Raw genomic sequence first — 57,671 nt, 5'->3', positions numbered from 1 at the left:
CATCGCCTCACGCTGGATAAGCGACGGGTTGCCCGGTTTGGCGGTGAATTTGAGCCGGACAATCATCGAATTCTCGGTGATGTCCTGAATGCCCTGGAATTTCAGCGGAACCAGAAATTCCGGGCCGAATTCCGGATCCTCAAGCATGTCCTGGCCGACCTTCTTGACCGTCTTGCGGATCTTTTCCGGATCGGTGTCGCGGTCGAAACGCAGCTCGAACTTGATCGTGCTCCAGTCCCGGCTGTAATTGGTCACCGACTGGATCTGTCCGAAGGGGATGGTGTGCACCGGGCCGTTCTGATGGCGCAGCTGCAGGGAGCGCAGCGTGATGCGCTCGACGGTGCCCTTGAGTTTGCCGGTGTCGATATATTCACCCGTGCGGAAGGCATCGTCGGCAATGAAGAATATGCCCGAGACCACATCCTTCACCAGTGTTTGCGAGCCGAAGGAAATGGCCAGCCCGAGAACGCCGAAGCCGGCAAGCAGTGGCCCGATATCCATGCCGAGGGATGAAAGCACCACGAGTGCCGTGATCGCAACGATGGCGCCAAAGGCGAGATCGCGCACCAGCGGCAGGATCGTCGAGAGGCGTCCGGCGGCGGTGCGCGCTGGACCGTCCGTGTCATCCTGTCCCGGCAGCAGCGGCCGCGAGGAGGGAGAGAGGGCGGTGAAATAGTGCCGCAGGAAACTCCAGATGGCCCAGCCGATGACCACGGCAACGCTGATCCGCAGCAGGCCGGTGATGAGCGACAGCGCCATGGCGTAGGCGCTGTCCATGTAGCTGGTCCACAGACGGATAATGAGGAAGAGACCGAGAAGCCAGATGCCCCCGGTCGCCAGTGTCTGGATGGCCGCGATGAAAGCCTGCGCCAGCGGCGGCAGGGGCGTATCGTTCTTGTGCCGCTCCTGCATGGCCGCAATCAGCGCATGCATGCCAAGGGCGATGATGGGTATCAGCAGGACGATGACCTGGGTTGCGCCCGCCGCTTCCCCCCAATGGGCGCGCTGCGGAGCACTGGCTGCCATGCAGCCGACAACCCAGATCAGGATGGCTACAAAAGACAGGAATGCCGGAAGCACGCTTGCGATGACCTGCCGGGTCATGCTCGGTGCCGGTCCGGCAAACACCGCGGTGATGTCCTTGCGTCCGCCAATGAACCACCAGAGCTTCAGAACCGTAACCACGGTCGCTGCAATCAGGAACCAGCCTTCGGTGACGCCGCGGCTGACACCGCTTTCCAGGGACAGGCGGACGAGCTGGCCGACCAGGGCGCCGGTGAGGCCATAGGCAACCAGCATGCGGAAGTGCCATTGCGGATTGTTGATGGGCAGGAGCCTTGCCTGGGGATCACCGGGCGAAAGGAACAGCCGTCCGACCGCCGCATAGACCAGGGTCAGCGCCGCGGCGTGCAGCAGCCTCAACGTTAGGGTGGAGGCCATCGGCGCGTCGGCCGTCAGGACGTTGATGACGATGTGCCCGACGGCAATGAAGGCGCAAATGCCGGCGATGTCGCGCACCGTGCGGGCAAGCGAGCCGCGGGCGCGATGGACGAGATCGGCATCCTCGCCGAGCGGGCGGACGATCAGGGCCGTGCCAAGCCGGAAGACGATCCAGCCCGCGGCGGCGGCGGCAAGCAGTGCACCCAGCGTGACGAGGGTAACCTGGCCCCAGTCGCCGCCCTGGCTTTGCAGCCCCTTGTCCATCATGAAGGGCAGTTCGACGATGTGGCCGATGCCCGTGAGCCCGACGGAGAGACCGGTGCCGAATGAATCCAGCGCATTCTCGGCCAGGGCTTCGGCCTGATCGAGCGGGCTATCGCCCGGCTGCGCGGCGGGCAAGGCCTTGGCTTTTGCCGGTGCGGGCGCCGGTGCCGGATCATCCCAACGCACGACAACGTTGCGGCCGCTGGCATAGGCGGCCCGCAGCGTGTTGTTGATGTCGGCTTCGCTCTGGCCCCGCTGCAGCACGATGGTGACGGTTTCCGGCGCTGCGGCCTGGGCGCAAGCGGTTGTGGCCGCTGCGAAAACGCCGGGAAGTGCTGTGCACAGACACAAAAGGACCACGCGCATTGCCGATGGAATGTTCAGGTGTGTCAGCATCGCGGTCCCCTTCGTTCTCCTGATAGGAGTACGCGCATTGCTTGGTCGGCTTCAAGTGCTGATTGCATTGCCCGATCCGGGCGATTGCCGCCCTGTGCATTGCAGCAAACATGACAAAATGGTCATTCGACAAGATGCCGGGAAGGTGAGAGAGTCCATAGCCGATACATTGTTGGCTAACGGGCGGTGCCCTGGAGGTAGCGTGCAGTGAAACGTCTGGGTCTTTTGATCGCGTTCGTTGTATTGGCCGGACTCGGCTACATCTTTCTCTCTCCCCATCTGAACGCGCCGCCTGCCGGCAAGGGGCCGACGACGGTTGCCGCGACAGCGCCGGCCGCAGGGTCCGGCAAGGGGCGGTCTGCCGCCGTTCCATCGATTGTTGCCGCCACGGCCAAGACCGAAGACGTGCCCATCACCAAGACGGTTGTCGGCAATATCGAGCCGATCAACACGGTTATCATCCGGCCGCAAGCCGATGGCGTGGTGATGGCGACCAATGTCAAGGACGGGCAGATGGTCAAGGCCGGGGACGTGCTTTTTCAACTGGATGACCGGACGATCCGAGCGACGATCGAGAAGGACAAGGCGGCACTGGCCAAGGACCAGGCCAATCTCGATTCCGCCAATCAGGACCTGATCGGGGCGCAGGCCCTGTCAAGCCAGAAAATCAATACGCAGCAGCAGACCTATCAGGCGCTTGCCGTTGTCAATGCGTTGAAAGCGTCGATTGCCATGGATACGGCGCAGATCCAGGCCGACGAGGTCCTTCTGTCCTACATGACCATCAAGGCACCCATCGATGGCCGTGTCGGTGTGGTCAACACATCCGTCGGCAATTTCGTGCGCACCGCGGATACCGGCGGCGGTCTTTTGACCATCACGCGCATGGCACCGCTGCGGGTGTCGTTTACGGTGGCGGAAAGCGATCTGCCGACATTGCGCGATGCGATGAAGGAACGTCAGCTCGACGTTCTTGTCAAGGTTCCCGGCAGCAAGGAAGTGATTGCGTCAGGCCCGCTCAACTTTGTCGATTCCAGCGTCGACACGGCCTCCGGGACGATTGTCCTGAAGGCGGATGTGGCCAATGATGACGGCGCGCTGTGGCCCGGCCAGTACATCAACGCAACGGTCGAAATCGGCACGCACAAGGACGCCGTGACCGTACCGCTGATCGCCATTCAGCAGGGCAATGACGGGACATTCGCCTTTGTCGTCGGCCCCGACAAGAAGGTGATCAAGCAGGCGGTGACCGTGGTTGAAACGGTCGGCGATACCGCCGTCACCACCGCGGGCCTCAAATCCGGCGACCATGTGGTCATCGACGGGCAGCTGCATCTGCAGGACGGCTCGAGCGTCATTGAAACGGTGGCCGATGTGGACACTGCGGCGCCCGCACTGTCGGCGGCCGATGCGGTTGCGCCGGATCCGATCAAGACGGACACGGTGCAATGAACATCTCCGCCATATTCATCCGCCGGCCTATCGCAACAATCCTCCTCTCCGTCGCGCTGGCCGCATCGGGCCTGTTTGCCTATCAGTTCCTCCCTGTTGCCGCCCTGCCGCAGGTCGATTTCCCCGTCATATCGGTTTCCGCCCAGCTGCCGGGTGCCGCGCCCGACACCATGGCCAATGCCGTGGCAACGCCGCTGATCAAGCAGTTCGCCACGATACCCTCCGTTTCGACGATCAGCGCCACGAGCACGCAGGGACAGACCCGCGTCACCATCGAATTCGAGCTCGACAGGAACATCGATCAGGCCGCCGCCGACGTCCAAGCGGCCATCGCACGGACGCTGCGGCAGCTGCCGGCGAACATGACGACGCCGCCGAGCTACCGCAAGACCAATCCAGCCGACGCTCCCATCCTGCTGATCGCACTGCAAAGCGATATGGCGCAATTGTCGAAGCTCGACGATTATGCCGAGCAGGTCATCTCGCCGTCGCTGTCGACCGTGGATGGCGTCGGCGAGGTCCAGGTGTTCGGCGCCAAGCAGTTCGCCGTGCGCATCGAGGTCGATCCCAATGCGATGAAGGCACGCGGCATCGGCATCGATGAACTGACGAGTGCCGTGGCCGACAACAATTCGATTGCGCCGGTGGGAACGCTCACCAGCCCCACCCAGCAGATGGCAATCGAGGCCGACACGCAGTCGAAGAATGCCGACACATTCCGCCAGATTCTGATCGCGTCGCCCAATGGCAAGCCGGTGCGCCTGGGCGACGTGGCGCGGGTGGTGGATTCCGTTGCCAATACCCAGACCGAGAGCCGTTATGACGGCAAGAAGGCGCTGGTGCTGGCCGTCTTCCGCCAGCCCGGCGCCAATACGGTCGATGTGGTGGACCGCGTGCGGACCATGCTGCCGAAATTCGCCGAAGAGCTCGGTGCGTCCACCAGCCTCAACGTGCTCAACGACCGCTCGACGTCGATCCGGCAGGCCGTATCGGATGTGCAATTTACGCTCATCCTGATCATCGCGCTGGTTGTGATGGTGATCTTCGTGTTCCTGCGGCGGATCGCGGCCACGCTTATCCCGACGATTGCCGTGCCGCTGTCGCTGATCGCCACGCTGGGCGTGATGTATGTCTTCGGCTTTTCCATCGACAATATCTCGCTGCTGGGCCTGACGCTTTCCGTCGGGCTGGTGGTGGACGATGCCATCGTCATGCTGGAGAACATATCCCGGCATATCGAGGAGGGCATGCCGCCGCGCGAGGCGGCGCTCAAGGGCAGCGAGGAAATCGGTTTCACCATCGTGTCCATCACCGCATCGCTCGTGGCGGTCTTCATCCCCGTCCTGCTGATGGGCGGCGTGGTCGGGCGCATCTTCAACGAATTTGCCGTCGTGGTGACCGTGGCGATCGTGGCGTCGGCGCTGATATCGCTGACCTTGACCCCGATGCTGTGCAGCCACATGCCGGCCATTCCGCATGACGATGGAAAGGGCCGCAAACCCCTGACGGAGCGGGTTTTCGATGCGGTCCTTGGCGGTTACCGCTGGATGCTCGATGTCTGCCTGCGCTTCCGTATCGTTGTCTTCGGAATCTTTCTCCTGACGGTTGTTGCAACGCTTTATCTCTTCTCGTCCATCGACAAGGGCTTTCTGCCGACCGAGGATATCGGCCAGCTTTCCATCTCGACCGAAGCGCGGCAGGACATTTCATTCGATGCCATGGTGGCGCTGCAGAAGCAGGTGGCCGATGTCCTGAGGAGCAAGCCCTATGTGGCGCATGTGGCATCGACCATCGGCGGCGGCTTCAATTCATCGAGCCTCAACCAGGGCAGTTTCTTCGTCGAGCTCAAACCCAAATCCCAGCGACTGGCGCTCGACCCGCTGCTGACGGACCTGCGCCAGTCGCTGGCCAAGGTGCCCGGCATCAACAGCTATCCCATCGCCATCCAGAACCTGCGCATCGGCAGCACGTCGTCGCGCGCGCAGTACCAGTTCGTGCTGCAGGGCATCAATGCCGACGATCTCTATCCATGGTCGCAGAAATTCCTGCTGGCGCTGCAGCAGGACCGGCAATATTTTGCCGATGTGACCAGCGACCTGCAGAACAATGCGCTGCAGGCCAATCTGGTGATCGATGCGGACAAGGCGCGGCTCCTCGGCATTTCATCGACGCAGCTGCGCAATTCGCTCTATTACGCCTTCGGCACCAATCAGGCCTCGACCATCTTTTCCACCGGCGACAGCTACGAGGTGATCCTCGAGCTCGATCCGTCCATCCCCTGGACGACCGACAAGCTCGACCAGATGCAGATCCGCTCGACCACCACCAACAAGCTCATTCCGCTGTCTTCCTTCGCCCATGTGGAGCGGCGTGCCGGACTGCTGGCCGTCAGCCAGTTGAGCCAGCTGCCGGCGGTGACCATCTCCTTCAACCTGCCGCAGGGCATTGCCTTGGGCAGGGCGGTGGAAGAAATCAACAAGATCAAGGCGGAACTGAATGTTCCCGACTCGATTTCCTCGGCATTCACCGGCACCGCCAAAGTGTTCCAGCAGGCGCTGTCCAATCAGGGCCTGCTGATCGGCGCGGCGATCCTGACGATCTATATCGTGCTCGGCATTCTCTATGAGAGCTTCATCCATCCGCTGACCATTCTGACCGGCCTGCCGGCGGCGGCGGCCGGGGCGCTGGCGACGCTGCAACTGTTCGGCTTTGACCTCAGCGTGATCGCCATCATCGGCATGCTGATGCTGATCGGCATCGTCAAGAAGAACGCCATCATGATGGTCGACTTTGCCCTTGTCCGGCAGCGGGCGGGTGACACGCCGCATGACGCGATTCGTGAAGCCTGCCTTGTGCGGTTCCGGCCGATCATGATGACAACGCTCGCCGCGCTGATGGGAACCCTGCCGATTGCCATCGGTGCCGGCGCCAGTTCGGAATTGCGCCAGCCGCTCGGCGTGGCCGTGGTCGGCGGCCTGTTCGCCTCGCAAATCCTCACGCTGTTCATCACGCCGGTTATCTTCCTCTACATGGAAGACATGTCGCGCGGATCGACGCAGCTGTGGCGCAGGGTCTTTGGCAAACGCGGCACAGTTGCGGCGCCGCACGCGGCGGAATAGGCGTCCCCCCACTCAGGCGGTTTTTGCTTCCAGCAGGCCCAGCTCGTCAATCATGGCCTGCCGCATGATGAACTTCTGGATCTTGCCCGTCACGGTCATCGGATAGTCCTCGACGAAGCGGATATGGGCCGGCACCTTGTAGTGGGCGATCCTGCCCTTGCAGAACTGCAGCACGTCATGCTCGCTGAGGCTGGCGCCGGGCCGTACCTTGATCCAGGCGCAGAGGCACTCGCCATACTTGCTGTCCGGGATGCCGAACACCTGCACGTCGGCGATGCCGGGATGGGTGTAGAGAAACTCCTCGATCTCGCGCGGATAGATGTTCTCGCCGCCCCGGATCACCAGGTCCTTGATGCGCCCGACAATGTTGCAATAGCCCTCCGCATCGATGGTCGCGAGATCGCCAGTATGCATCCAGCGGGCGGCGTCGATGGTGGCTGCGGTGTTGGCATCATCGCCCCAATAGCCGCGCATGACGCTGTAACCGCGCGTCAAAAGCTCACCGGTAACACCCGGCGCGACAATGGCGCCATCCGCATCGATGATCTTGACCTCGACATGCGGATGAATGCGTCCGACCGTCGAAACGCGCCGTTCCAGCGGGTCGGTGGCGGAACTCTGGAAGCTGACCGGACTGGTCTCGGTCATCCCGTAGGCGATGGTGATTTCGCCCTGGTGCATGTCGTGGATGACTTTGCGCATCACTTCGATGGGGCAGGGCGAGCCCGCCATGATGCCGGTGCGCAGGCTGCTGAGGTCGAAGGTCTTGAAATCGGGATGCCCGAGTATGGCGATGAACATGGTCGGCACGCCGTGCAGTCCGGTGCACTTCTCGGCCTCCACCGTCTGCAGCACCGCCAGCGGATCGAACGCCTCGCCCGGTATGACCATGCAGGCGCCGTGGGTCAGGCAGGCAAGGTTGCCGAGAACCATGCCGAAGCAATGGTAGAACGGCACCGGGATGCACAGGCGGTCGATTTCGGTGAGGCGCATCGCCTCGCCGATGAAGAAGCCGTTGTTGAGAATATTGTGGTGACTGAGTGTCGCGCCCTTGGGGCTGCCGGTGGTGCCGCTGGTGAACTGGATATTGATTGGGTCGTCGAACTGGAGCACGGCGGCCAGCGCCTGCAGCTGTTGCCTGGCTTCCGGGGTCGCTGCCTGTTCGAGATCGGCGAAGTTGAGCATCCCCGGCGTCTTGTCTGCGCCCAGACGAATGACGGTCCGCAGCGTCGGCAGCTTCGCTGACCGGAGTTCGCCGGGCGCGCAGGTGCCAAGTTCCGGGGCGATCTCGCGCAATATGTCGAGGTAATTGCTGGTTTTCAGGGCGGGCGACAGGATCAGCGCGGCACAGCCGACCTTGTTGACGGCATATTCAAGCTCGTGCGAGCGGTAGGCCGGATTGATGTTGACGAGGATGAGCCCGGCCTTGGCGGTGGCGAACTGGGTCAGCACCCATTCCAGATTGTTGGGCGACCAGATGCCGATGCGGTCACCGGGTTTCAGGCCAAGCGCGATGAGGCCCGCTGCGACGGCGTCAACGCGCTGCTTCAGTTCGGCATAGCTCAGGCGCACATTCTGGTGGCGGACCACAAGGGCGGGGCGGTCGGGAAACCGCCCGGCGATATGGTCAAAGTGCCGTCCGATCGTTTCGCCGATCAGCGGCTGGCTGCTTGCACCGTGAACGTAGCTTTCCCTGATCATCGATTGCTCCTCCCAAAGCGTTCAGCAGATGGAGCATACGTTTCTGACCGGCGCTGTAAAGTTCAGGCTTTCCCGTTCACCCGGTCAAGCAGGATTTCCGCGCCCGCATCGCCGAACTGCACCTGATAGAGCCGCTTGTAGGCGCCGCCTGCGGCAAGCAGTTCGCTGTGGCTGCCCTGTTCCAGAATCCGGGCATCGTCGACCACGACGATGCGGTCGGCATTGCGGATCGTCGCCAGCCGGTGCGCGATGACCAGGGTGGTGCGGCCCTGCGCCAGTTCGGCGAGGGATGCCTGGATTTCGCGCTCGGTCTGCGTGTCGAGCGCCGATGTCGCTTCATCGAGAATGAGGATGGGCGGGTTTTTCAGGAACATGCGGGCAATGGCAAGCCGCTGCTTCTGGCCGCCCGACAGCTTGACGCCGCGCTCGCCGACAATGGTCTCAAGCCCGGCAGGCAGACCGGCTATCATTTCGTCGAGGCGGGCGCGGCGGGCGGCAAGCGCAATGTCTTCATCCGACGCATCGAGGCGGCCATAAGCGATGTTCTCGCGGATGGAGCCGCCGAACAGGAAGACATCCTGCTGCACAACGCCGATCTGGCTGCGCAGCGAGGCGAGGGTCATGTCGCGGATGTCGATGCCATCAACGGTGATCGCGCCGGAGTCGACCTCGTAAAAGCGCGGCAGCAGTGAACAGAGGGTGGTTTTCCCAGCACCGGAGGAGCCGACAAAGGCAACGGTCTCACCGGCCCTGATCTCCAGATCGATAGCGCGCAGCGCTGCCCTGCCGGTGGTGTAGCCGAAATTCACCTTGTCGTAGCGGATATTGCCCTTGAGGCCGCTGACATCGGCGGCACCGGGCCGGTCGGCGATATCGGGCTCGGTGTCGAGAAGCTCGGTGTAGCGCTTGAACCCGGCAATGCCCTTCGGATAGGTCTCGATCACCGAGTTGATCTTTTCGATCGGCCGCACGAACACCGTCACCAGAAGCAGGAAGCTGACGAAGCCGCCGTTGGAAAGGCTGCCGGTGATGACGAAGTAGCTGCCCGCGATCATCACGATCAGCTGGATCAGCCGCATGCTCATATAGTTCAGCGAAGTGCTTGCCGCCATGATGCGGTAGGCGCTGAGCTTGGTTTCCCGGTAGCGGGCATTGTCATGGGCAAAGAGATCGCGCTCATGATCCTCGTTGGCAAAGGCCTGCACGACGCGCATGCCGCCGACATTCTCCTCGATGCGGACATTGAAATCGCCGACACGCCGATAGAGGCTCTGCCAGTTGCGGGTCATGCGCCCGCCATAGCGGCTGGCGACCCATGCAACGAAGGGAACGATGGCCAGTGTCAGCAGCGCGAGATGCGGGTTGATGAGGAACATCAGCAGGAATGCGCCGATGAAGGTCATGATGGCGATGAACAGATCTTCCGGGCCGTGATGCGCCACTTCGCCGATCTCCTCGAGGTCCTTGGTCACGCGGGCGACGAGATGGCCGGTCTTGTGGTTGTCGTAGAAGCGGAAGGAGAGCTTTTGCAGGTGATCGAAGCTCTTGCGGCGCATCTCGGTTTCAATGTTGATGCCGAGCTTGTGCCCCCAATAGACAACGACCGCCGTGAGGCCGGAATTGAGGAGATAGACAGCAAGCAGTCCGGCCGCCGCCAGAAGAATGTAGCTCCAGTTCTCGCTCGGCAACAGCACATCGATGAAGGCACGCACGGCCATGGGAAAGCCGAGTTCCAGCAGGCCGGACAGGACGGCGCAGGAGAAGTCCAGCGCGAACAGCCCTTTGTAGGGCGCGTAATAGGCGAAAAAACGTTTGATCATGGGCACGTATGGCGAGAACCGGAAGCTCTCTGGCTTGAATGGAACTGTTGGGGAAGCGTTAGCACGCCGCTCCCCCATAAGCGAACATGTTTTGCGGGCGCTGGATGCCGGGCAGGCCGATTTGGGGCCGGAATTCAAGCCGTTGCGGCTGATGTGAGCAATTTCACGCGACAAAAATCGCGATGGCCAAGCTTTCCGGTTGACAACCCGCATCAAGCAGGCGTATCGCGGTTTTGCTTGGGTTACCCAGGTCATTTTTCAAATCACAAAGAAGACGATGGACAGCAAATCTAGCTGCGCCCTGACTGCCGTTGATGCGGGAGGCCGGGCGCTTGAAACAACTAACGAGCAGGACTCGATCCGGTACACCGGATGAGCAACGTTAGGGCCTAGGGCTCCACCGTCGCTCACCCCCGGCCGGATCGCTTCCGGTCAATGAGGTGAGCCATGAACATCACGTTCGCAACTCTTCCAGGCGTTCGCGCCTTCGCCAACCGCGCCCGCGGGCGGCTTGCCGTGCAACGGAACAGCGTTTCCGCAGCACCCCAGAAACAGCATCTTTTTTCCAATCTGCAGGCGGATTGGCGCGTCAATCCGGTCAATGGCCGGCTTGAAATGCGCTGGCATGCCGACAATGAGCCGCCCGCACCCGTTTTGGACCCGGTTGAAAAACTCGGGCTGGTGCTGGCGGTCTATCAGTCGGGCCGCATGATCTGACCGCTGTTTTGCCAAACGCCGCGCATGCGCCTTCGGGCCATCGGGCGCGGCATGAAGGAGTATCCCATGGACGACTATCCTAGTAGGCCCGCCGTGCTGCCGGTGACCGGCAAGCATGGCGGGCGATCCCAAAGAGCAAATTCCCCAAAACCGACCGTGGACGTGACGGCTCGGCACGGCTTGTTGCGCCTGAATTTCAGGTGATCCGGAGCTGGTGTCGCTGTCGCGCAAAGCGGCAGGAGACCAGAAAATGAACGTCATTCTCAAGAATTCCGCATTGAATGCGGAGAAGAAGGACAGCCGCAAGCTGTCCATGCGGGCTGTGCGCGAAGCCCAGAACGATATCGACATCACCCTCGCCAACGTCAAAAGCCACCGGGACGGCCTGACGGTCCGCGATGCGACGGAACGCCTGGCCAAGGACGGGGCAAACGAGGTCGCCCATGACCGGCGCCCGCATGCGCTGCTCCAGTTCATGTCGGCTTTCAAGAACCCCTTCATCATGGTGCTGATCGTTCTCGGCCTGATCAGCGCTTTCACGGACTGCTGGTTGCCCATGCAAAATGGCGATGCTCCGGATCCGACCAAGGTGATCATTCTCGCGGTCATGATTCTGGCCAGCGGCATCATGCGCTTCGTCCAGGAATACCGCTCCGGCAAGGCGGCCGAAGCCTTGAAGGCGATGGTGCGCACGACGGCCACGGTGCTGCGCCGGAACCGGGCGACGACCCCGCCGGAAATGCTCGAAATTCCGATGCGGGAACTCGTGGCAGGCGATGTCGTGCGCCTGTCCGCCGGTGACATGATCCCGGCCGACGTGCGCCTGATTGAATCGCGCGATCTCTATGTCAGCCAGGCGGTCCTGACCGGCGAAGCCATTCCCGTCGAAAAATACGACACGCTCGGCGCGGTTGCCGAGAAGTCGGCGCTGGGCATTGCCTCGGATCAGACCGACATGCTGGATGTTCCCAATATCTGCTTCATGGGCACCAATGTGGTCAGCGGCACGGCGACGGCTGTCGTCGTGGCGACGGGATCGCGCACCTATTTCGGTTCGCTTGCCAAATCCATCGTCGGTTCGCGCGCCCAGACCGCCTTCGACCGCGGCATCAACAGCGTCAGCTGGCTGCTCATCCGCTTCATGCTGGTGATGGTGCCGGTCGTCTTCCTGATCAACGGTTTCGTCAAGGGTGACTGGCTGGAAGCCCTGCTGTTCGCGCTTGCGGTTGCCGTTGGCCTGACGCCGGAAATGCTGCCGATGATCGTCTCGTCCAACCTGGCCAAGGGCGCCGTTGCCATGGCCCGGCGCAAGGTCGTGGTCAAGCGCCTCAACGCCATCCAGAATTTTGGTGCCATGGACATCCTGTGCACGGACAAAACAGGCACGCTGACCCAGGACAAGATCATCCTCGAGCATCATGTCGATGTCTACGGCAAGCGCGACGAGACGGTGCTGCGCCTTGCCTGGCTCAACAGCCATCACCAGAGCGGCGTGAAGAATCTGATGGATCAGGCCGTGCTGCGCTTTACCGATGCATCGGCCGACAACATGCGGACCGCCGCCTTCTATCGCAAGGTCGACGAGATGCCGTTCGATTTCATCCGCCGGCGGCTGTCGGTGGTGGTCGAAGGCGTGGCCGGCGAGCACCTGCTGGTCTGCAAGGGCGCCGTGGAGGAAATGCTTGGTATTGCGACCCGCATGCGCGACGGGAACGATGTCCGCGTGCTCGACGACACCAGCCGCAAGGCACTGGTTGCCATCGCCCGCACCTACAATGAGGACGGGTTCCGTGTTCTGGTGGTCGCCACCCGGGAAATCCCGACCGGGGACACAAAGGCGCAATACGGCATTGCGGATGAAAGCGAGCTGATCGTCGAAGGTTTCCTGACCTTCCTCGACCCGCCCAAGGAAACCGCCGGACCGGCAATTGCGGCGCTTGCCGAACATGGCGTCGCGGTCAAGCTGCTGACCGGTGACAATGAGGTGGTCAGCCTCAAGATCTGCCGTGAGGTCGGGCTTGAAGCGGGGATACCGCTGCTGGGGCGGGACATCGAGAAGCTGGACGACAGCGCGCTGCGCCTGCTCGTGGAGGAGCGCGTCGTCTTCGCCAAGCTGACGCCGCTGCAGAAATCGCGGGTGCTCAAGGCCCTGCAGGCCAATGGCCACACGGTTGGCTTCCTCGGCGACGGGATCAACGATGCCCCGGCGCTGCGCGATGCGGATGTCGGCATTTCCGTAGACAGCGGTGCGGATATCGCCAAGGAATCGGCCGATATCATCCTCTTGGAAAAGAGCCTGATGGTGCTCGAAGAGGGCGTGATCAAGGGTCGCGAGACCTTCGGCAACATCATGAAGTACCTGAACATGACGGCGAGCTCCAACTTCGGCAACGTGTTCTCGGTGCTGGTGGCCAGCGCCTTCATCCCGTTCCTGCCGATGCTGGCGATCCATCTGCTCATCCAGAACCTGATGTACGATATCTCGCAGCTGGCATTGCCGTGGGACCGGATGGACAAGGAATTCCTCAGCAAGCCGCGCAAGTGGGATGCGAGGAACATCGGCCGCTTCATGCTGTGGATCGGACCGACCTCGTCGATCTTCGACATGACCACCTTTGCCCTGATGTGGTTCGTCTTTGCCGCCAATGCGCCCGAGCATCAGTCGCTGTTCCAGTCCGGCTGGTTCATCGAGGGGCTTCTGTCGCAGACGCTGGTCGTGCACATGCTGCGCACGCAGAAGATTCCCTTCATCCAGAGCACGGCGGCCCTGCCGGTCATGCTGATGTCGATCCTGGTGATGGGCCTCGGAATCTATGTGCCGTTCTCGCCGCTCGGCACGCTGGTCGGATTGCAGCCTCTGCCCTGGAGCTACTTCCCCTGGCTGGTGGCTACCCTGTTCAGCTACTGCGTCGTCGCCCAGACGATGAAGGCGATCTACATCCGCCGCTTCGGCCAGTGGTTCTGAACCGTCAAACAGCGGGCGGCATCTGCCGCCCGTCATCCTCCCGTTCCGCAAGACCGCCAGAGGAGATCTGCCATGGTCATGACCAATTTCATCCTGCACTTTCAGGCAGGCACGCCGCCCCATGGTTCATGGGGTGGTTTGCCCAAACGCGGCTCGCTTTCGAAGCGCCCGGAACCGCGCCGTTCCCGGATAGGGGATCAGTTCCTGCGATGGCTCTGCTGGCTTTTGGCCGTGACGGGGCAGGGATTGTTCTGGCTTGCCACGCGGCTGCACCGCCGGGGCGTTCTCAATCGCAGGCGCAGCTGGCGCCTCATCCAGTGGTCGTCCTCCCTGAACCAGAGCGCCATCCGCATCATGCGGCGGGCGCGCTGGTAGCGCACCTCCCATTTCAACACAGACTGCAAGGAGCACATCATGCGCCTTTTGATTTCCGGCGGCCGGCATTTCGATGTCGCCGAAGCCATTCTCGACGAACTGAACCGCATCCATGCGGCCTGCCCGGTGACGGTTCTCATCCATGGCGGTCTTCCCGCCTTGGGATCGGTGGCCGAAGACTGGGCCCGGCAGAACGATGTCCATATCGTCCGCTATCCCGCCAACTGGTCGCTGCTGGGCAAGCAGGCCGACACGAAGCGCAACCGCTTCATGCTGGAAGACAGCCGCCCCGATGCGCTGCTGGCCTTTCCCGGCGGCAGGCATCTGCAGGAACTGGTGCAGCAGGCCCATGCCAGGCATATTCCGGTGATCACGGCCCGAAGCCTGGAGCGGTCTTCCCATGGTGAGGCGGGGGCGCCTGCGGATCATTGCGCCGACAGTCCGGAGGGCGACATGCCGTGCCAAGCCGCCTGCCTCGCGATGACAGGGACTGTCATCATTGTTAACCGGAGAAATGCTAGCCTCGCATGACGAGCCAGCTGCGGTGACCCCATGAAGTTTATACAGACATTCGATCTCTATCCCTTTCTCGATACGACCATCAGCTTCGTCGCCGCCTTCATCTTCGGCACGCTGATTGGCGCCGAGCGCCAGTACCGGCAGCGGACGGCCGGGCTGCGCACCAATGTGCTTGTCGCCATTGGTTCGGCGGCCTTCGTCGATCTGGCGCAGCGGATTGCCGGGACGACGGAAGCCGTCCGGGTGATTTCCTACGTGGTTTCCGGCATCGGCTTTCTGGGTGCGGGCGTGATCATGAAGGAAGGGATGAATGTGCGGGGGCTGAACACTGCGGCAACGCTCTGGTGTTCGGCGGCGGTGGGTGCCTGTGCCGGTACGGACATGCTCGCCGAAGCGGCGCTGCTGACGGTGTTTGTCCTTGCCGGCAACACGCTGCTGCGCCCGCTGGTCAATGTCATCAACCGCATCCCGATCAGCGAACAGGCGGCGGAGGCCACCTATGAGGTCAAGCTGATATCGACCCGTGCGGCCATGCCGACCATGCGCGACCTCCTGGTCGAACGGCTTGAAGAGGCGGATTATCCCGTCAGCGACGTCGAAATCACCGATCAGGGCGATGACGAGACCGTGGAAATCGTGGCCACGCTGGTCAGTACGGCGATCGATCCCGACGAGATCGATGCGGTGATTGCCCATATGGAAAAGCAGCACGGCATTTCCCACGGAACGTGGGAGGGCAGCACAAAGGACTAGTGTAATGTTGCATTATCACGCAAGTTTACAGTCTGATATATACTGTGATCATAATGCAACAGTGCCACAGACATTGCGTTCTGCCTTGTTTTTGACACACGGTTGCCGTGATCCGTTTTAAAAGGATAGGGGCAAGCGGTGACCACGACCGCCTGTCCGCCCTGCCTGTCCCATCGTTTGAAAGCATACAGAATGTCATCCCTCGTTTCGCGCCGGTCATTCCTGACCGGCCTGTCGCTCCTTGGCGTTTCAGCCGTCGCTGCCTGTGCCCAATTGCCCAAACAGTCGCTCGATCTTGCCGGTTCGCAGGATGCCGTGCCGGCGGACAAGCCGGCACCCGTCGAGGTTGCCGCACCGGCACCGGCGAAGCCCGATTACATCAGCATGTATCAGGCGGTCGAAGAGGAGGGCTACAGGCTGCCTGCGATACCCTTTGCCAAGGTCAATGAAAAATTCCTGCGGCAGGTCGTCGACGATCCGACAGGGGAGAAGCCCGGCACGATCGTCGTCAACACCGTCGACAAGTTTCTCTATCTGGTTCTGAAGAACGGCAAGGCCATGCGCTATGGTGTCGGACTCGGCCGGCAGGGCTATTCCTGGAAGGGCCGCGCCATTGTCCAGTGGAAGCGCAAGTGGCCGACCTGGACACCGCCATCGACCATGATTTCACGCGATCCGAAGCTGGAAAAATGGCGCCAGGGCATGCCGCCGGGTGTCAACAATCCGCTGGGTTCGCGAGCCCTCTATATCTTTCAGGGCGGTGTCGACACGCTGTACCGCATTCACGGTTCGCCGGACTGGAACTCCATCGGCAAGTCAGCATCGTCGGGTTGCGTGCGCATGTTCAATCAGGACGTGATGGATCTCTATGAGCGCGTCCCCGGCAAGGCCCCGCTGCTGGTTATTTAGGACCAGGATTCATGAACACGGCCGCAGCCGGTTTTGACTGCGGCCTAGTGTTGCGCATGCGCGCATTTGCCGTGATCGGCCAGAATTTCGATGACGCGGCATTCGGCAACGCGGCCGTGCCGGCATCCCTCCACCATCAGTTCCAGCTCGGCTTTCAGCGCATTCAGGCTGCGGATGCGCTGCTCGACCTCGATGAGGCGCGCATTGGCAATGCCGTCGGCGGTTTCGCAGGGCTGGTTGGGATCATCCTGCAGGTGCAGCAGCGTGCGGATGGAGTCAATCTCGAAGCCGAGTTCGCGCGCATGGCGGATGAATGCCAGCCGGCGGATATCCGTGTCTTCATAGTGCCGCCGGTTGCCGTCGGTGCGCGCCGGTGCCGCCAGCAGCCCGATCTGTTCGTAATAGCGGATGGTCGGCACTTTGACACCGCTGCGCTTTGCTGCTTCGCCGATCGAAATTTCTTTCAACATTCCACTTGCTCCTCTAGTCACTAGAGCATGTAGCCTTGCCGGCAACAGAGTCAAGAGAGGTTGAATCATGACAGCAGCGCCAACGCAAACCCGCTTCCGGGTCGAAGGCATGGACTGTGCAAGCTGTGCGGCCAAGATCGATACGGCGGTGCGCCGGTTGCCTGGCGTGGCCGACATTTCCGTGTCGGTGACGGCGGGCACGATGACGGTCAAACACGACGGCACCGCCGATCTCGGTGTTCTCGAGAAAAAGGTCAACGGCCTCGGCTACAAGGTTTCGCCGCTGACAGCCAAGAGCCCGGCGCCCGTGCCGGCATCGTCATGCAGCGGGCATGACCATGCCAACCACAACCACGCGGATCATGATCACCACGACCATGACCATGCGGGCCACGATCATTCCGGGCATGACCATGCGGACACAAACGCGGCTGTGGCCGCTGCTCCGGTGCAAAGCGCCGGGCCCGCCCGCTGGTGGCAGAGCCGCAAGGGCTTTCTGACCATCATCAGCGGTGTCGCCCTTGTCGCGGCCTATGCTGTCGGCAAGCTTTATCCGGATATCGCCAACGGAGCCTTTGTCGTGGCGATGCTGGTCGGGCTGGTACCCATTGCCCGCCGTGCGCTGATGGCGGCGCGTTCCGGCACGCCCTTCTCCATCGAAATGCTGATGACGGTCGCAGCCATCGGCGCGGTGATCATTGGCGCGGGTGAAGAAGCCGCCGCCGTGGTCTTCCTGTTCCTGATCGGCGAAATGCTTGAAGGCGTTGCCGCCGGCCGTGCCCGCGCCAGCATTCAGGGCCTCGCCGATCTCGTCCCCAAAACCGCGCTGGTGGAGCGTGGCGGCAACACCGTCTCGGTTCCTGCCGATGCGCTTGCCATTGGTGATATCATTCTGGTGCGGCCGGGTGACCGTATTCCTGCCGATGGTGACATCACCGAGGGAACAAGCGAGATCGACGAGGCGCCGGTCACGGGCGAAAGCACGCCCAAGCGCAAGAATGCCGGTGACGCGGTCTTTGCCGGGACGATCAATACTGATGGCGTCCTGCGCATCGCCGTCACCGCGACGGCAAGCGACAACACCATCGCCCGGGTGATCCGTCTCGTGGAAGAAGCACAGGAAAGCAAGGCGCCGACGGAGCGGTTTATTGACGGTTTCTCCCACTATTACACACCGGGCATCATGGTCGTTGCGGCGCTCGTCGCCGTCGTCCCCCCCTTGTTCATGGGCGGCATCTGGAGCGAATGGGTCTATAAGGGCCTTGCCATTCTCCTGATCGGCTGCCCCTGCGCGCTTGTTATCTCGACACCGGCCGCCATTGCCGCCGGCCTCTCCGCGGGTGCGCGGCGCGGCCTGCTGATGAAGGGCGGTGCCGTGCTTGAAACCTTCCGGAAGGTGACGGCCGTCGCCTTTGACAAGACGGGCACCCTGACCGAAGGCAAGCCTGTGGTCACGGATATCGTTTCATTCGGCCTGCCAGAGCAGGAAGTGCTGTCGCTGGCTGCAGCGCTGGAAACCGGTTCCAGCCACCCTCTGGCGGTGGCCATTCTCGACCGGGCCAAGGCCGATGCCGTCACGGTTCTCCCGTCCACCGCGGCGAAGGCCGTTTCGGGCAAGGGCGTCGAGGGAACCGTCGGCGGCAAGGACGTGTTCCTCGGTTCGCCGCAGGCCGTCGCCGCAATGGCGCCGCTCAGCGCGGAACAGACGGCGTCCATTGCCGCGCTGAACGACCAGGGCAAAACGGTTTCCCTTGTGGTTGTCGATGGCAAGCTTGCGGGCTTGCTGGCCATGCGCGACGAGCCGAGGGCCGATGCGGAGCGCGGTCTTGCCGTGCTGAAAGAGCAGGGCATCAAGGCCGTCATGCTGACCGGCGACAACAGCCGCACCGCAGAGGCAATCGCTTCCAAGCTGGGGATCGAGCCGAGGGCGGAACTGCTGCCGCAGGACAAGCAGCGGATCGTCGGCGAGATGCAGCGCGCCGGCCTGACCGTGGCCAAGGTCGGCGACGGCATCAATGATGCTCCGGCGCTGGCCGCAGCCGACATCGGCATTGCCATGGGCGGCGGCACGGACGTGGCGCTTGAAACCGCCGATGCGGCAATCCTGCACGGCCGGGTGATTGATGTCGCCAATATGATCGACCTGTCGAAAACGGTGATGAGCAATATCCGCCAGAACATCGGCGTTGCGCTCGGCCTGAAGGCCGTCTTCCTGGTGACGACGATCATCGGTCTGACCGGTTTGTGGCCGGCGATCCTTGCCGATACCGGCGCGACGGTGCTGGTCACGGCCAATGCGATGCGGTTGCTCGGCTGGAAGGGCCGGGCGTAAGACATGATATGCGCGGCCTCCCGTCGGGGGGCCGTCAGACGCCGAGATAACGATCCTGAATCGCGCCGGTCAATTCGGCCGGCACACCACTCCAGACGGTGCGGCCCCGCTCAAGCACAAAGCAGCGGTCGGCCACCGGCAGAAGTTCGGACAGGGTCTTGTCGACGACCAGAATGGACTGGCCCTGCCGCTTCAATGCGGCGATGGCCTTCCAGATTTCCTGCCGGATAACAGGCGCAAGGCCCTCCGTTGCCTCATCGAGAACGATCAGCTTCGGGTTGGTCATCAGGGCGCGCGCCACGGCAAGCATCTGCTGCTCGCCGCCCGACAGCGAGTTGGCATATTGCCCGGACCGCTCCGCCAGGCGCGGGAAGAGGGCATTGACCTCCTTGATGGTCCAGAATCCCTTTCGCGCTGAAGCCAGCAGATTTTCCGCCACCGTCAGGTTGGGAAAGCAGCGCCGTCCTTCCGGCACCAGTCCCAGCCCAAGCCGGGCGATGCGATAGGGTTTTGCCGCCGAAATATCGGCGCCGGCGAAACGGACCGTGCCACGGTGCAGCGGCGAGAGCCCGAAGATCGAGCGGATGGTGGTGGTCTTGCCCATGCCGTTGCGGCCCATCAGCGCAACGGCTTCGCCTTCCGCCATCGCGAGATCGACACCGAAAAGCGCCTGCGACGCGCCGTAGAAGGTCTCGACACCGTCAAGTTCCAGCAGCATCAGACGCTCTCCCCGAGATAGGCTTCACGCACCAGCGGATTGCGGCGGATGTCGTCGACCGTGCCGGTGGCGATGATGCGGCCATAGACCAGCACCGAAATGCGGTCGGCGAGGGCAAAGACCGCATCCATATCGTGTTCGATCAAAAGGATCGGTGCCTCGTGCCGCAGCGTGTCGAGAAAGGCGGTGAGGCGTTTCGAGCCTTCCGGTCCCATGCCCGCCATCGGCTCGTCAAGCAGGAAGGCTTTCGGACCGAGCGCCAGTGCAATGGCAATTTCCAGCTGCCGCCGTTCGCCATGGGAAAGTTCGGCGCTGGGTATGTCGGCCCGGTCAAGCAGTCCCACCCGGCCAAGCATGTCGCGCGCGGTATCCTTGAGCGACGCATCGGTCATCACAGGCTTCCAGAAACGGAAACTCGACCCCTGATTGGCCTGCACGGCCAGCATGACATTGCGCAGCGCCGAAAACTCGGGCGTCAGCGACGAGATCTGGAAGGTACGGCCGAGCCCCAGTTGCGCGCGGTGCGAGACGCCAAGCGCCGAGACATCCCGGCCCATGAAATGGATGGAGCCGCTATTGTGCTTCAGCGTTCCGGCGATCTGGTGGATCAGTGTCGATTTCCCCGCACCGTTCGGCCCGATCAGCGCGTGGATTTCGCCGGGATGAAGATCAAGGCTGACATCGTCGGTGGCCTTCAGCGCGCCGAAGGATTTGCACAGGTTCCGGATGCTGAGGACGGGTTCAGCCATGACGCACCTTCCCGGCCAGAAGCCCGATGAGACCGCCGCGCCCGAACAGGACGACGGCGAGCAGAATGAGGCCGAGAAACAGCTGCCAATGCTCCGTCAGCCCGCCGAGGGCAAATTCGAACAGCACGAACAGGATGGCGCCGGCGACGGGCCCGAAGAGACGGCCGGTGCCGCCCAGTATGATCAGCACGATGAGTTCGCCGGACATGCTCCACGACAGCATGGACGGACCGACAAAGCGGTTGAGATCGGCAAACAGCGCACCGGCAATGGCGGTGATCATGCCCGACAGGATGAACGCGACGAGGCGGATGCGCAGCGGCCGGATGCCGATGGACGCCACCCGCACCTCGTTCTGCCGCGTGGCCTGCAGCGCCGCACCGAAGCGCGAGTCCCTGAGCCGGGAGAAGGCGAACAGTGCCAGCAGGAGCAGGCCATAGGCGATCAGGAAGAAGCTGAGGGGATTGAGCGTGTTCACCCCGGGAAAGCCGTTGCGCATGGTGATCGACAGGCCATCCTCGCCGCCATAGGCGGGCCAGGAGATGGCGAAGTAATAGATCATCTGGGCGAAGGCGAGGGTGATCATGATGAAATAGACGCCTGAGGTGCGCAGGCTGATCAGGCCGATCAGCAGGGCGGCCAGACCGGCAACGACGGCGCTCACCAGCCAGATCACCGGCATCTGGTTTGTCGCCAAGATCATGACGGGCGCGGTGAGCAGCGGGGTCTGGTTGAAGGCATGGGTGGCAAAGATGCCGGCGGCATAGCCGCCGATGCCGAAAAAGGCGGCATGGCCGAAGGAGACAAGGCCGCCAAGGCCGAGCGCGAGGTTCAGCCCCACCGCGGCAAGCGCAAGAATGGCAATGCGGGTGGCAAGGGTCACGTAGAAAGGCTCGCCCATGCCATGGGCCGCAACGGCGCAGGCTGGCACGATCAAGGCCAGGGCGATATTCACAAGGCGTTCGCGATCAGCCATTCCGCCCCTCACGCATTGACCGCAAAGAGGCCCTTCGGCCTCACTGCCAGAATGAAGGCCATGACGATATAGATGAGCATCGAGGCGATGGCCGCGCCTGCCGTGGCCGCCTGTGACGGCTGCATGAACAGGGTGAAAAGCTGCGGCAGCAGGAACCGGCCCATGGTGTCGACCACGCCGACAAGAATGGCGCCGGCCAGCGCGCCCTTGATGGAGCCGATGCCGCCGATGACGATGACGACGAAGGCGAGGATGAGCACCGGTTCGCCCATGCCGACCTGCACCGATTGCAGCGCACCGACAAGCGCGCCGGCGAGGCCAGCCAGCGCCGCGCCAAGGGCAAAGACGATGGTGTTGAGCGAAGCGATGTCGACGCCGAGCGCGCCAATCATTTCCCGGTCGGATTCACCGGCGCGGATGCGCATGCCGAGCCTTGTCTTTGCGATCAGCAGATAAAGCCCGATGGCGACGATGAGACCGGCGCCGATGATGGCAAGCCGGTAAAGCTGGTACTGCCCGCCGCCCGGCAGGCTGATCGCGCCCTGCAGCACTTTCGGGATGTCGAGATAGAGCGGAAAGGAGCCGAACACCCAGCGCGTGCCCTCGGAAAAGATCAGGATGAGCGCGAAGGTGGCGAGAACCTGATCGAGATGATCGCGGTTGTAGAGACGGCGGATCACCGTGACTTCGACGATGGCGCCTGCGGCGGCAGCGGCAATGAGGCTTGCCACCAGGCCGAGCCAGAACGAGCCGGTATAGGCGGCGACCGCCGCGCAGGCGAAGGCCCCGACCATATAGAGCGAGCCATGGGCAAGGTTGATCACGCCCATGACGCCGAAGATCAGCGTCAATCCGGCGGCCATCAGAAACAGCATGACGCCGAACTGCAGGCCGTTCAGGGCTTGTTCGATGAGGAGAGCCGAAGACAAGGTTCAATCCAATCCGATGAGACGATCAAAGGCATAATGGGCGTGCTGATTTTTCGTCCGCGCGCCCGTCTATCGTTCACATCTTGCAGCTGGCCGCATAGGCATCCTGGTGATCGGTGAAGCTGGTGGCGACGATCTTGTTGGTGAGAACGCCGTCTTCCTTGATCACTTCACGCACATAGATGTCCTGGATCGGGTGGTTGTTGTTGCCGAACTTGAATTTGCCGCGCACGGAATCGAACTTGGCTTCCTTGAGGGCGGCCCGGAACGCATCCTTGTCCTTGACGCTGGCCTTGGCAACGGCCGAGAGGATCAGGTTGGCCGTGTCGTAGCCCTGTGTCGCATAGAGCGATGGCAGGCGCTTGTACTCGGCCTTGAAAGCGGCGACGTATTTCTTGTTGGCGGCGTTATCGAGGTCCTTCGACCAATGCGACGAGTTCTTCACGCCGATGGCCGCATCGCCGATGGCGCCGAGCACATCCTGATCGAAGGAGAAGCCGGGACCCATGACAGGCGTGGAAATGCCGGACTGCGAGTACTGCTTCATGAAGGCGATGCCCATGCCGCCGGGCAGGAAGAAGTAGACGGAATCGGCACCCGAAGCGCGGATCTGCGCGATCTCGGTGGCATAATCGGTCTGGCCGACCTTGGTGTAGAGCTCGCCTGCCAGCGCACCCTTGTAGAAGCGCTTGAAGCCGGTCAACGCATCGGTGCCGGCGGGATAGTTCGGCGCAAGAATGAAGGTCTTCTTGTAGTTTGCCGTGTTGGCATAATTGCCCATGGCCTCATGCAGGTTGTCGTTCTGGTAGGCGACGTTGAAATAGTTGGGGTTGCAGTTGGCACCGGCCAGCGCCGATGGGCCGGCATTGGTCGAGAGGTAGAAGGTGCCCTGGCCGACAACGCCCGGCACGACCGCCATGGCGAGGTTGGACCAGACGATACCGGTCAGGATGTCGACTTTTTCGCTCTGGACCATCTTGTCGGCGATCTGCACGGCAAGTTCCGGCTTCTGCGCATCGTCCTCGACGATGACTTTGATGTCCTTGTTGCCGGACTCCTTGATGGCGAGAAGGAAGCCGTCGCGGATATCGATGCCAAGGCCTGCCCCGCCGCCGGACAATGTCGTGATCATGCCGATCTTCACGGGTTCGGCCATGGCCTGACCGGCAAAAGTCAAACCCGCCATCAATGCCGCTGCTGCTATTCGTTTCATTGCGTCGTTCCCCTTATTTTATGGTTCATCTCAATTCTAAATTGTTTCGCGATGCAAGTGCCCGTGCCAACTAACGCCTGGTTGTTGCGTCCTCCGCAAAGTCCGCCAGAGCGGGACAGGCATCATACCGCCCGGAAGGATGGATCTGGCCGCAGCGCTCCAGCGTGTTCGTGATCGCCGCGATCCCGAGCGCCTCCAGCATCTCGTGCGGGCCGTGGCGGAAATTCAGGCCGAGCTTCAGCGCGGTATCGATTCCCGCTGTCGTGGCCAGTCCCTGTCCGAAGGCGAAGGCCGCTTCGTTGACCAGCATGGCCGCCACGCGCAGGAATATGAGCCCTGAAGTGTCCGTCACCTCGTGCAGTTCAACCCCCAGCGACTTGGCTTGCAGTGCTATGGACTGGATGTCCGCGTCGCGCAGATCATGCTGGGCGAAGGCGAGGGAAACGGGACCGCGCCACTGGCCGATCTGCCGGTCAAGCACGATCACCGGCTGGCGGCTGTGCATGGACAGTTCGCGGGCCGTCCGCCCGTCGCTCAGATGAACCGCCACGCCCGTCCGGGTTTCCAGTTGCCGCTTCAACTCGTCGACAGTCGATATGGAACTGTCACCGGGCAGCACATTGTCCTGACGCGGATAGGTGAAAAATCCGCTTCCGGTTTTGCGGCCGAGCATGCCCTTGGCCTTCATATCCTCGAGGAGCGGTGACGGCTTGAAACGTGGCGACCGGTCGAATCCCTGCCATACGGAGGCTGTTGCGGCGAGGTTGATATCCACGCCGACAAGATCGATCAGCTCGAACGGCCCGAGCGGAAAGCCGCCTGACGATGTGAGGCACATGTCGATGGTTGCTGCATCGGTAACGAGATCTTCCAGAAGTTGCAGCGCTTCGCCGTAGAAGGGCCGGGCACAGCGATTGACGAGAAAGCCGGGGCTGTCGCGCACCTCGACGGGCTGCTTGCCCAAGATCTTGACGAGACCGGACAGCCGTTCGGCCATACCCGCTTCCGTCTGCGGACCGGCGACGACCTCGACCAGCTTCATCAGCGGGGCAGGGTTGAAGAAATGCAGCCCGGCAAAGCGCTGGGGATGCCGGATCGTGCGGGCAATCGCTTCGACCGAAAGGGAAGAGGTGTTGGTGGCAAAGAGGCAATCCGTGGCGCAGACCTTCTCCAGCGCCTGAAACAGGTCTGCCTTGGCGTCCAGCGTCTCGATGATGGCTTCGATGACAAGATGCGCCGGCGCCATATCCTGCAAGGTCGCGGCAATGACGATGTTCCCGGCGCAGGCGTCGCGCTCGCCTTCCGTCGATTTGCCGCGGGCGATGCGCTGGCCGATATCGGCAAGGATCGCAGCCTTCGCCTTGGCGGCCATGCCGTCCTGCGTGTCATAGAGGATTGTCTTTATTCCGGATCGTGCCAGCAGATGCGCGATGCCCCGGCCCATGGTGCCTGCACCGGCAACGCCGACAATGTTGACCGGCTCGCCCACGCTAGCGCCCCCGGAATTCGGGTTGGCGCTTGGCGCGGAAGGCGGCAATGCCCTCGGCCTTGTCGTCGGTGGACAAAAGCAATTCGAATGACCGGCGCTCCAGCGCCAGGGCATTCTGATCGTCCAGTGCTGTCAGCACCGCCTGCTTGACGAACTGCTGGGCCAGCGGCGCGCCCTTGGCGAGTTTGGCGGCAATATTTTCAGCCGCCGCAAGGCTTTCCCCGGCAGGGGTGCCGTGTGACGCAATACCCCAGTCGAACGCATCGGTGCCGCTGATGGTTTCACCTGTCAGCAGCAGGCGCATCGCCCGGGATTTTCCCAGAAGCGCTGTCAGCCGCTGGATGCCGCCGGCACCGGGAATGAGGCCAAGCCGGATTTCCGGCTGTCCGAAAGTGGCGTTGCCAGCCGCCACGATCAGGTCGCAGCGCTGCGCCAGTTCAAATCCGCCGCCGAGACAATAGCCCTCGACCGCCGCGATCAGCGGCTTGCGCACCCTGGCGATGGCGTCCCATGCATGCAGGCGCAGATCGTGCACGCCATCGACGGATGTCTTGTCGGCGATCTCGCCGATGTCAGCGCCAGAAGCAAAATTGCCCTCGGCGCCGGTGAGGATGATGGTGCGGATTGCGGGGTCGCGGTCAAAGCGCGCGAGGCTGTCGGCCAGCTGCTTGAGCATGCTGGTGTTCAGCGCGTTGCGCGCTTCGGGGCGTGTCAATGTCAGGATGGCGTAACCATCCTTCACGTCGGTTTGGATATAGTTTTCCATATCGCATCCCCCCTGCAGTTTGCTCTGCTTGACCTGACTATCCCTATAAATCGGAAATTATTCAAGCTTGAAATTTCATGCTTGAAATTATTTTGATGCGGTGACACGATGAGCAAGGTCAAACGGGAGTGTGCCTGATGAAGATCGCCTGTCTTGGAGGAGGGCCCGCCGGTCTCTATTTCGCGATCAGCATGAAGCTGCGCGATCCCGGCCACGACATCACGGTGATCGAGCGCAACAGGGCCGATGACACCTTCGGCTGGGGCGTGGTGCTGTCAAGCGAAACCCTGTCCAACCTTGCCGCTAACGATCCCGTCAGTGCCGACGCGATCCGCGACCATTTCGCCTATTGGGACGATATTGCCGTTCATTTCAAGCAGACCGAGACAGTGTCGACCGGCCACGGCTTTTGCGGCATCGGGCGCAAGACGCTGCTGATGCTGCTGCAGGAGCGGGCGCGCGAACTCGGCGTCAAGCTGCAGTTTGAAACACCTGTCGAAGACATTGCTGCCCTTGCCAAGGATTACGATCTGGTCGTTGCCGCCGACGGGTTGAATTCCCGCGCCCGCTCGACCTTTGCCGCGCATTTCAAGCCGGAAATCGACACGCGCAAATGCAAGTTCGTCTGGCTTGGCACACACCAGAAATTCGACGATGCCTTCACGTTCATCTTTGAGGAAACCGAGCACGGCTGGGTCTGGGCGCATGCCTACCAGTTCGATGCCGATACCGCGACATTCATCGTCGAATGCAGCCAGGAAACCTGGGACAAGTTCGGCTTTGGCGGCATGAGCCAGCAGGAGTCGATTGCGGTCTGCGAGCGGATTTTCGCCAGATATCTTGGCGGCCATGCGCTGATGACCAATGCCAACCATATCCGCGGTTCGGCCTGGATCAGTTTCCCGCGCGTGCTGTGCGAAAAATGGTCCCACGACAATGTGGTCCTGCTGGGGGATGCGGCGGCGACCGCGCATTTCTCCATCGGTTCCGGCACCAAGCTGGCGCTGGAAAGCGCGATTGCCCTCGCCAATTATCTCCATTCGGAAAAGTCCGTTGCGGACGCCTTTGCCAAATATGAGGACGAGCGGCGGCTGCAGGTGCTGCGGCTACAATCGGCAGCGCGCAATTCGCTCGAATGGTTCGAGGAGGTCGAGCGCTATTTCGATCTCGATCCGGTCCAGTTCAACTATTCGCTTCTGACCCGTTCGCAGCGCATCAGCCATGAGAATCTGCGGCTGCGTGACAGGGCGTGGCTGGGAAGCGCCGAAGCCTGGTTTCAGGAAAAGGCCGGGGCGAAGAGCGGGACGCAGCGCGCACCGATGTTTGCGCCGTTCAAACTGCGTGATCTGACCCTGAAGAACCGCATCGTGGTCTCGCCGATGGCGCAGTACAAGGCCGTCGACGGGACACCCACTGATTGGCATCTCGTCCACTACGGCGAGCGCGCCAAGGGCGGGGCGGGTCTGGTGACCATCGAGATGACCTGCATCAGCCCGCAAGGGCGGATCACGCCCGGCTGCACCGGCATGTATGCGCCGGAACACGAAGCGGCGTGGAAGCGGATTGTCGGTTTCATCCATGCAGAGACCGGTGCCAAGGTCAGCTGCCAGCTTGGCCATTCCGGTGCGAAGGGCTCGACGCGCCTCGGCTGGGAGGGAACGGATGTGCCTTTGCCCGACGGCAACTGGCCGGTTCTGTCCGCCTCCGATCTGCCGTGGTCAGCGGACAACCAGACACCTACCGCGATGACCCGCGCCGATATGGACCGGGTGCGCGACCAGTTCGTTGCCTCGGCCGAAATGGCTGACCGGGCCGGGTTCGACATGCTGGAAATCCATGCGGCGCATGGCTATCTCCTGTCGTCGTTCATAACGCCGGTCATGAACAACCGCACCGACGCCTATGGCGGCTCCCTGGAAAACCGCATGCGCTATCCGCTGGAGATATTCCGTGCGGTGCGTCTCGTCTGGCCGTCGGGAAAGCCGATCTCCATGCGCATTTCCGCCAATGACTGGGTGGGCGACAAGGGCATAACCCCGCAGGATGCCGTCGATATCGCACGGATGCTGCAGGAGGCGGGTGTCGATATCTGCGACGTGTCGGCTGGGCAGACCTCGATAGACGCCAAGCCGGTGTATGGCCGCATGTTCCAGACACCGTTCTCCGACCGCATCCGCAACGAGACGGGCATGGCAACCATGGCCGTCGGCAATATCTACGAGCCGGATCATGCCAATTCCATCCTGCTTGCCGGTCGTGCCGATCTGGTGTGCCTTGCACGCCCGCATCTGGCCGATCCCTACTGGACCCTGCATGCGGCCGTGGCGCTGGGTGACAAGGGCGTGGACTGGCCGAAACCCTATTATCCCGGTCGGGACCAGATGTACCGGCTGGCGGAGCGTGCCGAAGTCATTGCTCCCATCGAGGGCGCGTAGATGACGCAATCACTCCAAGGCAAGGTCGCATTGGTCACCGGCGGCGGGTCCGGCGTCGGCGCCGCCATCGCGCTTGCCCTGGCGGGCGAGGGTGCAAAGGTGGTGATCGCGGGCCGCCGGATGGAAGCCTTGAATGAGATCGCGGCACAGTCGGAACGCATTATTCCCATCGCTGCTGATGTCACGGATGAGGGCTCGTCCCGCCATCTGTTCGACCGCATCCGCAGCGACGTCGGTCCGCTCGACATCGCCATTGCCAATGCCGGGTCGGCTGCCAGCACGCCATTCCAGAAGCTCGACCTTGCGACATGGCAAAGCCAGATCGATCTCAACCTGACCGGCGTGTTCCTGACCTTCCAGCAGGGACTGCCTGATATGCTGGCGAAGAACAACGGGCGGCTGATTGCCATTGGCTCGACGGCGGGCCTGAAAGGCTATCCCTATGTCTCAGCCTATGCCGCAGCCAAGCATGGTGTGATCGGGCTGGTGCAATCGCTGGCGCTGGAACTGGCGAAGTCTGGGGTGACAGTCAATGCCGTCTGCCCCGGCTTCACCGAGACGCCGATGCTTGAACGCGCCATCGGCACGATCATGCAGAAAACCGGCAAGAGCCATGCGGACGCCGTTGCAGCCCTTGTTGCATCCAATCCGCAGAAACGGCTGATCCAGCCTGCGGAGATCGCGCAGACGGTGCTCTGGCTGTGCGGCGCGCATTCCGGCTCCGTCACCGGTCAGGCCATATCCATTTCAGGAGGCGAAGTATGAGCAGCAAGACCAGCCCGTCCGCCGCCCGCAAAGCCGGGCCCGAGCAGGTGAAGCAGAGCCTGCGCGTCTGGCTGAAAATGCTCAAGGCGACCAAGCATGTCGAGGCGGTGGTGCGCGAAAACCTGCGGGTCGAATTCGATACGACCCTGCCGCGTTTCGACGTCATGGCCGCGCTCTACCGGTTCGAGGAAGGGCTGAAGATGAGCGAACTCTCCTCGGCGCTGCGGGTTTCCAACGGCAATGTCACCGGCATCATCGAGCGGCTCGTGTCGGACGGGTCGGTGCTGCGGGTGCCGGTTGCGGGTGACAAACGCGCCATGCTGGTCCGGCTGACGCAGCGGGGCCGGGATGAGTTCGCCCGGATGGCCGCCGCGCATGAACTGTGGATCAACGAGATTTTCGGCAGCCTGCCGCTGGATGTGACAGCCGGGCTGCTCGCCACGCTGGACACAATCGAACATGCGCAGGGACTGCACAGCGAGGGGGAACACGATGCGTGAGATGGCAAATTACACGGCGACCCATTTCAAATGGCATGTCACCGATGGCATCGCGGTCATCTCGCTTGACCGGCCGGAGCGCAAGAACCCGCTGACCTTCGACAGCTATGCCGAACTGCGCGACTGTTTTCGCGCGCTCGTCTATGCCGATGACATCAAGGCCGTGGTTTTCGGTTCCAATGGCGGCAATTTCTGCTCGGGCGGCGATGTGCACGACATCATCGGGCCGCTTCTGAAGATGGACATGAAGAGCCTGCTGGAATTCACCCGCATGACGGGCGATCTGGTCAAGGCCATCATGCATTGTGGCAAGCCGGTTATCGCCGCCGTGGACGGCGTGTGCGTCGGTGCCGGCGCCATCATCGCCATGGCGTCCGACCTGCGTCTCGCGACACCGGCCGCCAAAACCGCCTTCCTGTTCACGCGTGTCGGACTTGCCGGCTGTGACATGGGCGCCTGTGCCATCCTGCCACGGATTATCGGCCAGGGGCGCGCCGCCGAGCTGCTCTATACCGGGCGCAGCATGTCCGCCGAAGAGGGCGAGCGCTGGGGTTTCTACAACCGCATTGTCGATGCGGAAACGCTGGACGCTGAGGCGCTGAAACTGGCAAGGCGCCTCGCCGAAGGCCCGACATTCGGCCATATGATGACCAAGACGATGCTGAACCAGGAATGGTCCATGTCAATTGATCAGGCCATCGAGGCGGAGGCGCAGGCGCAGGCGCTTTGCATGCAGACGCAGGATTTCCAGCGTGCCTATGATGCCTTCGTTGCGCATCAGACCCCCGCGTTCAAGGGCGACTGAGATGATGGACCGCAGCTTCCTTTCATGGCCGTTCTTCGACGATGTGCATCGCCGGCTCGCCGATGCGGTGGAGCAGTGGGCCACGGATAACACCGGCCATATCGATCATGAAAATGTCGATGACGCCTGCCGAGGGCTGGTTGCCAGACTTGGAGAAGCCGGTCTTCTCAAACACACGGCGGTTGACCCCACCGCCGGTGGCAAGCTTGATGTGCGCAGCCTTTGCATCATCCGCGAGACGCTGGCGCGGCATGACGGCCTGGCGGATTTCGCCTTTGCCATGCAAGGGCTCGGCACTGGTGCGCTTTCCCTGTTCGGGACCGATGCGCAGAAGCGGGAATGGCTGACGCGGACGCGGGCGGGCAAGGCGCTCTCCGCCTTCGCCCTCAGCGAACCGCAGTCGGGATCCGACGTTGCCAATCTTGAACTGTCAGCCGTGCGCGATGGCGACGGATTTGTCCTCAACGGCGAAAAGACCTGGATTTCCAATGGCGGCATCGCCGATGTCTATACGGTGTTTGCCCGCACCGGCGAGGGGGAGGGTGCCAAGGGCATTTCCGCCTTCATCGTGCCCGCGGATACGCCGGGCCTGATTGTTGCCGAACGGCTTGAAGTTATCGCGCCGCATCCGCTGGCGCGGCTGGTCTTTGACAATTGCCGGATACCGGCATCCGCTCTCATCGGTTCACCGGGACAGGGCTTTCGCATTGCCATGTCGGTGCTTGACGTCTTCCGCTCGACCGTGGCGGCAGCTGCGCTGGGCTTTGCCCGCAGGGCGCTGGAGGAAGCGGTCAAGCGCGCCAATGGCCGTCACCTCTTCGGCGCACCCATGTCAGATCTGCAGATGGTGCAGGGGCATATCGCCGATATGGCACTGGATATCGATGCGGCGGCGCTGCTCGTCTACCGGGCGGCGTGGCTGAAGGACAGCGGCGCCGAGCGGGTCAGCCGGGAAGCCGCCATGGCCAAGCTCTATGCCACGGACCGCGCGCAGAGCGTGATCGACAAGGCGGTTCAGATTCACGGCGGGGACGGCGTGCGCAAAGGCAGTGTCGTCGAGCGCCTCTACCGGGAAATCAGGGCATTGCGCATCTATGAAGGTGCGTCGGACGTACAAAAAATAATCATCGCAAGGCATGAACTTGCAAGGGGATAAAGAGAATGTTGGGACCATCGGCGCATACGGATCACTTTACCCGGGATAATCTTCCTCCGTTCGAGGAATGGCCGGAACTGCTGATGGAGAATTTCCAGTATCCGGAATGGCTGAATGCCGCCGTGGAACTGACCGATGCGATGGTCGCCAAGGGGTTCGGCGACAATACGGCGCTGATCGGCAATGGCCGCCGCCGGACCTACAAGGAACTCACCGACTGGACCAACCGCATCGCCCATGCGCTGGTGGAAAATTATGGTGTCGAGCCGGGCAACCGCATTCTGATCCGCTCCGCCAACAATCCGGCGATGGTTGCCTGCTGGCTGGCAGCAACCAAGGTGGGTGCCGTGGTCGTCAATACCATGCCGATGCTGCGGGCCGGCGAACTCACGCAGATCGTCGACAAGGCGCAGATATCCCTGGCACTGTGCGATACGCGGCTGCTGGAAGACATGGAAACCTGCGCCAAAACAAGCAGGTTCCTGAAGCGCGTTGTCGGCTTTGATGGTACGGCCAATCACGAGGCGGAACTGGACCGGATCGCGCTCGACAAATCCGTTCGTTTCGAGGCGGTGAAGACCGGCCGCGATGATGTGGCCTTGCTTGGCTTCACGTCGGGCACCACCGGCGAGCCGAAGGCGACGATGCACTTTCATCGTGATCTTCTCATCATCGCCGACGGCTATGCGAAGGAAGTGCTTGATGTGCGTCCCGACGATATTTTCGTGGGCTCGCCGCCGCTTGCCTTCACCTTCGGTCTTGGCGGGCTGGCAATCTTTCCCCTGCGGTTCGGCGCGGCGGCAACTCTTCTGGAACAGGCAACGCCGCCGAAAATGATCGACATCATCGAGACCTACAAGGCAACGATCAGCTTTACCGCGCCGACCGCCTACCGGGTCATGCTGCAGGCGATGAACGAGGGTGCAGACCTTTCCTCGCTGCGCATCGCGGTTTCGGCGGGCGAGACGCTGCCGGCGCCGATCTACGAAGCCTGGATGCAGAAGACCGGCAAGCCGCTGCTCGACGGTATCGGCGCCACGGAAATGCTGCACATCTTCATCAGCAACCGGCTGGAGGATTCGGGGCCGGGCAAGACGGGCAAGCCCGTCAGCGGCTACCAGGCCATTATAGTCGATGAGGCGATGCGCGAAGTGCCGCGCGGCGAGATCGGCAGGCTGGCGGTGCGCGGGCCGATCGGCTGCCGCTATCTCGCCGACAAGCGCCAGAAGAATTATGTGCGCGACGGCTGGAATTTGACCGGCGATTCCTTCTTTCAGGACGCGGATGGCTATTTCCATTTTGCCGCGCGCTCCGACGACATGATCATCTCCGCCGGCTACAACATTGCCGGTCCCGAGGTGGAAGCGGCATTGCTCGCCCATCCCGACGTCAGCGAATGCGCCGTCATCGGTGCGCCAGACGCGGAGCGCGGCCAGATCGTGCAGGCGCATGTGGTGCTGCAGGCGGGTGTGGCGGCCAGCGAGGAAACGGCCAAGCGCTTGCAGGACCATGTCAAACAGGTCATAGCGCCGTACAAATATCCGCGTTCGATCAAATTCCTCGATGCGCTGCCCAAGACGGCGACCGGGAAAATACAGCGCTTTCAATTGCGCAAGGCATATCAGCAATAACCCATGTAATAATCAGGCAGGACATTCGAATGGCAGAGATCATACACCCGCAGGGCTGGCCGGCGGCAAAGGGATACTCCAACGGCATGGCAGCCGAGGGGAAGGTCATCTTTGTCGGCGGCCAGATCGGCTGGACCAAGGACCAGACATTCGAGACCGATGATTTCGTCGAGCAGGCCGAGCAGGCGATGCGCAACATTGTCGATATCCTGGCAAGCGCCGGTGCCGAGACAACCGATCTCGTGCGGCTGACCTGGTTCATCACCGACAAGAAGATCTATGTCGCCGAACAGAAACGGCTGGGCGAAGCCTATCGTCGTGTCTTCGGCCGGCACTATCCGGCGATGACCCTGGTGCAGGTCGTGGCCCTCCTGGAAGATCGCGCTTTGGTTGAAATCGAGGCGACAGCCGTCATTCCTGCCCGCTGATTGCACGGGCAGGAGCGCACTGTCTAGGCGGCCTTGCTGGCCGCCAGAAACGCCAGCTTGGCCGGGATGGCCAGCAGTTTGGAGCGCTCAACCCGTTCCGGCGTGTAGTGGTGCTCGACATCGAGGCAATTGACCGTGCCGAGCAGCTCGCCCGCAATCACCACGGGAATGTTGATGACCGAGCCGCAGCCGAGCGCCCAGATCGTTTCATGGTCGGAAAACACCGTCGCGATATCGGCGATGGTGTTGGCAACGAAGGACTGCCTGTCCTTGTGCACCGTGTCGAACCAGCGGTCATAGTGGATCGGCTTGGTGCCGGACACCGGATAGCTCTCGGCGTCGGAGGTGTATTCACGGCGGGCCAGCTCGTTCTTCATGTCGACGGTCATGATGGTGAACAGCTTGGCGCCGATGATCTTTTGCGACAGCGTCTGCAATGCCTGCCACGGAGCTTCGGCATGGGTGCCCGCGGCAATGGCCGCGTCAAATTCGGCCAATACAGTTGCTACTTCATCCTGTGTCATTTTCATTTCCTTGGGGTCATTGTTCAACCGGCATGCGCGACGCTGATATCCATCAGTTCACGCGAATAGGTTTCCTGGAGCGCACCGCGCTTGAGGTCGGCCACATCGGCAATCTCGACGATCCGTCCGTGACGCATCACCGCCAGACGGTCGCAGAGGAAGGACACGACGGGCAGATTGTGGGTCACCATGAGGAAGGTGAGGTTCTGTTCGCGGCGCAGGCGCTTCAGAAGGTTGAGAATTTCGGCCTGCACCGAGACATCGAGCGCCGAGGTCGGCTCGTCCAAAAGCAGAAGCTTGGGTTCAAGCATCAGGGCACGGGCGATGGCGACACGCTGGCGCTGGCCGCCGGACAATTGATGGGGATAGCGGAAGCGGAATTTGCGGTCGAGACCGACCGCAACCAGCATATCCTCGACCCGGCCGTTCTGGTTGCCGATGCCGTGGATGGCCAGCGGTTCGCTCAGGATGGCATCGATGGTCTTGCGCGGATGCAGCGAACCGTAGGGGTCCTGGAACACCATCTGGCAATGCCGGGCGAAATGCTGGTCGATACCATGCGTGCGCGGTTGGCCGAAAGCGGTGATCGAGCCGGTCCATTGCGGGGCAAGCCCGGCAATGGCCTTCAGCACCGTCGATTTGCCGGAGCCGCTTTCGCCGACCAGCGCAAAGCTCTCGCCCTCCGCGATATCAAGGCTGATGCCGTGGGTGATCTGCGTTTCACCATAGGAAATGTCGAGATTATTCAGAGAAAGCGCGGTCATTGTGCCACCCATGCGCTGCGGTCGAGAACAGGCAGCTCCTCACGCGTTTCATCGAGCCGCGGAATGGCGGCAATCAGCCCGCGCGTATAGGGATGCACGGCGTTGCGCAATTCGCCCGCCTGGCATTCCTCGACGATCTCGCCGGTGTTCATCACCAGTATGCGGTCGCAATAGCTCGACACGAGGTTGAGGTCATGGCTGATGAAGATCAGCCCCATGCCTTTGCGTTTGACCTGCTCGTCGATGATATCGAGAACCTGTGCCTGCACCGAAACGTCGAGCGCCGAGGTCGGCTCGTCGGCAATCAGCAGATCGGGCTCGGGGATGAGCATCATGGCGATCATCACCCGCTGGCCCATGCCGCCGGAAATTTCGTGCGGGTAGAGGCTGGCGACACGTTCGGGGTCATCGATGCGCACCGCTTCGAGCATAGTGAGCACGCGCTGCCGGGTTTCCCGGCGGGGCAAACGCTGGTGGGTTTGCAGCGCTTCGGCAATCTGCTCGCCCACGGTCATGACGGGGTTGAGCGAGAATTTCGGATCCTGCATCACCATGGAAATGCGGGCGCCGCGAATGCGGCGCATTGCCCTCTCTGACTGTTGCAGCAAGTCGATACCATCAAAACGGAACGTGTCCGCACGGATCGTTCCCGGCGCGCGGATGAGTTTGAGGATGGCGCGCCCCGTCATCGATTTGCCCGAACCGCTTTCGCCGACAATCCCCAGCCGTTCGCGGCCAAGGGTGAAGGAAACACCGCGCACCACGTCGATCATGCCCTTCTGTGTGGGGAAGGAAACGCGCAGGTTTGCAATCTCAAGCAGGGGCGTGCTCACCGCTGTTCTCCACTCTTGGGATCAAGGACGTCACGCAGGCCATCGCCGAGGAAGCAGAAGCCGAGGCTGACAATGATGATGGCAAAGCCCGGCATGGTGGCGACCCACCACTGGTCGAGGATGAACGAGCGGCCGCGCGCAATCATGGCGCCCCATTCGGGCAAGGGAGGCTGCGCCCCGAGGCCGATGAAGCCGAGACCGGCGGCGGTCAGGATGATGCCGGCCATATCGAGCGTGACGCGCACGATCATCGAGGAGGTGCACAGCGGCAGCACGTGGCCGAGAATGACCCGCAGCGACGATGCGCCCTGCAGGCGGATGGCGGCAATGAACTCCGCATTCTTGAAGGTGAGTGTCTCAGCCCGGGCGATACGGGCGTAGCCGGGCCATGAGGTGATGGCGATGGCGATGATGGCGTTCTCGATGCCGGGCCCCAATGCCGCGACGAGGGCGAGCGCCAGAATGAGTTTCGGCATGGACAGGAAAATATCGGTGACACCCATGAGGACGCGGTCAATCCATCCGCCGAAATAGCCTGATATGGCGCCGATAATCAGTCCGGCAGGCGCTGCCAGCACCGCGACCAGCACGACGATCACAAGGGTAATGCGCGCGCCGTAGACGACGCGGGACCAGATATCCCGCCCAAGCTCGTCGGTGCCCATCCAGTTGCCGCTGCCGGGCGGCAGCAGACGCTGCGCCAGATCCTGCTTCAGCGGATCATGGGTGGCGATCAGCGGCGCGAAGATCGCCGTGAGGATCAGCACCAGAATGATGATCGCGCCGACGGCTGCCAGCGGATTGCGCGACAGGGCGCCGCATATCCGGTAGAGGCGGCCGAGCCGGGCCTGCAGGCGGGAGGCGGGGCTGTCGTCGATCAGCCAGCTATGGACGTTTGCCATCAGGAGCTCCTAACGCGCACGGGGATCGAGGACGCGGTAGAGCACGTCGGAAATCTTGTTGATGCCGATGAACACCGCTCCGATCACCAGCGTGGCGCCGAGAACGGCGGACATGTCGGCATTGAGCAGCGCCACGGTGAGATAATTGCCGATGCCCGGCCAGGAGAAGATCGTCTCGATCATCACCGAGCCCTCCAGCAGGCCTGCATAGGAAAGGCCGATCACGGTAATCAGGGGAACCAGAATGGGACGGAAGGCATGGCGCCAGATGACCAGCCGCTCCGAAACGCCTTTGACGCGCGCTGTCGTCACATATTCCTGCGACAGCTGGTCGAGCATGAAGGAGCGCGTCATGCGCGCGATATAGGCAAGGCTGAAGAAGCCGAGCACGGAGGCTGGCAAGACCAGATGCCAGAGCGCATTGACAAAAATCTCGGTTTCACCGGCAAGCAGGCTGTCGATCAGCACGATGCCGGTGACGGGGTCGACGAGGCCATCATAGAAGATGTCGAGGCGACCGGGTCCGGCGACCCATTTCAGGCGGGCATAGAAAACGGCAAGGCCGACAAGGCCGAGCCAGAAGGCAGGCACGGCATAGCCCAAAAGCCCGATCACCCGGATGACCTGATCAACAAGGCTGCCCCGGCGGCTGGCCGCATAGACGCCCATGGGAACGCCGAGCAGGACGCCGATGATGATGCCGAGCGTTGCCATTTCGAGTGTTGCGGGAAACACGCGCTTCAGGTCATCGAGAACGAGTTTGCCCGTCGACACGGATGTGCCGAGGTCACCCGACAGGACCGAGCCGACATAGCGGATGAACTGGATAGGCGCCGGCTGGTCCAGGCCCATCTGCAGCCGTGCCGCCTCGTAGACAGCGCGCGGCGCCCGGTCACCCACGACGGCCAGAACCGGGTCGATGGGAACAACGCGGCCGATAAAGAAGGTGATTGACAGAAGCCCGAGAAAGGTGATGAGCACCGATACGATGAACCCGGCCAGCCCAAGCAGCAGGCGGGCGCCACGGCTCCTGTGCAAGCCCGGCCGTCTGACCGGCTTGGCGGCAATATCTGCCACTGTTTCGGATTCGAATGCCAAACCCAGAGCCTTCCCCATTTTGGGCCATTGGGTTGGCCCATGTGTGTCGATTGTTCCCGTTGATCCCGGTCTGAAAGTCGGAGGTGTAATGATACTTTCCCTGACCTCGCCGAAGATTCTGCTTGGACCATACAAAAATTTTTGCTTAGATCAAAGAAATTTTACTGGGATTGGAATCGCCCATGACGTCCGAACTTCGCAACGCTGCGCCACAGCCCAAGGTCGGGGCCATGATCCGGGCACGCCGGCGGCAACTGCAGCTGACATTGCAGGAAATCTGCGACGCTGCAGGTATTTCGGTCGGCTATCTCAGCCAGGTCGAGCGCGATCATGCCACACCATCGCTGGGAACGCTTGCACAGATTGCACGCAGTCTCGACGTCGGGGTGGATTATTTCATTGCCACGCCCACGGCGGAAGATGCGCTGACGCGCCAGGGCGAGCGGCAGAAGTTTTCGGTTGATGGTTCCTCCATTGTCTACGAACAGATCGCCGCGGATTTTGCCGGGAACGTCCTCTCGTCCGTCATCATGCACATACCAGCGGGTTATCGTTCCGAAACGGTCAGCCACGAAGGCGAAGAAATTCTCTACGTGCTGGAGGGTGCCATCACCCACAGGCTCGATGACGAGGAAGTGGTGATCTCGGCGGGCGACAGCCTGCATTTTCGCGGCAACCGGCCCCATGCCTGGTGGAATGACACCGACAAGACGGCGCGGGTTCTATGGACAGGAACATTGCCCGTGTTCCGGCCCCGGCTCTAAAACCTTCAACAAAAAACCCAACAACAAGAACAATCCAGAGGAGAATGAAGAATGAAACTGTTCAAGACGGCATTGCTGGCCGCTTCCATGATCGTATCGGCAGCACCGCTTGCCCATGCGGCAACGCCCGGCAATGCGCTTGTCGTGGCCCAGAATATCGACGACATCGTCAGTATCGATCCGGCCGAGGCGTACGAGTTTACGTCAGGTGAATATGTGACGCAGACCTATGACCGTCTGGTGCAGTATGATGCGCCCGATGTGAAGACGCTGGCGCCAGGTCTAGCGACGGCGTGGACGGCGGATGATGCCGCCAGGACCATCACCTTCACCCTGCGGGACGGCGTGAAATTCACATCCGGCAACCCGCTGCGTGCGGAAGATGTGGTCTATTCCTGGAAGCGCGTCATCGCGCTGAACAAGGCGCCCGCCTTCATCCTGGCGCAGCTGGGCTGGACCCCTGCAAACTATGACAAGATGGTCACTGCTTCGGGCAATAAGATCGTGGTCAAATATGATGGCGATTTCTCGTCCGCCTTTGTGCTCAACGTACTTGCCGCCCGCCCGGCCTCGATCATCGATGCCGTGACGGTACAGGGCCACGAAGCCAATGGCGACATGGGCAATGCCTGGCTCAAGGCGAATTCCGCGGGGACAGGCCCCTTCGTCCTGAAGGCTTTCCGTCCGGCCGAGATCATCAACCTTGCCGGCAATCCCAACTATTTCGGCGGTGCACCGGCAATGAAGTCGGTCATCATCCGCCATGTGGCGGAAGCGGCGACCCAGCAATTGCTGCTTGAATCCGGCGATGTGGACATTGCCAAGAACCTGACGCCGGATCAGGTCGCCAGCCTTTCGACCAAGGGCACGGTCAATGTGGAAACCTATCCGCAGGCCGCCGTGCATTTTCTTAGCCTGAACCAGAAGGACGAGGCGCTGACCAACCCGGCAATCTGGGAGGCCGCACGGTATCTCGTCAACTACAAGGGCATGACGGATTCGTTCCTCAAGGGCCAGATGCAGGTGCATCAGGCATTCTGGCCGGCGGGTTTCCCCGGATCGCTCGATGAGACGCCCTATACCTATGATCCGGCCAAGGCGAAGAAGATCCTTGCCGATGCCGGCGTGAAAACCCCGATCAAGGTGACGCTGGACGTGATCAATTCAACGCCGTTCACCGACATGGCGCAGTCGCTGCAGGCGGGCTTTGCCGAAGCCGGGATCAACTTCAACATCATTCCGGGGACGGGCAGCCAGGTCATCACCAAATACCGTGCCCGCACTCATGAAGCCATGCTGCTCTATTGGGGCCCGGATTTCATGGACCCGGATTCGAACGCCAAGGCATTTGCCTTCAACGAGGACAATTCGGACGGCAACTACCAGTCGACCACCACGTGGCGCAATGGCTGGGCGGTGCCTGCCGAACTCAATGCAAAAACGAAGGCGGCGCGTGCAGAGGCGGACCAGTCCAAGCGCAATCAGATGTATGTCGACCTGCAGAAGCAGGTGCAGGCGAAATCACCGATCATCGTCATGTTCCAGGCGGCCACACAGGTTGCGCTCGCCAAGACTGTTTCGGGCTATGTGAACGGTGCAACATCGGACTTCGTCTTCTACCGCCTCGTGAAGAAGAACTGACCAGAAACTTTAAAGGCCGTCCGGATCGTCGGGCGGCCTCGCCACGGCATCCATAACAACGGGAATAGTAAAATGTCTGAACTTCGGATGGCGCGCCTGCGGGAGCGCATGGCTGAAACCGGAACCGATCTTGTCGTCGTCGGTCCGTCCTCGCATATGGTCTGGCTTGCCGGGCTCTCGCCCCATGGCGACGAGCGGCCGGTCATGCTGTTTGTCGGCAGGGATCACGCCGGGATACTGATGCCGGCACTCAATGCCGACAGCTCGCGCCAGCATACCGACCTGCCGTTCTATCCATGGACGGACGGCGAGGGTCCCGATGCGGCGCTGGCCGCTGTTTTGAAAGACGTCGTCGGGACAAAACAGGATATCAGGATCGCGCTCGATGAAACGATGCGGGCGGATTTCGCCCTGCTGGTGATCAATGCACTGCCGGGTGCCAAGCGCACCTTCCTCAACGACACCGTCGGCTATCTGCGCGCCCGCAAGGACGAGGCGGAATATGCCGCGCTCAAGGCCAATGCGCTCATCAATGACGGTGCGATGCGTGCAGCTTTTGCCGCGTTGAAGCCCGGCGTGACCGAGCTCGAGATTGCTGGTGTTGTCCGGGACTACTACAAGGCAAACAATGCGAAGCCGGAATTCACCAGCGTCTGTTTCGGTGAAAATGGCGCATATCCGCACCATCACACCGGCGAGCGCGTACTGAAGGCCAATGAAGCGGTGCTGATCGACATTGGCGGGCGCAGTGACGGCTATCCCAGCGACATGACCCGCGTTGCCGTCTGCGGTGAAACGCCTGAAGATTTCGACAAGGTGCACGCGGTTCTCGATGCCGCCGTCAAGGCGGCGCTGGCTGCGGCCAAACCGGGGGTTGCCGCCAAGGAAGTCGACAAGGCGGCGCGCGATGTCATCACCCAGGCGGGTTACGGTGAATATTTCCTGCACCGCACCGGCCATGGCATGGGCATCGACATCCACGAGCCGCCCTATATCACCGCAACGTCCGAGGCCATTCTCGAGGATGGGCATGTGTTCTCGATCGAGCCGGGCATTTACCTCAGCGGCAAATTCGGCGTCCGCCTCGAGGAAATCGTCATCATGCGCGGCAACAGGGCGGAAGTGCTGTCCGAACTGCCGCGGGCTGCCTTCAAGGCCTGATCCATTGCGCTGAAGGCGGCCGTTTCGGGTGCGAAGCGGCCGCCCGCACTACTTTTGTTGCTGTGCGCTAATGTAGCATTGCACAATTTGAGGGCATGCGCAAAATTGAGGCATGTCTACACCGCTATCGATCATGGTCTTCGACGAAAACCGTATCCGCGCTTCCATTATCGAAGAGGGATTGCGGGAGGCCGGCCATGACCGCGTCGTTGTTTTGCACGACATCGTCGGTCTTGCCCGGCAGATCGAGCGGATCGCACCCGATGTCATCGTCATCGATATCGAAACCCCCAATCGCGACATGCTGGAGCACCTGTTCCAGCTCAGCCGATCCGTGCGCAAGCCGATCGCCATGTTTGTCGACAGCTCCGATACCGCGTCGATCGAGGCGGCCGTGGATGCCGGTGTGTCCGCCTATGTGGTCGACGGCCTGAAGAAGGAGCGCGTCAAACCCATTCTCGACATGGCGGTCAGCCGCTTCAAGGCGTTCAGCCGGCTGCAGCAGGAACTGGCGGAGGCAAAAAGCGCCCTGGAAGAGCGCAAGGTCATTGAGCGCGCCAAGGGTATTTTGATGAAATCGCGCACAATATCGGAAGACGAGGCTTATGCGCTGCTGCGGCAGGCCGCCATGAACGAGAAGAAGAAGCTCGCCGATATTGCACAGAGCGTCGTCATGGCGGCAGCCATGCTGGGAAGCTAGAAAGAGAGGTTGGCCGTGAGTTTTATCCGGATGGACAATGGCCAGGGCATGGGCGGCGGCCTCGCGGCGCCGGCAGCGGTCCGCCGTGACGGCGTCTCCGTCGTTCGCGCGGGCTTCATTCCGCTTGTCGATGCTTCGGTTCTCATCGCTGCGGCTGAATTCGGCTTTGCTGCGCGTGAAGGCATTCAACTTGAACTTGTGAAAGACGTGTCCTGGGCCAATATCCGGGATCGGCTGGCTTTCCGGCAGTTTGATATCGCGCACATGCTGGCGCCCATGCCGGTCGCCTCCGCCTTGGGGCTCGGTTCCAATCCGTCAGCGGTCATCACGCCGTTCACGCTCGGGCGGGGCGGCAATGCCATTACCCTGTCGGTGAAGCTCTATCGCCGCATGCAGGCGCTGGCGGATCTGGCCGGAGACGAGGGCGCGCTTGCCAATGCCGAAGCCCTCAAGTGCGTGATTGACGACATAAAGGTTCGCGGCGAGCCATTGCCGGTGCTTGGCACGACCTATCCGTTTTCATCGCACAATTATGAGCTGCGCTATTGGCTGGCGGCCGGCGGCATCCATCCGGACCGCGACGTCAAACTGGTGGTCGTGCCGCCGCCCATGACATCCGATGCCCTGTCGGCGGGGGCCATCGACGGCTTCTGCGTCGGCGCGCCCTGGAATATGGTGGCCGTCGCCCGCGAAGTCGGACGGATCGTTGCGGTCAAGGAGGATATCTGGCCATCCAGTCCCGAGAAGGTCATCGGCGTGCGGCCGGAATGGGCGGATACCAATCCTGAAACATTGGCGAGGCTGATCGTCGCGCTGGATCGCGCCGCCGCATGGTGCGATGTACCGGACAATCGGCGCGTACTTGCCGAGGTTCTGGCCGAGCCGCGTTATATCGATGCGCCGGAGGACATCCTGCACCGGGTTCTCATGGGCAGGTTCACCACCGACCCGGATGGACACGAGCGGACGGTCTCCGACTACTTCACCTTCCATCGCGATGGCGCGAATTTTCCGTGGATCAGCCAGGCGCAATGGATATTCAGCCAGATGGTGCGGTGGGGGCAGGTTGATCACTCCAAGGAAAAGCAGGAAAAGGTCGCGACCGCCTTCCGTCCCGATCTCTACCGCCATGCGCTGGGACCCCGCGCCGACATACCATCGGCGGATGTGCGCGTGGAGGGCGGCCAGCGCCAGGACGGGTTCATCGATGGGGCTGTCTTCGATCCCCAGGACATTCCCGCCTATCTCAAGGGCTTCAATGTCCACAATCTTGAAAACCCCGTTGCAACCCGGGATGAAACCTGATGGGCAGAATTTGTGCTCTGCACAATAAATGAGCGGGTTTGATGGCCGTTCTGCCCATTTCGCCTGCGCCGCTCTTCGATTGCCGTCAGTGAAAAATAGCTGAACTATAATAATATATATCAATTACAATGGCTTATAAATATAATATCCGGTTGGCACGCTTATTGCTTTTATAAAACCGTTCCGTCAACGAAGACAGGAACCGCGAGCATCGCCATCGGATGCTTTCAAAGACACAGACGTCGCTTGGGCGAGTTCATTCACCGGATCGGGTGAATGCACTTCATCCGGCGGCGTTTTTTTTGGCTCAAGCTGCACCAGAAGCAGCGCTGCGAAGGGGAATTGCGATGAAGGTGATTTTGCCGACAGGCTTGACAAGACGAACGCTTTTGCAGGCTGGCGGCACGCTGGCGCTGCTGGCGGCGGCAAAGGCTGCGCTTCCGGGCGGCGCCTATGCGGCCGCTGCCGGCCCCGAGACCACCAAGGCGACGCTCGGTTTCATTGCGCTGACGGATGCATCGCCGCTGATCGTTGCCAAGGAAAGGGGCCTTTTTGCCAAGCACGGCATGCCCGATGTCGAGGTGGTCAAGCAGGCATCGTGGGGCACGACGCGGGACAATCTGGTGCTCGGCTCGGCGGGCAACGGCATTGACGGCGCGCATATCCTGACGCCGATGCCGTATCTCATCAGCGCCGGCAAGGTCACTCAGAACAATCAGCCCCTGCCGATGGTCATCCTCGCGCGCCTCAATCTGGATGCGCAGGGTATTTCGGTTGGTTCGGCCTATGCCGGTCAGAAAGCCGGGGTCAATTCAGGTGTCCTCAGGGAAGCCTTTGCCAGGAAGAAGGCGGAAGGCAATGCGGCAAAGGCCGCGATGACCTTCCCCGGCGGCACGCATGATCTGTGGATCCGCTATTGGCTGGCCGCCGGTGGGATCGACCCGGACAAGGACGTGGAAACCATTGTCGTTCCACCACCGCAGATGGTCGCCAACATGAAGGTCGGCACCATGGACTGCTTCTGTGTCGGCGAACCGTGGAATGCGCAGCTCGTCAATCAGGGCATCGGCTATACCGCGGTCAACACAGCGGAAATCTGGGCCAAGCATCCGGAAAAGTCCTTCGCCATGCGGGCGGACTGGGTGGAGAAAAACCCCAATGCCACCAAGGCCTTGCTCATGGCTGTGATGGAGGCGCAGCAATGGGCTGATGATCTCGCCAACAAGGATGAGCTGGCAGCCATGGTCGGCAAGCGCGCGTGGTTCAATGTGCCTGCAACGGATATCGCCGGGCGTTTGAAGGGTGATTACGACTATGGCTCGGGACGTGTCGAGACAGCCAGCCCGCATCTGATGAAGTTCTGGCGCGATCACACATCCTATCCGTTCCAGAGCCACGAAAAATGGTTCCTGACCGAGAATATCCGCTGGGGCAAATTTGCCCCGGACACGGATATTGCGGCGCTGGTCGGCAAGGTGAACCGCGAGGACATCTGGCGCGACGCCGCCAGGGAGCTTGGCGTTGCCGCGGCTGATATTCCGGCTTCGACATCACGCGGTCCCGAAACCTTCTTCGATGGCAAGGTGTTCGATCCGGACGCCCCGCAAACCTATCTCGCCAGCCTTGAAATCAAACGTTTTGCGTGAGGAAACCGGCATGACAGCCAGCCCCGTTCCCATCCGTCCGAATGAAAAGCCCCCGGTGGCAAAAATCATGACGCTGGCTCTTTCGCCAAAGACCGGTTCGCCTCGACGCTTTCCGCAATGGCTCACCTCCCTGGCGGCGCACGTGGTGCCGCCGGTGATCACCCTGGTGTTCCTGTTGGTGCTGTGGGAAATCCTCTGCTCTTCGCCGACGGCAAGCGTGCCGCCGCCCTCACGGGTGGTCTCGGAGACCTGGGAGCTGATCGCGCATCCGTTCTATGCCGGGCAGGGCGTCGATCAGGGGCTGTTCTGGCACATTCTGGCCAGCCTGAAGCGAGTGGCGCTGGGCTATTGCCTTGCTGCCGTTGCGGGCATTGCGCTGGGCACCCTTGTCGGGCAGAGCGAATGGGCGATGCGTGGGCTTGATCCGATCTTTCAGGTGCTGCGCACGGTGCCGCCGCTTGCCTGGCTGCCCCTGTCGCTGGCTGCGTTCAAGGACGGCAACCCCTCGGCGATCTTCGTGATCTTCATCACGGCCATCTGGCCGATCATCATCAACACGGCTGTCGGCATTCGCAACATCCCGCAGGACTATCAGAATGTTGCGCGGGTGCTGCGCCTCAACCAGTTCGAATATTTCACCAAGATCATGATCCCCGCCGCTGCGCCCTATATTTTCACCGGCCTGCGCATCGGTATCGGCCTGTCATGGCTTGCCATCGTGGCGGCCGAGATGCTGATCGGCGGCGTCGGCATCGGGTTCTTCATCTGGGACGCGTGGAACTCGTCGCGCATCAGCGACATCATTCTGGCCCTGATCTATGTCGGCATCGTCGGCTACCTGCTTGACCGCGCCATCGCCTTCGTCGCCCGGACCGTCACCCGTAACACCGCAAGCGCTTGAGGAAGCCATCATGTCGAAACCCTATCTCTCCCTCGAACAGATCGACATGGTGTTCAGCCGTGGCGGCGCCAGCACGCAGGTTCTCAATCAGGTCTCGCTGAGCGTCGAAAAAGGTGAGTTCATCTCGATCATCGGCCATTCCGGCTGCGGGAAATCCACCCTGCTCAACATAGTCGCCGGGCTGACGCAGGCGACGCGCGGCGTGGTGTTTCTCGAAGGCACTGTTGTCGACACGCCGGGGCCTGATCGCGCGGTGGTGTTCCAGAACCATTCGCTGCTGCCCTGGCTGACGGTCTATGAGAACGTCAAGCTGGCGGTCGACAAGGTCTTCTCATCCAGCAAAAGCCGGGCGGAACGGCATGAATGGACCATGCGCAATCTCGAACTGGTGCAGATGGTGCATGCGAGGGACAAGCGCCCGTCCGAGGTCTCCGGCGGCATGAAGCAGCGCGTCGGCATTGCCCGGGCGCTGGCGATGGAGCCCAAGGTGCTGTTGCTGGACGAGCCGTTCGGCGCGCTGGATGCGCTGACCCGCGCGCATCTGCAGGATCAGGTCATGCAGATTCATACGGAGCTTGCCAATACGGTCTTGATGATCACCCACGATGTCGATGAAGCCGTGCTGCTCTCTGACCGTATCGTCATGATGACCAATGGGCCGTCCGCGAGAATCGGCGAAATCCTTGACGTGCCGCTGGTTCGCCCACGGCGCCGCATCGAGCTTGCCGCCGATGCCACCTATATCCGCTGCCGTTCGTCCGTGCTGAAATTTCTCTACGAGCGGCACCGTCTTGTGGAGGCCGCGTAAGATGGAAACAGCAGCGAAAAAGCAGAAGCTCGTTGTCATCGGCAACGGCATGGCGCCGGGCAGGGCGCTTGAACATCTCTTCGAGATGGCGCCCGATACCTATGACGTGACCATTTTCAATGCCGAGCCGCGCGTCAATTACGACCGGATCATGCTGTCGCCCGTGCTGTCAGGCGAAAAGGAATTCGAGGAAATCATCATCCATGGTGATGGCTGGTACATCAAGCACGGCATCACGCTCTACAAGGGCCACAGGATCATCGGGATCGACCGGGAGGCCAAGACGGTCACCTCCGATGCCGGAACGACCGAAAGCTACGACAAGCTTTTGATCGCGACGGGTTCGGTTCCGTTCGTTCTGCCTGTTCCCGGCAACAACCTGCCGGGGGTCCTGACCTACCGCGATCTTGACGATGTGAATGCCATGCTGCTTGCGGCCCAGTCCCGCGCGCGCGCCGTGGTGATCGGCGGCGGATTGCTGGGTCTGGAAGCGGCTGCCGGTCTGAAATCGCGCGGCATGGATGTCACGGTTCTCCATATCATGCCGACGCTGATGGAGCGCCAGCTTGATCCCGCTGCGGGCTATCTGCTCGAACAGGCGGTGGAAGGGCGCGGCATCCGCGTGATGACCAAGGCGAGCACCAAGGAGATCATCGGTCAGAACAGGGTGGAAGGCGTTCTGCTTGCCGATGGCACAACATTGCCTGCCGATCTGGTGGTCATGGCGGCGGGTATCCGCCCCAACGCCCTGCTCGCGAAGGAGGCTGGCCTTGCAACCAATCGCGGCATCGTTGTCGACGCCGGCATGCGGACCTCCGATCCCGAGATCTTCGCCATCGGTGAGTGCGCGGAGGTGGGCGGACAATGCTACGGGCTGGTCGCGCCTCTCTACGAGATGGCGCGGGTGGTATCAGCACAACTGGCGGATGATGCGGATGCCAAATTCGTGCACAGCGAGACGCCGACCAAGCTGAAGGTCACAGGGATCAACCTGTTTTCCGTCGGCGATCTCGGCGAAGGCGACGACCGGCAGGAGATCGTCCTGCGCGATGCCGCCGCCGGGGTCTACAAGCGGCTGGTGCTCAGGGATGACCGCATCATCGGCACGGTGCTGTACGGCGAGACATCCGATGGCGCCTGGTTCCATGACCTTACCAAGAAGCGAACCGACATTTCGGAGATGCGCGACACATTGATTTTCGGCCAGTCCTATCAGGGAGGGTCCCCGCTGGACCCTATGGCGGCCGTTGCAGCCTTGCCAGATGATGCGGAAATCTGCGGCTGCAACGGCATATGCAAGGGCAAGATCACCGGTGCCATATCCGGCAAGGGGCTGACCTCGCTGGATGATGTGCGCGCCCATACCAAAGCGTCCGCCTCCTGCGGAAGTTGCACCGGGCTGGTAGAGCAGCTTCTGGCGCTCACCCTCGGCGATTCCTACAATCCATCGGCTGTGACGCCCATGTGCAGTTGCACCGATCTTGGCCATGACGATGTCCGCCGGCTGATCAAGGCGAAGAAGCTGAAGTCCATTCCGGCCGTGATGCAGGAACTGGAATGGAAGACATCGTGCGGCTGCGCCAAGTGCCGCCCGGCCTTGAATTATTATCTCGTTGCCGACTGGCCGGATGAATATGCCGACGACTACCAGTCGCGCTTCATCAACGAACGGGTGCATGCCAACATCCAGAAGGACGGGACCTATTCCGTTGTGCCGCGCATGTGGGGCGGCGTCACCAATTCCCGGGAATTGCGGGCAATCGCCGATGTGGTCGACAAATTCGCCATTCCGGCCGTCAAGGTCACCGGCGGCCAGCGCATCGACATGCTGGGCGTCAAGAAGGAAGACCTGCCGGCTGTCTGGGCCGATCTCGGTAAGGCCGGGTTCGTGTCAGGACAGGCCTATGCCAAGGGGCTGCGCACGGTAAAAACCTGCGTCGGGACCGACTGGTGCCGCTTCGGCACGCAGGATTCGACCGGGCTTGGCATTCGCATCGAGAAATTCATGTGGGGGTCGTGGACGCCCGCCAAGGTCAAGATGGCCGTATCAGGCTGTCCGCGCAATTGCGCCGAAGCCACCTGCAAGGACGTTGGCATCATCTGCGTCGATTCCGGATATGAAATCCATTTCGCCGGGGCGGCGGGTCTCGACATCAAGGGGACGGAAGTTCTGGGGCTGGTGAAGACCGAGGATGAGGCGCTGGAACATGTGGTGGCGTTGACGCAGATGTACCGCGAACAGGGCCGTTATCTCGAGCGCATCTACAAATGGGCCAAACGCGTCGGTCTCGATGAAATCCGTCGCCAGATCATGCAGGACGAGGTGAAGCGCCGTGGTTATTTCGACCGCTTTGTCTTCAGCCAGACTTTTGCGCAGGTCGATCCGTGGTCTGAGCGGGTTTCCGGCGTCGACAAGCATGAATTCCAGCCGATGGCCAGGATCGGCTACCAGCAGGCAGCGGAGTAGAATGATGAACTGGATTGAGATTGGAACAATCAACGACATTCCCCGCCGGGGGGCCCGATGCGTGAACACACCCAATGGCAGGATTGCCGTTTTCAGGACCATGGAAGACCAGATATTTGCGATTGACGACCATTGCCCGCACAAGGGCGGGCCGCTCAGTCAGGGTATCGTGCATGGCGCTTCGGTGACTTGTCCGCTGCACAACTGGGTCATTTCGCTGGAGACGGGCAAGGCGCTTGGCGCTGATGAAGGCAGCGTGAAAACCATCGCGATCCGGCTGGACGGTGACCGGATTCTGGCGCTGCTTGAGCTGGCCGCCATGGCCGCAGAGTAGAGCGGCATGGACAATCCGGCGCTTTCTCCCGGTACGGTTCGCACCACCTGTCCCTATTGCGGCGTCGGATGCGGCGTGCTTGCGACACCCGGCAAAGACGGGACGGTTGCCATTGCCGGAGACCCGGAGCATCCCGCCAATTTCGGACGGCTCTGTTCCAAGGGATCGGCACTTGGTGAAACGGTTCATCTGGATGGCCGGTTGCTGGAGCCGCGGGTCGAAGGCAAGGCGGCGAGCTGGGACAAGGCTCTCGATCTTGTCGCCGGCCGTTTCAGCGCTGCGATCAGGGAACATGGCCCGGATAGTGTCGCCTTCTATGTCTCGGGCCAGCTTCTGACGGAGGATTATTACGTTGCCAACAAGCTGATGAAAGGTTTCATCGGCTCGGCAAACATCGATACGAATTCACGGCTGTGCATGTCGTCGTCGGTGGCGGGGCACATGCGGGCCTTCGGGTCAGACACCGTTCCGGGAACCTATGAAGATCTGGAGCTTGCCGATCTCATCGTGCTGACCGGCTCCAATCTCGCCTGGTGCCATCCCGTGCTTTATCAGCGGATTGCAGCTGCCAAGGTCAAGCGCCCGCAGATGCGTATCGTCCTCATCGATCCGCGCCGCACCATGACCGCCGATATCGCCGACATGCATCTGCCGATCCGTGCCGACGGGGATACGGCGCTGTTTATCGGGCTGCTCGGTTTTCTGGCCGAACAGGATGCCTTGGATCATGCCTATATCGGGCAATATACGACGGGTTTTGCGTCGGCTTTGGCGATTGCCAGTTCCTATGATCTGGAAACGATTTCGCGACAAACAGAGATTGCGCCGGATCAACTGCTTGCCTTTTTCACGCTGTTTGCCCGGACCGAACGATGCGTGACGGTGTACAGCCAGGGCGTCAACCAGTCGGCATCGGGTACGGACAAGGTCAATGCGATCATCAATTGCCATCTGGCAACGGGCCGCATCGGCCGCCCCGGCATGGGGCCGTTCTCGGTCACCGGGCAGCCCAATGCCATGGGCGGGCGCGAGGTGGGCGGGCTTGCCAATATGCTGGCAAGCCATATGCAGATCGAGAATGCCGGGCACCGGCGGCTGATTCAGGATTTCTGGGCCGCCCCGGCCATGGCAACGCGGCCGGGGCTGAAGGCCGTCGATCTGTTCAAGGCGGTGGGCGATGGCCGGATCAAGGCTTTATGGATCATGGCGACCAACCCGGCCGATTCCATGCCGGAAGCCGATCGCGTGGCGAAGGCGCTGAAAGCCTGCCCGTTTGTCGTGGTCTCCGATATCAACGCAAGAACGGATACGACCGCCTATGCCCATGTGCTGCTGCCCGCCGCCGGATGGGGCGAAAAGGACGGAACGGTCACCAACTCGGAACGGCGTATCAGCCGGCAGCGGCCATTCCTGCCTCCGCCCGGCGAGGCAAAGCCAGACTGGTGGATCATCACCGAGGTGGCGAAACGCATGGGGTTTGCCGCCGCCTTTGCCTATCAGAACCCCGTGCAGATCTTTGCCGAGCATGCCGCTTTGTCGGGAGTGGAGAACAAGGGCAGCCGCGATTTCGATATCGCCGCCCATGCCGGCATATCTGCGCGCGCCTATGACAACCTTGCCCCGTTCCAATGGCCGCAAAACCGGCGCGCTGCGACATCGGGCGGGCGCTTTTTTGCGCAAGGCGGTTTCTTTACCGGGGATCGCCGGGCGCGGTTCATCGCGGTATCGCCAGCCGATACCGGCGCGATCGATCAACGATTCATCTTGAACACCGGGCGTGTGCGCGATCACTGGCACACGATGACGCGCACGGGAAAAAGCGCGCGCCTGTCCGCGCATTTCGCCGAACCTTTTGCGGAGATACATCCGCTCGATGCCGTGGGACTGAGAATTGCCGATGCCAGCCTTGTCCGGTTGTACAACGATCACGGCGGCATCATCGTCCGAGCCCTGCTGACGGACAGGCAGTCGCGCGGCAGTGTGTTCGTGCCCATGCACTGGACCAACCAGTTTGCCGGTAGTGCCCGGGTGGACACATTGGTGACATCGCGTACCGATCCGGTCTCCGGCCAGCCCGCGCTGAAGATGGCAAGGGTGGATATCGAGCCTTTCGAAGCTCTCTGGTACGGGTTCGCGGTCCTGCGTGACAAGCCCCGGACGATTGCGGCGGATTACTGGGCACTTGCCAAGGCCAATGGAGGATACCGTATCGAACTTGCCGGTCTTCACGAGCCGGATGACTGGGCGATGTTTGCCGGAGAATTGTTCGGTTGCGGCGAGGGCGTACCGCTGCTGCGTTACCATGACGAAAAGAATGGCCAGCATCGTATGGCTGTCTTTGCCGGTGATGCCTTGATCGGCGCGCTTTATATAGGTCGTCAGCCCGTAGCTGTGTCGCGCAGCTGGGCCAGCGATCAACTGTCGCAGAGCTTTGCAGCTGCGCAGAACCGTTTCCAGCTTCTGGCGGGACGACCCGGCAGGGATATGCCTGACAAGGGCGCGATTGTCTGCTCCTGCTTTTCCGTCGGCCGCAACGAGATTGCCAGCGCTGCACGCAGCGGCTGCCAGACCGTTGCAGCTATTGGCGAAGCTTTGAAGGCGGGGACGAATTGCGGCTCCTGCCGTGCCGAAATCAGGGGGATTGTCGATGCAAATCTTGTCCAGGCCGCAGAATAGCCCACGCCCCGGCAGTATCGGGCAACTGGCGGTGCTGCCGGTGTTTTTCAGCCTTGCGGGCAAGCGCGGTGTCGTTGCGGGCGGAACCGCCGCAGCCGCATGGAAAGCCGAACTGTTGGCAGCGGCGGGCGCCGAGGTTCATGTCTACGCCGAAGCCATGAGCGAGGAAATGTCCGCCCTGATTGCGGCAGGATCGTTCGTCCATCATGCGCGCAGGTGGTCGGCAACGGATTTGCGCGGTGCTGCCATCGCCGTTGCCGATACAGCAACGGAACAGGAGGCTGAAGCATTCCTGCATGCCGCGACGCAAGCCGGTGTGCCGTGCAACGTGATCGACAAGCCGGCATTCTGCGCGGTTCAGTTTGGCACCATCGTCAATCGTTCGCCCGTGGTGGTCGGCATATCGACCGATGGCGCAGCACCTATATTGGGGCAGGCGATCCGCCGGCGGATCGAGACGGTCCTGCCCGCATCGCTGGCAGCCTGGGCGCAACTGGCACAACAGCTGCGCGGCCATATTGCCGGGGCGTTGCAGCCCGGTCGCCAGCGGAGGCTGTTCTGGGAGGATTTCGTCAATCGCGCTTTTGGCGTGGACCCATTGCCCGATGAAGAGGCCAAACTGCAGGCACGGGCAGTGGATATAGCCAATGATGGCAACACACGCACAGGCACGGTGGCTGTCATCCCGGTGGGGGGTGATGACCCCGAGCTTCTGACACTCAAAGCCATGCGGCTGCTGCAAATGGCCGATGCGATCTTTTACGGCAGGGATATTCCGCCTGCCATTCTGCAGCTGGCGCGACGGGAGGCCAGGCGCATTCCCCTGGCCGATGAACCGTTTCACGACGCTGCTGCGCAGCGTCTTTGCGCCGACGGCAAGAATGTCGTTGTTCTCAAACGCGCCTAGACGGCGTCCTGATCGAGTTCGGGGTAATGACGGAAAATGCCTGACTCATTGAAGGGAATACGCCGCGGCGAGGCGAGATAGCGGGCAATGTTGGGCCGCTCCCGGACCCGATCACGCAACGCCACCAGTAGGGGATACTGGCGATCAAACAACCGCGTGGCGCGGGGAAAGGCATATCTCAGCCCTTCGATCACCTGAAACAATGAGAGGTCGACATAGCTGAGCCCGTTGCCGACGCTGTGCCTGTCACCGTCCGGATTATTGGCAAGGTTGCGCTCGAAATAGCCGAGATATTTCGGGATACGATGGTCGATGAAGCTGGTCGAACGTGCCTTCGCCGCTTCCTTCTGATCTTCGTAGTAAAGCTCGGTGGCAATCGGATGATGCGTGTCGTGCACCTCGCAGACAAAGTCGGTGACGGTCAGTTGCAGGCCATTGGCGGCATAGCGCAATCCCTCATTCTCCGGCACCAGACCGAGTTTGGGTCCGAGATAGAAGAGAATATTGGCGACATGTGAAACAAGCAGTTCGCCGTCTTTCAGAAAAGGCGGTGCGAACGGCGTGTGCGAGGTATCGGCGCCTTTCAGCATCCGCATCATTGCGGATGTGCCGCGCCCGCTGCCGGTTTCGCGGGTGATGTCGACATAGGCGGCACCGGCTTCTTCCAGCGCCAGCCGGATGAACTCGCCGCGTCCCTGTATGCCGTCCCAGTAATAGAGTTCATAGGGCATTGCCGGTTTCTCCATTGCTCTGATTGGATGCCTTTGCGGTTTCCGCGATCAGCCAATCGATAAATATTTGGGCCGCCGAAGCGCTCCTGGCCCCTTTGGGTGTCACCAGCCAATGGGCGGTTCGGGTGGAGGTGATCGTCTGCGCGCATGGCTGTACCAGACGCCCGGTCCGCAGGTGATCGCGGATGAGCAGCATGCGGCCGATGGCAATGCCCTGACCGTCCAGCGCGGCCTGCAGGGTGATGTTGTAGTCCGTCAGCTGGATGGTGCGGGCGCCGGACAGATCAAGGCCCACGGCATCGGCCCAGACCTGCCAGTCAACGGGCTTCCTGGCGAACAGCAATGTGTGGCGCAGCAAGTCCTCCGGCGTCTCAATGGCTTTGTCCGATTGCAGAAGTGCCGGGCTGATAACCGGGCTGAGCTGTTCGGCCATGAGCAGGCGCACATCGACCCCGGGCCAGTTTCCGTCGCCATAGCGGATGGCGATGTCGGCCTCCCCGGCGGCAATGTCCGCGCTGCGCAGGGTGGGATCGAGTTCGAGGCCGATGTCGGGGTGCAGCGATTGAAAACCGTGCAGGCGTGAGACAAGCCAGTTGGCGGCAAAGGAAGGCAGCAGACTGATGCGGACCACTGTGCGTCTGCCCCTGCCGCGCAGGTCTGCGGTGGCGGCGGCGATGAGGCGGAATGCATCGGTGGTGCGGGCGCGATAGTCCTCGCCCTCCGGTGTCAAGGCGATGCTGCGCGCCTTGCGCACAAACAGCGGCAGGCCGAGAAACTCTTCCAGCTGGCGGATATGATGGCTGACGGCGCTTTGCGTGATGAGCAGTTCTTCGCCCGCGCGGCGGAAACTCATCAGCCGCGCGACGGCTTCGAAGGCTCGAAGTGCCTGCAACGGCGGCAAGGTGGTGGAGGAGCGCATTTCGCCTCATGCTTTCGACTGCGTGTCATCAGCTTATCCGGGTTTGCAGACATTAGCCAGATCGATCAGTGACGCCAGTGTTTTGAATTGGACCTGCCGGGCCGGGCCGTTGATGATGCCGGCATAGTCAGCCGGAGATGATGATGCCAGCCACCATAGCAGAGAAGCTTGCAACCCTCGGTCACGACCTGCCGGTCGCGTCCGTGCCTGTTGCCAATTACGTATCGGTCGTCCGCGCCGGCACCCTGTTGAGCATATCGGGGCAGATCAGCCGTATCGATGACGGGAACGCCGTCCTCGGTGTTGTCGGCGCGTCTGTTTCACTTGAGGAAGGCCGCAGGGCTGCCGAGATCGCGGCGCTCAACGTGCTGTCGCAGATTGCAGCGGCCACCGACGGGACGATTGCCAGCGTGCGCCGCATCGTTCGCCTCGGCGTCTTCGTGGCGGCGACACCTGACTTTACCCAGCACCCGCAGGTGGCCAATGGCGCATCGGACCTGATGGTTGCGGTGTTCGGCGATGCGGGGCGTCACAGCAGAGCCGCCGTCGGCGTCAGCTCATTGCCGCGCGGCGTTGCTGTCGAGGTGGACGCACTGGTCGAGCTGGAGGGCTGACGGTGACCCGAACGCTCGATATTGAACAGCTGCGCGCGCAGACGCCGGGGTGTGCCATCAGCACCCACTTCAACCATTCCGGCTCTTCGCTGCCGTCAGACACGGTATTGGCGGCGGTGACCGAGCATCTCCAGCGTGAATCCCTCTACGGCCCCATGGAAGCCGCGGCCAATGCGGCGGGCCTGATCGATGAGGCGCGGGCGGATGCCGCCGGTCTCATCGGTGCGGCGCCTGCCGAAATCGCCTTTTCCAGCAGCGGTTCCGCCGCCTGGGGACTGGCCTTTGCCGCTTTGCCGCCGCTCGTTGAGGGTGACCGCATTCTGGTCGGCCGTCAGGAATGGGGCGGCAATCTGTCGACGATGCAGGCGGCAGCCAAAAGGGCAGGCGCGCGCATCGAAACCATCCCCGTGAATGAAGACGGCAGTGTGGATGCCAATGCGCTCGCTGCCATGATCGATGACCGCGTTCGCCTCGTTGCCCTGACCTGGCTTCCCGCCAATGGCGGGCTTATCAACGATGCCGCTGCCATCGGCCGGGTCACGCGCGCGGCGGGTATTCCCTATTTCATCGATGCGGCGCAGGCGCTCGGCCAGCTTCCCGTGGATGTCAGCGCCATCGGCTGTGACATGCTGAAGGGGTCGGGGAGAAAATTTCTGCGTGGCCCGCGCGGCGCGGCCATCCTCTATCTGCGCAAGGCCTTTCTCAAAACACTCGAACCGGCCTATCTCGATGTCCTTTCCTCGACATGGGGCGAGGACGGACCTAACGTGCGGACGGATGCGCAGCGCTTCGAGACAAGTGAGAAGCCCATCGCCCTGCTGCTCGGATTGGGAGCGGCACTGAAACAGGCGCGCAGCCTCGGCGTGGATGCGATCCGCCGTCGGATCAGGGAACTTTCCGGGCAATTGCGCGGTCAACTGGCTGCCATTCCCGGTGTTGCGATTCATGACCTCGGCACGGAGAAATCCGGATTGGTCTCTTTTACGGTGGCGGGCATTGCGCCGCAGGCTCTGCGCGGCAAACTTGCGGAAAAGCGGATTACAATCGCCGCAAATGGGATACCTTACACACCGCTTGACATGATGGCGCGCGGCCTCAACGAGATTGCGCGAGCGTCGGTCAGCTATTTGAACACAACGGACGAAATTGACCGTCTTTGCGATAATGTTGCCGCTCTTGCACGGCAGGCCGCTTGACGGAATGAAGGACAGGTGAGGACAGAATGGATCTGGGAATCAGGGGTAAGCGAGCAATCGTCTGCGCGAGTTCAAAAGGGCTCGGTCGCGGCGTTGCGGAAAAGCTGGCGGAAGCAGGCGTTGACCTGACGTTGAATGCCCGCACGGAAGCGGTGCTGCGCGAGACGGCAAAGGAAATCGCCGATACCTACGGCGTCAAGGTGCAGATCGTTGCGGCGGATGTGACGACGGAGCAGGGCCGCAAGGAACTTCTGGCTACCGAACCGCAGCCGGATATTCTCGTCAACAATGCCGGCGGGCCGCCGGCCGGTCTGTGGTCCGACTGGCACGAGCAGGAATGGCTGAAGGCGGTCAATGCCAATATGCTGACACCGATCTATCTGATGAATGCGATCCTGCCCGGCATGATCGAGCGCAAATGGGGCCGCGTGGTCAATATCACATCCGGCTCGGTGAAATCCCCCATTGCCCAGCTCGGCCTGTCGAATGCCGCGCGCAGCGGCCTTACCGGTTTTGTCGCCGGAACCGCCCGGCAGGTGGCGCGTCATGGGGTGATCATCAACAATCTCTTGCCGGGCTCGCATGAGACCGACCGGATCAAGGGATTTTTGGAAAAGACTTCGGAAACCAAGGGCATCTCCATCGAACAGGCGCGCGCTGAAGCCCATGCCGCCAATCCGACCGGCCGCTTCGGCACCAAGGAGGAATTCGGCGCGGCAGCCGCCTTCCTGTGCAGCCAGTATGCCGGCTTCATCGTCGGGCAGAACCTTCTGCTCGATGGCGGCGCCTTCAACTCGACACTGGGGTGAAAGCCTGCATCGATGCCGTGAGTTCCATAATTAAACTTATGCAACTCACGGCTGTAGCCGCAAAGTTAAAATGTCCTGTTTCTGCAAAGTAGAAACGTCGCTGTGTCACCTTCTCGTTGATTGCAACGAGATTTGGGATGCGGATTTTGGGACTGATTTTAATGAGCGAACGCGAACTG

The 57,671-nt window shown here is 61.7% G+C and carries 50 protein-coding genes (1 of these 50 running past the window's edge); 31 read left to right on the top strand and 19 right to left on the bottom strand.

Features of this window, described 5'->3' with window-relative positions; genetic code table 11:
• On the bottom strand, positions 1–2,100 hold the 5' portion of the coding sequence (locus J1W56_RS21920) for a mechanosensitive ion channel family protein (RefSeq protein ID WP_223615419.1). Its footprint begins 165 nt before the window's first position; 2,100 of the gene's 2,265 nt are visible here — the first part of the coding sequence; the start codon lies at positions 2,098–2,100; its stop codon lies off the left edge, out of view.
• Positions 2,101–2,307: 207 nt separating this feature from the next.
• Here J1W56_RS21920 and J1W56_RS21915 point away from each other — a divergent pair, with 207 nt between their 5' ends.
• On the top strand, positions 2,308–3,552 hold the full coding sequence (locus J1W56_RS21915) for an efflux RND transporter periplasmic adaptor subunit (protein WP_223615418.1): 1,245 nt from the start codon (positions 2,308–2,310) through the stop codon (positions 3,550–3,552).
• A complete protein-coding gene (locus J1W56_RS21910) occupies positions 3,549–6,671 on the top strand; it encodes an efflux RND transporter permease subunit (protein WP_223615417.1) in 3,123 nt (1,040 codons plus the stop codon). Before J1W56_RS21915 ends, J1W56_RS21910 begins: the two co-directional genes overlap by 4 nt.
• A gap of 12 nt (positions 6,672–6,683) precedes the next feature.
• On the opposite strand, the gene J1W56_RS21905 is transcribed toward J1W56_RS21910, so the two are convergent.
• Positions 6,684–8,372: an AMP-binding protein gene (locus J1W56_RS21905; RefSeq protein ID WP_223615416.1), complete on the bottom strand. Its 1,689-nt coding sequence runs from the start codon at positions 8,370–8,372 to the stop codon at positions 6,684–6,686.
• Between the two features lie 62 nt (positions 8,373–8,434).
• On the bottom strand, positions 8,435–10,192 hold the full coding sequence (locus tag J1W56_RS21900; protein ID WP_223615415.1) for an ABC transporter ATP-binding protein: 1,758 nt from the start codon (positions 10,190–10,192) through the stop codon (positions 8,435–8,437).
• Positions 10,193–10,639: 447 nt separating this feature from the next.
• Between J1W56_RS21900 and J1W56_RS21895 the strand changes: the two genes are divergently transcribed.
• From J1W56_RS21895 to J1W56_RS21870, 6 genes are all read left to right on the top strand, one after another.
• A complete protein-coding gene (locus J1W56_RS21895) occupies positions 10,640–10,909 on the top strand; it encodes a hypothetical protein (protein WP_223615414.1) in 270 nt (89 codons plus the stop codon).
• Between the two features lie 250 nt (positions 10,910–11,159).
• Positions 11,160–13,874 carry a magnesium-translocating P-type ATPase gene (gene mgtA / locus J1W56_RS21890; RefSeq protein ID WP_223615413.1) on the top strand — a complete coding sequence of 905 codons (2,715 nt, stop codon included), beginning with the start codon at positions 11,160–11,162 and terminating at the stop codon, positions 13,872–13,874.
• A 72-nt stretch (positions 13,875–13,946) separates the two neighbouring features.
• Positions 13,947–14,249 carry a hypothetical protein gene (locus J1W56_RS21885; protein ID WP_223615412.1) on the top strand — a complete coding sequence of 101 codons (303 nt, stop codon included), beginning with the start codon at positions 13,947–13,949 and terminating at the stop codon, positions 14,247–14,249.
• Between the two features lie 39 nt (positions 14,250–14,288).
• The gene (locus tag J1W56_RS21880; protein WP_223615411.1) at positions 14,289–14,780 is read left to right on the top strand and encodes a DUF2493 domain-containing protein; all 492 of its coding nucleotides are present in this window, start codon (positions 14,289–14,291) and stop codon (positions 14,778–14,780) included.
• Between the two features lie 21 nt (positions 14,781–14,801).
• A complete protein-coding gene (locus J1W56_RS21875; protein ID WP_223615410.1) occupies positions 14,802–15,521 on the top strand; it encodes an MgtC/SapB family protein in 720 nt (239 codons plus the stop codon).
• A 192-nt stretch (positions 15,522–15,713) separates the two neighbouring features.
• Positions 15,714–16,430 (top strand): L,D-transpeptidase, encoded by a 717-nt coding sequence (locus tag J1W56_RS21870; RefSeq protein WP_223615409.1) that lies wholly within the window; start codon positions 15,714–15,716, stop codon positions 16,428–16,430.
• A gap of 44 nt (positions 16,431–16,474) precedes the next feature.
• On the opposite strand, the gene J1W56_RS21865 is transcribed toward J1W56_RS21870, so the two are convergent.
• On the bottom strand, positions 16,475–16,897 hold the full coding sequence (locus J1W56_RS21865) for a MerR family transcriptional regulator (RefSeq protein WP_105735390.1): 423 nt from the start codon (positions 16,895–16,897) through the stop codon (positions 16,475–16,477).
• A gap of 70 nt (positions 16,898–16,967) precedes the next feature.
• Here J1W56_RS21865 and J1W56_RS21860 point away from each other — a divergent pair, with 70 nt between their 5' ends.
• Positions 16,968–19,232 (top strand): heavy metal translocating P-type ATPase, encoded by a 2,265-nt coding sequence (locus tag J1W56_RS21860; RefSeq protein ID WP_223615408.1) that lies wholly within the window; start codon positions 16,968–16,970, stop codon positions 19,230–19,232.
• A gap of 34 nt (positions 19,233–19,266) precedes the next feature.
• Here J1W56_RS21860 and J1W56_RS21855 read toward each other — a convergent pair whose 3' ends face one another.
• From J1W56_RS21855 to J1W56_RS21825, 7 genes are all read right to left on the bottom strand, one after another.
• Positions 19,267–19,953: an ABC transporter ATP-binding protein gene (locus J1W56_RS21855; RefSeq protein ID WP_223615514.1), complete on the bottom strand. Its 687-nt coding sequence runs from the start codon at positions 19,951–19,953 to the stop codon at positions 19,267–19,269.
• Entirely contained in the window at positions 19,950–20,699 is a 750-nt protein-coding gene (locus J1W56_RS21850; protein ID WP_223615407.1) for an ABC transporter ATP-binding protein, read from the bottom strand. Before J1W56_RS21850 ends, J1W56_RS21855 begins: the two co-directional genes overlap by 4 nt.
• Positions 20,692–21,675, bottom strand: coding sequence for a branched-chain amino acid ABC transporter permease (locus J1W56_RS21845; RefSeq protein ID WP_223615406.1), 984 nt, complete (start codon positions 21,673–21,675; stop codon positions 20,692–20,694). The genes J1W56_RS21850 and J1W56_RS21845 overlap by 8 nt, the downstream gene beginning before the upstream one ends.
• Positions 21,676–21,683: 8 nt before the next feature.
• Complete coding sequence (locus tag J1W56_RS21840; RefSeq protein WP_223615405.1) at positions 21,684–22,604, bottom strand: branched-chain amino acid ABC transporter permease; 921 nt, start codon at positions 22,602–22,604, stop codon at positions 21,684–21,686.
• Positions 22,605–22,680: 76 nt separating this feature from the next.
• The gene (locus tag J1W56_RS21835) at positions 22,681–23,817 is read right to left on the bottom strand and encodes an ABC transporter substrate-binding protein (protein ID WP_130272211.1); all 1,137 of its coding nucleotides are present in this window, start codon (positions 23,815–23,817) and stop codon (positions 22,681–22,683) included.
• Positions 23,818–23,887: 70 nt separating this feature from the next.
• On the bottom strand, positions 23,888–25,306 hold the full coding sequence (locus tag J1W56_RS21830; protein ID WP_223615404.1) for a 3-hydroxyacyl-CoA dehydrogenase NAD-binding domain-containing protein: 1,419 nt from the start codon (positions 25,304–25,306) through the stop codon (positions 23,888–23,890).
• Between the two features lies 1 nt (position 25,307).
• Positions 25,308–26,072: an enoyl-CoA hydratase-related protein gene (locus tag J1W56_RS21825; RefSeq protein ID WP_223615403.1), complete on the bottom strand. Its 765-nt coding sequence runs from the start codon at positions 26,070–26,072 to the stop codon at positions 25,308–25,310.
• 137 nt (positions 26,073–26,209) lie between these two features.
• Here J1W56_RS21825 and J1W56_RS21820 point away from each other — a divergent pair, with 137 nt between their 5' ends.
• Genes J1W56_RS21820 through J1W56_RS21790 form a run of 7 tightly spaced genes read left to right on the top strand, consistent with a single transcriptional unit; the run spans position 26,210 to position 33,792 of the window.
• Complete coding sequence (locus J1W56_RS21820; RefSeq protein WP_223615402.1) at positions 26,210–28,507, top strand: bifunctional salicylyl-CoA 5-hydroxylase/oxidoreductase; 2,298 nt, start codon at positions 26,210–26,212, stop codon at positions 28,505–28,507.
• On the top strand, positions 28,508–29,272 hold the full coding sequence (locus tag J1W56_RS21815; protein WP_223615401.1) for an SDR family NAD(P)-dependent oxidoreductase: 765 nt from the start codon (positions 28,508–28,510) through the stop codon (positions 29,270–29,272). It begins immediately after the preceding gene.
• Positions 29,269–29,772 carry a MarR family winged helix-turn-helix transcriptional regulator gene (locus J1W56_RS21810; RefSeq protein WP_223615400.1) on the top strand — a complete coding sequence of 168 codons (504 nt, stop codon included), beginning with the start codon at positions 29,269–29,271 and terminating at the stop codon, positions 29,770–29,772. Before J1W56_RS21815 ends, J1W56_RS21810 begins: the two co-directional genes overlap by 4 nt.
• Positions 29,765–30,577, top strand: coding sequence for an enoyl-CoA hydratase family protein (locus J1W56_RS21805; protein ID WP_223615399.1), 813 nt, complete (start codon positions 29,765–29,767; stop codon positions 30,575–30,577). Before J1W56_RS21810 ends, J1W56_RS21805 begins: the two co-directional genes overlap by 8 nt.
• Before the next feature lies 1 nt (position 30,578).
• Positions 30,579–31,733: an acyl-CoA dehydrogenase family protein gene (locus J1W56_RS21800; protein WP_223615398.1), complete on the top strand. Its 1,155-nt coding sequence runs from the start codon at positions 30,579–30,581 to the stop codon at positions 31,731–31,733.
• A 5-nt stretch (positions 31,734–31,738) separates the two neighbouring features.
• The gene (locus tag J1W56_RS21795) at positions 31,739–33,364 is read left to right on the top strand and encodes an AMP-binding protein (RefSeq protein WP_223615397.1); all 1,626 of its coding nucleotides are present in this window, start codon (positions 31,739–31,741) and stop codon (positions 33,362–33,364) included.
• A gap of 29 nt (positions 33,365–33,393) precedes the next feature.
• Positions 33,394–33,792, top strand: a complete 399-nt coding sequence (locus J1W56_RS21790; protein ID WP_223615396.1) for a RidA family protein — start codon at positions 33,394–33,396, stop codon at positions 33,790–33,792.
• A gap of 23 nt (positions 33,793–33,815) precedes the next feature.
• Here the strand turns inward: J1W56_RS21790 and J1W56_RS21785 are convergent, their stop codons facing one another.
• Genes J1W56_RS21785 through J1W56_RS21765 form a run of 5 tightly spaced genes read right to left on the bottom strand, consistent with a single transcriptional unit; the run spans position 33,816 to position 37,913 of the window.
• On the bottom strand, positions 33,816–34,316 hold the full coding sequence (locus tag J1W56_RS21785; RefSeq protein WP_223615395.1) for a GAF domain-containing protein: 501 nt from the start codon (positions 34,314–34,316) through the stop codon (positions 33,816–33,818).
• 23 nt (positions 34,317–34,339) lie between these two features.
• Positions 34,340–35,080 (bottom strand): ABC transporter ATP-binding protein, encoded by a 741-nt coding sequence (locus tag J1W56_RS21780; protein ID WP_223615394.1) that lies wholly within the window; start codon positions 35,078–35,080, stop codon positions 34,340–34,342.
• Entirely contained in the window at positions 35,077–35,913 is an 837-nt protein-coding gene (locus tag J1W56_RS21775; protein WP_223615393.1) for an ABC transporter ATP-binding protein, read from the bottom strand. The genes J1W56_RS21780 and J1W56_RS21775 overlap by 4 nt, the downstream gene beginning before the upstream one ends.
• Positions 35,910–36,815, bottom strand: coding sequence for an ABC transporter permease (locus tag J1W56_RS21770; RefSeq protein ID WP_223615392.1), 906 nt, complete (start codon positions 36,813–36,815; stop codon positions 35,910–35,912). The genes J1W56_RS21775 and J1W56_RS21770 overlap by 4 nt, the downstream gene beginning before the upstream one ends.
• Positions 36,816–36,824: 9 nt before the next feature.
• The gene (locus tag J1W56_RS21765) at positions 36,825–37,913 is read right to left on the bottom strand and encodes an ABC transporter permease (RefSeq protein ID WP_404928652.1); all 1,089 of its coding nucleotides are present in this window, start codon (positions 37,911–37,913) and stop codon (positions 36,825–36,827) included.
• Between the two features lie 182 nt (positions 37,914–38,095).
• Between J1W56_RS21765 and J1W56_RS21760 the strand changes: the two genes are divergently transcribed.
• The 12 genes from J1W56_RS21760 (at position 38,096) to J1W56_RS21705 (ending at position 53,223) form a co-directional block, all read left to right on the top strand.
• The gene (locus J1W56_RS21760; protein WP_223615391.1) at positions 38,096–38,677 is read left to right on the top strand and encodes a helix-turn-helix domain-containing protein; all 582 of its coding nucleotides are present in this window, start codon (positions 38,096–38,098) and stop codon (positions 38,675–38,677) included.
• A gap of 51 nt (positions 38,678–38,728) precedes the next feature.
• Entirely contained in the window at positions 38,729–40,318 is a 1,590-nt protein-coding gene (locus tag J1W56_RS21755; protein WP_223615390.1) for an ABC transporter substrate-binding protein, read from the top strand.
• A 72-nt stretch (positions 40,319–40,390) separates the two neighbouring features.
• Entirely contained in the window at positions 40,391–41,479 is a 1,089-nt protein-coding gene (locus J1W56_RS21750; protein WP_223615389.1) for a M24 family metallopeptidase, read from the top strand.
• A gap of 112 nt (positions 41,480–41,591) precedes the next feature.
• Positions 41,592–42,179 (top strand): ANTAR domain-containing response regulator, encoded by a 588-nt coding sequence (locus tag J1W56_RS21745; RefSeq protein ID WP_223615388.1) that lies wholly within the window; start codon positions 41,592–41,594, stop codon positions 42,177–42,179.
• Between the two features lie 30 nt (positions 42,180–42,209).
• On the top strand, positions 42,210–43,484 hold the full coding sequence (locus J1W56_RS21740; protein WP_404928696.1) for a CmpA/NrtA family ABC transporter substrate-binding protein: 1,275 nt from the start codon (positions 42,210–42,212) through the stop codon (positions 43,482–43,484).
• A 347-nt stretch (positions 43,485–43,831) separates the two neighbouring features.
• Positions 43,832–45,130 (top strand): CmpA/NrtA family ABC transporter substrate-binding protein, encoded by a 1,299-nt coding sequence (locus J1W56_RS21735; protein WP_223615387.1) that lies wholly within the window; start codon positions 43,832–43,834, stop codon positions 45,128–45,130.
• A 10-nt stretch (positions 45,131–45,140) separates the two neighbouring features.
• The gene (ntrB, locus tag J1W56_RS21730; protein WP_404928648.1) at positions 45,141–46,031 is read left to right on the top strand and encodes a nitrate ABC transporter permease; all 891 of its coding nucleotides are present in this window, start codon (positions 45,141–45,143) and stop codon (positions 46,029–46,031) included.
• Between the two features lie 10 nt (positions 46,032–46,041).
• Positions 46,042–46,839: an ABC transporter ATP-binding protein gene (locus J1W56_RS21725; protein ID WP_223615386.1), complete on the top strand. Its 798-nt coding sequence runs from the start codon at positions 46,042–46,044 to the stop codon at positions 46,837–46,839.
• A gap of 1 nt (position 46,840) precedes the next feature.
• Positions 46,841–49,306, top strand: a complete 2,466-nt coding sequence (nirB, locus tag J1W56_RS21720; protein ID WP_223615385.1) for a nitrite reductase large subunit NirB — start codon at positions 46,841–46,843, stop codon at positions 49,304–49,306.
• A 4-nt stretch (positions 49,307–49,310) separates the two neighbouring features.
• A complete protein-coding gene (gene nirD / locus J1W56_RS21715; RefSeq protein WP_223615384.1) occupies positions 49,311–49,640 on the top strand; it encodes a nitrite reductase small subunit NirD in 330 nt (109 codons plus the stop codon).
• 6 nt (positions 49,641–49,646) lie between these two features.
• Positions 49,647–52,316 (top strand): nitrate reductase, encoded by a 2,670-nt coding sequence (locus J1W56_RS21710; protein WP_223615383.1) that lies wholly within the window; start codon positions 49,647–49,649, stop codon positions 52,314–52,316.
• On the top strand, positions 52,288–53,223 hold the full coding sequence (locus J1W56_RS21705) for an NAD(P)-dependent oxidoreductase (RefSeq protein WP_223615382.1): 936 nt from the start codon (positions 52,288–52,290) through the stop codon (positions 53,221–53,223). Before J1W56_RS21710 ends, J1W56_RS21705 begins: the two co-directional genes overlap by 29 nt.
• Here the strand turns inward: J1W56_RS21705 and J1W56_RS21700 are convergent.
• Both J1W56_RS21700 and gcvA read right to left on the bottom strand, forming a co-directional pair.
• Positions 53,220–53,954 (bottom strand): glutathione S-transferase, encoded by a 735-nt coding sequence (locus J1W56_RS21700; RefSeq protein ID WP_223615381.1) that lies wholly within the window; start codon positions 53,952–53,954, stop codon positions 53,220–53,222. The genes J1W56_RS21705 and J1W56_RS21700 overlap by 4 nt on opposite strands.
• Positions 53,944–54,873 (bottom strand): transcriptional regulator GcvA, encoded by a 930-nt coding sequence (gene gcvA / locus J1W56_RS21695; protein ID WP_223615380.1) that lies wholly within the window; start codon positions 54,871–54,873, stop codon positions 53,944–53,946. The genes J1W56_RS21700 and gcvA overlap by 11 nt, the downstream gene beginning before the upstream one ends.
• A gap of 143 nt (positions 54,874–55,016) precedes the next feature.
• On the opposite strand from gcvA, the gene J1W56_RS21690 reads away from it, so the two are divergent.
• From J1W56_RS21690 to J1W56_RS21680, 3 genes are read left to right on the top strand one after another with little or no spacing between them, the layout of a single operon-like run.
• Positions 55,017–55,487: a RidA family protein gene (locus J1W56_RS21690; protein ID WP_223615379.1), complete on the top strand. Its 471-nt coding sequence runs from the start codon at positions 55,017–55,019 to the stop codon at positions 55,485–55,487.
• Positions 55,488–55,489: 2 nt separating this feature from the next.
• A complete protein-coding gene (locus J1W56_RS21685) occupies positions 55,490–56,683 on the top strand; it encodes an aminotransferase class V-fold PLP-dependent enzyme (RefSeq protein ID WP_223615378.1) in 1,194 nt (397 codons plus the stop codon).
• Positions 56,684–56,709: 26 nt separating this feature from the next.
• Positions 56,710–57,492 (top strand): SDR family oxidoreductase, encoded by a 783-nt coding sequence (locus J1W56_RS21680; protein ID WP_223615377.1) that lies wholly within the window; start codon positions 56,710–56,712, stop codon positions 57,490–57,492.
• On the opposite strand, the gene J1W56_RS21675 is transcribed toward J1W56_RS21680, so the two are convergent.
• Positions 57,473–57,671: hypothetical protein (locus J1W56_RS21675; RefSeq protein WP_223615376.1), on the bottom strand; the 199-nt coding region annotated here is incomplete at its 5' end. The two genes, J1W56_RS21680 and J1W56_RS21675, sit on opposite strands and share 20 nt — an antisense overlap.

This window comes from Phyllobacterium calauticae (assembly GCF_019991125.1).
Classification (GTDB): domain Bacteria; phylum Pseudomonadota; class Alphaproteobacteria; order Rhizobiales; family Rhizobiaceae; genus Phyllobacterium; species Phyllobacterium calauticae.
The sequence above is the reverse complement of the archived record's forward strand: the minus strand, read 5'-3'. Positions and strand labels throughout refer to the sequence as shown.

Excerpts from the sequence above, each read along its gene's own strand:
- J1W56_RS21755 (WP_223615390.1), top strand. The coding sequence starts at position 38,729 with ATGAAACTGTTCAAGACGGCATTGCTGGCCGCTTCCATGATCGTATCG.
- J1W56_RS21905 (WP_223615416.1), bottom strand. The coding sequence starts at position 8,372 with ATGATCAGGGAAAGCTACGTTCACGGTGCAAGCAGCCAGCCGCTGATC.
- J1W56_RS21780 (WP_223615394.1), bottom strand. The coding sequence starts at position 35,080 with ATGACCGCGCTTTCTCTGAATAATCTCGACATTTCCTATGGTGAAACG.
- J1W56_RS21705 (WP_223615382.1), top strand. The coding sequence starts at position 52,288 with ATGCAAATCTTGTCCAGGCCGCAGAATAGCCCACGCCCCGGCAGTATC.
- mgtA (WP_223615413.1), top strand. The coding sequence starts at position 11,160 with ATGAACGTCATTCTCAAGAATTCCGCATTGAATGCGGAGAAGAAGGAC.
- J1W56_RS21820 (WP_223615402.1), top strand. The coding sequence starts at position 26,210 with ATGAAGATCGCCTGTCTTGGAGGAGGGCCCGCCGGTCTCTATTTCGCG.
- J1W56_RS21735 (WP_223615387.1), top strand. The coding sequence starts at position 43,832 with ATGAAGGTGATTTTGCCGACAGGCTTGACAAGACGAACGCTTTTGCAG.
- J1W56_RS21785 (WP_223615395.1), bottom strand. The coding sequence starts at position 34,316 with ATGACACAGGATGAAGTAGCAACTGTATTGGCCGAATTTGACGCGGCC.
- J1W56_RS21870 (WP_223615409.1), top strand. The coding sequence starts at position 15,714 with ATGTCATCCCTCGTTTCGCGCCGGTCATTCCTGACCGGCCTGTCGCTC.
- J1W56_RS21760 (WP_223615391.1), top strand. The coding sequence starts at position 38,096 with ATGACGTCCGAACTTCGCAACGCTGCGCCACAGCCCAAGGTCGGGGCC.
- nirD (WP_223615384.1), top strand. The coding sequence starts at position 49,311 with ATGAACTGGATTGAGATTGGAACAATCAACGACATTCCCCGCCGGGGG.
- J1W56_RS21845 (WP_223615406.1), bottom strand. The coding sequence starts at position 21,675 with ATGGCTGATCGCGAACGCCTTGTGAATATCGCCCTGGCCTTGATCGTG.
- J1W56_RS21810 (WP_223615400.1), top strand. The coding sequence starts at position 29,269 with ATGAGCAGCAAGACCAGCCCGTCCGCCGCCCGCAAAGCCGGGCCCGAG.
- J1W56_RS21740 (WP_404928696.1), top strand. The coding sequence starts at position 42,210 with ATGGACAATGGCCAGGGCATGGGCGGCGGCCTCGCGGCGCCGGCAGCG.
- J1W56_RS21745 (WP_223615388.1), top strand. The coding sequence starts at position 41,592 with ATGTCTACACCGCTATCGATCATGGTCTTCGACGAAAACCGTATCCGC.
- J1W56_RS21725 (WP_223615386.1), top strand. The coding sequence starts at position 46,042 with ATGTCGAAACCCTATCTCTCCCTCGAACAGATCGACATGGTGTTCAGC.
- J1W56_RS21750 (WP_223615389.1), top strand. The coding sequence starts at position 40,391 with ATGTCTGAACTTCGGATGGCGCGCCTGCGGGAGCGCATGGCTGAAACC.
- J1W56_RS21875 (WP_223615410.1), top strand. The coding sequence starts at position 14,802 with ATGAAGTTTATACAGACATTCGATCTCTATCCCTTTCTCGATACGACC.
- ntrB (WP_404928648.1), top strand. The coding sequence starts at position 45,141 with ATGACAGCCAGCCCCGTTCCCATCCGTCCGAATGAAAAGCCCCCGGTG.
- J1W56_RS21790 (WP_223615396.1), top strand. The coding sequence starts at position 33,394 with ATGGCAGAGATCATACACCCGCAGGGCTGGCCGGCGGCAAAGGGATAC.
- J1W56_RS21690 (WP_223615379.1), top strand. The coding sequence starts at position 55,017 with ATGCCAGCCACCATAGCAGAGAAGCTTGCAACCCTCGGTCACGACCTG.
- J1W56_RS21710 (WP_223615383.1), top strand. The coding sequence starts at position 49,647 with ATGGACAATCCGGCGCTTTCTCCCGGTACGGTTCGCACCACCTGTCCC.
- J1W56_RS21850 (WP_223615407.1), bottom strand. The coding sequence starts at position 20,699 with ATGGCTGAACCCGTCCTCAGCATCCGGAACCTGTGCAAATCCTTCGGC.
- J1W56_RS21800 (WP_223615398.1), top strand. The coding sequence starts at position 30,579 with ATGATGGACCGCAGCTTCCTTTCATGGCCGTTCTTCGACGATGTGCAT.
- J1W56_RS21700 (WP_223615381.1), bottom strand. The coding sequence starts at position 53,954 with ATGCCCTATGAACTCTATTACTGGGACGGCATACAGGGACGCGGCGAG.
- J1W56_RS21860 (WP_223615408.1), top strand. The coding sequence starts at position 16,968 with ATGACAGCAGCGCCAACGCAAACCCGCTTCCGGGTCGAAGGCATGGAC.
- J1W56_RS21815 (WP_223615401.1), top strand. The coding sequence starts at position 28,508 with ATGACGCAATCACTCCAAGGCAAGGTCGCATTGGTCACCGGCGGCGGG.
- gcvA (WP_223615380.1), bottom strand. The coding sequence starts at position 54,873 with ATGCGCTCCTCCACCACCTTGCCGCCGTTGCAGGCACTTCGAGCCTTC.
- J1W56_RS21825 (WP_223615403.1), bottom strand. The coding sequence starts at position 26,072 with ATGGAAAACTATATCCAAACCGACGTGAAGGATGGTTACGCCATCCTG.
- J1W56_RS21795 (WP_223615397.1), top strand. The coding sequence starts at position 31,739 with ATGTTGGGACCATCGGCGCATACGGATCACTTTACCCGGGATAATCTT.
- J1W56_RS21885 (WP_223615412.1), top strand. The coding sequence starts at position 13,947 with ATGGTCATGACCAATTTCATCCTGCACTTTCAGGCAGGCACGCCGCCC.
- J1W56_RS21805 (WP_223615399.1), top strand. The coding sequence starts at position 29,765 with ATGCGTGAGATGGCAAATTACACGGCGACCCATTTCAAATGGCATGTC.
- J1W56_RS21900 (WP_223615415.1), bottom strand. The coding sequence starts at position 10,192 with ATGATCAAACGTTTTTTCGCCTATTACGCGCCCTACAAAGGGCTGTTC.
- J1W56_RS21680 (WP_223615377.1), top strand. The coding sequence starts at position 56,710 with ATGGATCTGGGAATCAGGGGTAAGCGAGCAATCGTCTGCGCGAGTTCA.
- J1W56_RS21910 (WP_223615417.1), top strand. The coding sequence starts at position 3,549 with ATGAACATCTCCGCCATATTCATCCGCCGGCCTATCGCAACAATCCTC.
- J1W56_RS21880 (WP_223615411.1), top strand. The coding sequence starts at position 14,289 with ATGCGCCTTTTGATTTCCGGCGGCCGGCATTTCGATGTCGCCGAAGCC.
- J1W56_RS21770 (WP_223615392.1), bottom strand. The coding sequence starts at position 36,815 with ATGGCAAACGTCCATAGCTGGCTGATCGACGACAGCCCCGCCTCCCGC.
- J1W56_RS21895 (WP_223615414.1), top strand. The coding sequence starts at position 10,640 with ATGAACATCACGTTCGCAACTCTTCCAGGCGTTCGCGCCTTCGCCAAC.
- nirB (WP_223615385.1), top strand. The coding sequence starts at position 46,841 with ATGGAAACAGCAGCGAAAAAGCAGAAGCTCGTTGTCATCGGCAACGGC.
- J1W56_RS21835 (WP_130272211.1), bottom strand. The coding sequence starts at position 23,817 with ATGAAACGAATAGCAGCAGCGGCATTGATGGCGGGTTTGACTTTTGCC.